Source organism: Mycobacterium nebraskense (assembly GCF_002102255.1).
In the GTDB taxonomy this organism is placed as follows: Bacteria; Actinomycetota; Actinomycetes; order Mycobacteriales; family Mycobacteriaceae; genus Mycobacterium; species Mycobacterium nebraskense.
Window position 1 is genome coordinate 113,237 of the sequence record NZ_LQPH01000107.1, and the last position, 56,708, is coordinate 169,944.

The 56,708-nt window shown below is 67.0% G+C and carries 54 protein-coding genes, 1 tRNA gene and 3 pseudogenes (2 of these 58 running past the window's edge); 34 read left to right on the plus strand and 24 right to left on the minus strand.

Annotated features, from left to right (window positions below):
- Positions 1–264 carry the 3' portion of an SURF1 family cytochrome oxidase biogenesis protein gene (locus tag AWC17_RS12040; RefSeq protein WP_046186218.1) on the plus strand. 582 nt of this gene lie to the left of the window's left edge, so the window shows 264 of its 846 coding nt (coding positions 583–846); its start codon lies beyond the left edge, outside the window; the stop codon is at positions 262–264.
- Here the strand turns inward: AWC17_RS12040 and AWC17_RS12045 are convergent.
- On the minus strand, positions 246–1,190 hold the full coding sequence (locus AWC17_RS12045) for a cobalamin biosynthesis protein (RefSeq protein WP_047323084.1): 945 nt from the start codon (positions 1,188–1,190) through the stop codon (positions 246–248). The two genes, AWC17_RS12040 and AWC17_RS12045, sit on opposite strands and share 19 nt — an antisense overlap.
- Before the next feature lie 134 nt (positions 1,191–1,324).
- On the opposite strand from AWC17_RS12045, the gene AWC17_RS12050 reads away from it, so the two are divergent.
- Entirely contained in the window at positions 1,325–2,149 is an 825-nt protein-coding gene (locus AWC17_RS12050) for an oxygenase MpaB family protein (RefSeq protein WP_046185583.1), read from the plus strand.
- Between the two features lie 2 nt (positions 2,150–2,151).
- On the opposite strand, the gene AWC17_RS12055 is transcribed toward AWC17_RS12050, so the two are convergent.
- Complete coding sequence (locus AWC17_RS12055) at positions 2,152–3,270, minus strand: epoxide hydrolase family protein (RefSeq protein WP_046185582.1); 1,119 nt, start codon at positions 3,268–3,270, stop codon at positions 2,152–2,154.
- 99 nt (positions 3,271–3,369) lie between these two features.
- On the opposite strand from AWC17_RS12055, the gene AWC17_RS12060 reads away from it, so the two are divergent.
- Positions 3,370–4,650, plus strand: coding sequence for an NRAMP family divalent metal transporter (locus tag AWC17_RS12060; protein ID WP_052742810.1), 1,281 nt, complete (start codon positions 3,370–3,372; stop codon positions 4,648–4,650).
- Positions 4,651–4,674: 24 nt separating this feature from the next.
- Here the strand turns inward: AWC17_RS12060 and AWC17_RS12065 are convergent.
- The 4 genes from AWC17_RS12065 to AWC17_RS12080 form a co-directional block, all read right to left on the minus strand.
- Positions 4,675–4,749, minus strand: a tRNA-Val gene (locus tag AWC17_RS12065).
- Positions 4,750–4,796: 47 nt separating this feature from the next.
- A complete protein-coding gene (locus AWC17_RS12070; protein ID WP_046185578.1) occupies positions 4,797–5,258 on the minus strand; it encodes a peroxiredoxin in 462 nt (153 codons plus the stop codon).
- Positions 5,258–5,680, minus strand: a complete 423-nt coding sequence (locus AWC17_RS12075) for a DUF3052 domain-containing protein (RefSeq protein WP_046185581.1) — start codon at positions 5,678–5,680, stop codon at positions 5,258–5,260. Before AWC17_RS12075 ends, AWC17_RS12070 begins: the two co-directional genes overlap by 1 nt.
- Positions 5,681–5,784: 104 nt before the next feature.
- Positions 5,785–6,366 (minus strand): hypothetical protein, encoded by a 582-nt coding sequence (locus AWC17_RS12080; protein WP_046185577.1) that lies wholly within the window; start codon positions 6,364–6,366, stop codon positions 5,785–5,787.
- Between the two features lie 185 nt (positions 6,367–6,551).
- Between AWC17_RS12080 and aceE the strand changes: the two genes are divergently transcribed.
- The 8 genes from aceE to AWC17_RS12125 all read left to right on the plus strand — a co-directional run bounded on the left by aceE (position 6,552) and on the right by AWC17_RS12125 (position 17,348).
- A complete protein-coding gene (aceE, locus tag AWC17_RS12085; protein WP_046185576.1) occupies positions 6,552–9,341 on the plus strand; it encodes a pyruvate dehydrogenase (acetyl-transferring), homodimeric type in 2,790 nt (929 codons plus the stop codon).
- A 154-nt stretch (positions 9,342–9,495) separates the two neighbouring features.
- Positions 9,496–10,809, plus strand: a complete 1,314-nt coding sequence (locus AWC17_RS12090) for a PucR family transcriptional regulator (protein ID WP_085164680.1) — start codon at positions 9,496–9,498, stop codon at positions 10,807–10,809.
- A 140-nt stretch (positions 10,810–10,949) separates the two neighbouring features.
- On the plus strand, positions 10,950–11,858 hold the full coding sequence (locus AWC17_RS12095; protein ID WP_047323081.1) for an ACP S-malonyltransferase: 909 nt from the start codon (positions 10,950–10,952) through the stop codon (positions 11,856–11,858).
- Positions 11,859–11,939: 81 nt separating this feature from the next.
- Positions 11,940–12,284 (plus strand): meromycolate extension acyl carrier protein AcpM, encoded by a 345-nt coding sequence (gene acpM / locus AWC17_RS12100; protein ID WP_046184098.1) that lies wholly within the window; start codon positions 11,940–11,942, stop codon positions 12,282–12,284.
- Positions 12,281–13,531: a 3-oxoacyl-ACP synthase KasA gene (kasA, locus tag AWC17_RS12105; RefSeq protein ID WP_046184099.1), complete on the plus strand. Its 1,251-nt coding sequence runs from the start codon at positions 12,281–12,283 to the stop codon at positions 13,529–13,531. Before acpM ends, kasA begins: the two co-directional genes overlap by 4 nt.
- A gap of 81 nt (positions 13,532–13,612) precedes the next feature.
- Positions 13,613–14,866 carry a 3-oxoacyl-ACP synthase KasB gene (gene kasB / locus AWC17_RS12115; RefSeq protein ID WP_046184100.1) on the plus strand — a complete coding sequence of 418 codons (1,254 nt, stop codon included), beginning with the start codon at positions 13,613–13,615 and terminating at the stop codon, positions 14,864–14,866.
- 47 nt (positions 14,867–14,913) lie between these two features.
- The gene (locus AWC17_RS12120) at positions 14,914–16,335 is read left to right on the plus strand and encodes an acyl-CoA carboxylase subunit beta (protein WP_046184101.1); all 1,422 of its coding nucleotides are present in this window, start codon (positions 14,914–14,916) and stop codon (positions 16,333–16,335) included.
- Positions 16,336–16,460: 125 nt separating this feature from the next.
- Positions 16,461–17,348, plus strand: a complete 888-nt coding sequence (locus tag AWC17_RS12125; RefSeq protein ID WP_046184102.1) for a hypothetical protein — start codon at positions 16,461–16,463, stop codon at positions 17,346–17,348.
- A gap of 70 nt (positions 17,349–17,418) precedes the next feature.
- Here AWC17_RS12125 and AWC17_RS12130 read toward each other — a convergent pair whose 3' ends face one another.
- The 3 genes from AWC17_RS12130 to AWC17_RS12140 form a co-directional block, all read right to left on the minus strand.
- A complete protein-coding gene (locus AWC17_RS12130; RefSeq protein ID WP_046184103.1) occupies positions 17,419–18,972 on the minus strand; it encodes an FAD-dependent monooxygenase in 1,554 nt (517 codons plus the stop codon).
- A 139-nt stretch (positions 18,973–19,111) separates the two neighbouring features.
- Positions 19,112–20,656, minus strand: a complete 1,545-nt coding sequence (locus AWC17_RS12135; RefSeq protein ID WP_046184104.1) for a glycerol-3-phosphate dehydrogenase/oxidase — start codon at positions 20,654–20,656, stop codon at positions 19,112–19,114.
- On the minus strand, positions 20,653–21,228 hold the full coding sequence (locus AWC17_RS12140) for a TetR/AcrR family transcriptional regulator (protein ID WP_046184105.1): 576 nt from the start codon (positions 21,226–21,228) through the stop codon (positions 20,653–20,655). The genes AWC17_RS12135 and AWC17_RS12140 overlap by 4 nt, the downstream gene beginning before the upstream one ends.
- A gap of 47 nt (positions 21,229–21,275) precedes the next feature.
- On the opposite strand from AWC17_RS12140, the gene AWC17_RS12145 reads away from it, so the two are divergent.
- Positions 21,276–22,856: an FAD-binding oxidoreductase gene (locus AWC17_RS12145; RefSeq protein ID WP_141224606.1), complete on the plus strand. Its 1,581-nt coding sequence runs from the start codon at positions 21,276–21,278 to the stop codon at positions 22,854–22,856.
- Positions 22,853–23,761, plus strand: a complete 909-nt coding sequence (locus tag AWC17_RS12150) for a diacylglycerol kinase (protein ID WP_046184107.1) — start codon at positions 22,853–22,855, stop codon at positions 23,759–23,761. The genes AWC17_RS12145 and AWC17_RS12150 overlap by 4 nt, the downstream gene beginning before the upstream one ends.
- A 118-nt stretch (positions 23,762–23,879) precedes the next feature.
- On the opposite strand, the gene AWC17_RS12155 is transcribed toward AWC17_RS12150, so the two are convergent.
- The 3 genes from AWC17_RS12155 to AWC17_RS12165 all read right to left on the minus strand — a co-directional run bounded on the left by AWC17_RS12155 (position 23,880) and on the right by AWC17_RS12165 (position 26,424).
- Positions 23,880–24,392 carry a DUF3145 domain-containing protein gene (locus tag AWC17_RS12155; RefSeq protein WP_046184108.1) on the minus strand — a complete coding sequence of 171 codons (513 nt, stop codon included), beginning with the start codon at positions 24,390–24,392 and terminating at the stop codon, positions 23,880–23,882.
- 140 nt (positions 24,393–24,532) lie between these two features.
- Complete coding sequence (locus AWC17_RS12160; protein ID WP_046184109.1) at positions 24,533–25,351, minus strand: serine hydrolase domain-containing protein; 819 nt, start codon at positions 25,349–25,351, stop codon at positions 24,533–24,535.
- Positions 25,351–26,424, minus strand: coding sequence for a class I SAM-dependent methyltransferase (locus tag AWC17_RS12165; protein WP_046184110.1), 1,074 nt, complete (start codon positions 26,422–26,424; stop codon positions 25,351–25,353). The genes AWC17_RS12160 and AWC17_RS12165 overlap by 1 nt, the downstream gene beginning before the upstream one ends.
- Before the next feature lie 78 nt (positions 26,425–26,502).
- Between AWC17_RS12165 and AWC17_RS12170 the strand changes: the two genes are divergently transcribed.
- Together AWC17_RS12170 and AWC17_RS12175 are read left to right on the plus strand one after the other, a co-directional pair.
- Entirely contained in the window at positions 26,503–27,588 is a 1,086-nt protein-coding gene (locus AWC17_RS12170; RefSeq protein WP_046184111.1) for an S-(hydroxymethyl)mycothiol dehydrogenase, read from the plus strand.
- On the plus strand, positions 27,588–28,211 hold the full coding sequence (locus AWC17_RS12175; protein WP_046184112.1) for an MBL fold metallo-hydrolase: 624 nt from the start codon (positions 27,588–27,590) through the stop codon (positions 28,209–28,211). Before AWC17_RS12170 ends, AWC17_RS12175 begins: the two co-directional genes overlap by 1 nt.
- A 127-nt stretch (positions 28,212–28,338) precedes the next feature.
- Here the strand turns inward: AWC17_RS12175 and AWC17_RS12180 are convergent, their stop codons facing one another.
- Together AWC17_RS12180 and lnt are read right to left on the minus strand one after the other, a co-directional pair.
- Complete coding sequence (locus AWC17_RS12180) at positions 28,339–29,055, minus strand: SHOCT domain-containing protein (protein WP_046184113.1); 717 nt, start codon at positions 29,053–29,055, stop codon at positions 28,339–28,341.
- Positions 29,051–30,530: pseudogene (gene lnt, locus AWC17_RS12185) on the minus strand (apolipoprotein N-acyltransferase); the annotation flags it as partial. The gene AWC17_RS12180 and the pseudogene lnt, both read right to left, overlap by 5 nt.
- A gap of 39 nt (positions 30,531–30,569) precedes the next feature.
- Here lnt and AWC17_RS12190 point away from each other — a divergent pair.
- From AWC17_RS12190 to AWC17_RS12200, 3 genes are all read left to right on the plus strand, one after another.
- On the plus strand, positions 30,570–31,526 hold the full coding sequence (locus AWC17_RS12190; RefSeq protein WP_046186996.1) for an SDR family oxidoreductase: 957 nt from the start codon (positions 30,570–30,572) through the stop codon (positions 31,524–31,526).
- 16 nt (positions 31,527–31,542) lie between these two features.
- On the plus strand, positions 31,543–32,637 hold the full coding sequence (locus AWC17_RS12195; protein ID WP_085164682.1) for a class I SAM-dependent methyltransferase: 1,095 nt from the start codon (positions 31,543–31,545) through the stop codon (positions 32,635–32,637).
- 74 nt (positions 32,638–32,711) lie between these two features.
- The gene (locus tag AWC17_RS12200; protein ID WP_046187370.1) at positions 32,712–33,074 is read left to right on the plus strand and encodes a hypothetical protein; all 363 of its coding nucleotides are present in this window, start codon (positions 32,712–32,714) and stop codon (positions 33,072–33,074) included.
- A gap of 1 nt (position 33,075) precedes the next feature.
- Here AWC17_RS12200 and AWC17_RS12205 read toward each other — a convergent pair whose 3' ends face one another.
- Positions 33,076–34,815: an Hsp70 family protein gene (locus AWC17_RS12205; RefSeq protein WP_085164684.1), complete on the minus strand. Its 1,740-nt coding sequence runs from the start codon at positions 34,813–34,815 to the stop codon at positions 33,076–33,078.
- A gap of 106 nt (positions 34,816–34,921) precedes the next feature.
- Positions 34,922–36,007 (minus strand): NAD(P)H-dependent amine dehydrogenase family protein, encoded by a 1,086-nt coding sequence (locus AWC17_RS12210; RefSeq protein ID WP_046185909.1) that lies wholly within the window; start codon positions 36,005–36,007, stop codon positions 34,922–34,924.
- A 105-nt stretch (positions 36,008–36,112) separates the two neighbouring features.
- Here AWC17_RS12210 and AWC17_RS12215 point away from each other — a divergent pair, with 105 nt between their 5' ends.
- The 4 genes from AWC17_RS12215 (at position 36,113) to AWC17_RS12230 (ending at position 38,889) form a co-directional block, all read left to right on the plus strand.
- On the plus strand, positions 36,113–36,451 hold the full coding sequence (locus AWC17_RS12215; protein ID WP_197083483.1) for an MmpS family transport accessory protein: 339 nt from the start codon (positions 36,113–36,115) through the stop codon (positions 36,449–36,451).
- A gap of 27 nt (positions 36,452–36,478) precedes the next feature.
- Positions 36,479–37,777, plus strand: a complete 1,299-nt coding sequence (locus AWC17_RS12220) for a cytochrome P450 (protein ID WP_046185908.1) — start codon at positions 36,479–36,481, stop codon at positions 37,775–37,777.
- Positions 37,778–37,868: 91 nt separating this feature from the next.
- Positions 37,869–38,432 carry an ester cyclase gene (locus AWC17_RS12225; protein ID WP_046185907.1) on the plus strand — a complete coding sequence of 188 codons (564 nt, stop codon included), beginning with the start codon at positions 37,869–37,871 and terminating at the stop codon, positions 38,430–38,432.
- A 52-nt stretch (positions 38,433–38,484) separates the two neighbouring features.
- Complete coding sequence (locus AWC17_RS12230; RefSeq protein ID WP_372517398.1) at positions 38,485–38,889, plus strand: hypothetical protein; 405 nt, start codon at positions 38,485–38,487, stop codon at positions 38,887–38,889.
- Here the strand turns inward: AWC17_RS12230 and AWC17_RS12235 are convergent.
- The gene (locus tag AWC17_RS12235; RefSeq protein ID WP_046185905.1) at positions 38,886–39,596 is read right to left on the minus strand and encodes a haloacid dehalogenase type II; all 711 of its coding nucleotides are present in this window, start codon (positions 39,594–39,596) and stop codon (positions 38,886–38,888) included. The genes AWC17_RS12230 and AWC17_RS12235 overlap by 4 nt on opposite strands.
- Positions 39,597–39,631: 35 nt before the next feature.
- Here AWC17_RS12235 and AWC17_RS12240 point away from each other — a divergent pair, with 35 nt between their 5' ends.
- From AWC17_RS12240 to AWC17_RS12270, 7 genes are all read left to right on the plus strand, one after another.
- Complete coding sequence (locus tag AWC17_RS12240) at positions 39,632–39,988, plus strand: YidH family protein (RefSeq protein ID WP_082123151.1); 357 nt, start codon at positions 39,632–39,634, stop codon at positions 39,986–39,988.
- Positions 39,985–40,305, plus strand: a complete 321-nt coding sequence (locus AWC17_RS12245; protein WP_046185903.1) for a DUF202 domain-containing protein — start codon at positions 39,985–39,987, stop codon at positions 40,303–40,305. Before AWC17_RS12240 ends, AWC17_RS12245 begins: the two co-directional genes overlap by 4 nt.
- A gap of 152 nt (positions 40,306–40,457) precedes the next feature.
- The gene (locus AWC17_RS12250) at positions 40,458–41,021 is read left to right on the plus strand and encodes a sigma-70 family RNA polymerase sigma factor (protein WP_046185902.1); all 564 of its coding nucleotides are present in this window, start codon (positions 40,458–40,460) and stop codon (positions 41,019–41,021) included.
- Positions 41,018–41,716 (plus strand): anti-sigma factor, encoded by a 699-nt coding sequence (locus AWC17_RS12255; RefSeq protein WP_047323062.1) that lies wholly within the window; start codon positions 41,018–41,020, stop codon positions 41,714–41,716. The genes AWC17_RS12250 and AWC17_RS12255 overlap by 4 nt, the downstream gene beginning before the upstream one ends.
- 233 nt (positions 41,717–41,949) lie before the next feature.
- Entirely contained in the window at positions 41,950–42,507 is a 558-nt protein-coding gene (locus AWC17_RS12260; RefSeq protein ID WP_372517397.1) for a fasciclin domain-containing protein, read from the plus strand.
- A gap of 99 nt (positions 42,508–42,606) precedes the next feature.
- Positions 42,607–44,352, plus strand: a complete 1,746-nt coding sequence (locus tag AWC17_RS12265; protein WP_046183423.1) for a cytochrome c biogenesis protein CcdA — start codon at positions 42,607–42,609, stop codon at positions 44,350–44,352.
- Positions 44,353–44,487: 135 nt separating this feature from the next.
- Positions 44,488–45,021 (plus strand): fasciclin domain-containing protein, encoded by a 534-nt coding sequence (locus AWC17_RS12270; protein ID WP_372517396.1) that lies wholly within the window; start codon positions 44,488–44,490, stop codon positions 45,019–45,021.
- 168 nt (positions 45,022–45,189) lie between these two features.
- On the opposite strand, the gene AWC17_RS12275 is transcribed toward AWC17_RS12270, so the two are convergent.
- Complete coding sequence (locus AWC17_RS12275) at positions 45,190–48,066, minus strand: MMPL/RND family transporter (RefSeq protein ID WP_231588502.1); 2,877 nt, start codon at positions 48,064–48,066, stop codon at positions 45,190–45,192.
- A gap of 297 nt (positions 48,067–48,363) precedes the next feature.
- Between AWC17_RS12275 and AWC17_RS32665 the strand changes: the two genes are divergently transcribed.
- The 3 genes and pseudogenes from AWC17_RS32665 to AWC17_RS12285 all read left to right on the plus strand — a co-directional run.
- A complete protein-coding gene (locus AWC17_RS32665; RefSeq protein WP_156174130.1) occupies positions 48,364–48,537 on the plus strand; it encodes a hypothetical protein in 174 nt (57 codons plus the stop codon).
- A gap of 199 nt (positions 48,538–48,736) precedes the next feature.
- Positions 48,737–49,651 carry a glycosyltransferase family 2 protein gene (locus AWC17_RS12280; protein ID WP_052742755.1) on the plus strand — a complete coding sequence of 305 codons (915 nt, stop codon included), beginning with the start codon at positions 48,737–48,739 and terminating at the stop codon, positions 49,649–49,651.
- A gap of 52 nt (positions 49,652–49,703) precedes the next feature.
- Positions 49,704–50,492: pseudogene (locus AWC17_RS12285) on the plus strand (lysophospholipid acyltransferase family protein); the annotation flags it as partial.
- Between the two features lie 465 nt (positions 50,493–50,957).
- On the opposite strand, the gene AWC17_RS12290 reads toward AWC17_RS12285, so the two are convergent.
- Together AWC17_RS12290 and AWC17_RS34005 are read right to left on the minus strand one after the other, a co-directional pair.
- A complete protein-coding gene (locus tag AWC17_RS12290) occupies positions 50,958–52,445 on the minus strand; it encodes a flavin-containing monooxygenase (protein WP_046183410.1) in 1,488 nt (495 codons plus the stop codon).
- 425 nt (positions 52,446–52,870) lie between these two features.
- Positions 52,871–52,964 (minus strand): annotated as a pseudogene (locus AWC17_RS34005) (acyl carrier protein); the annotation flags it as partial.
- Positions 52,965–53,198: 234 nt separating this feature from the next.
- On the opposite strand from AWC17_RS34005, the gene AWC17_RS12300 reads away from it, so the two are divergent.
- Entirely contained in the window at positions 53,199–53,945 is a 747-nt protein-coding gene (locus tag AWC17_RS12300) for a cutinase family protein (RefSeq protein ID WP_046183412.1), read from the plus strand.
- 12 nt (positions 53,946–53,957) lie between these two features.
- Here AWC17_RS12300 and AWC17_RS12305 read toward each other — a convergent pair whose 3' ends face one another.
- Genes AWC17_RS12305 through AWC17_RS12320 form a run of 4 tightly spaced genes read right to left on the minus strand, consistent with a single transcriptional unit; the run spans position 53,958 to position 56,552 of the window.
- A complete protein-coding gene (locus tag AWC17_RS12305) occupies positions 53,958–54,728 on the minus strand; it encodes an Rv3717 family N-acetylmuramoyl-L-alanine amidase (protein WP_082122959.1) in 771 nt (256 codons plus the stop codon).
- Positions 54,729–54,769: 41 nt separating this feature from the next.
- Entirely contained in the window at positions 54,770–55,426 is a 657-nt protein-coding gene (locus tag AWC17_RS12310; protein ID WP_046183413.1) for an enoyl-CoA hydratase-related protein, read from the minus strand.
- On the minus strand, positions 55,423–56,049 hold the full coding sequence (locus AWC17_RS12315) for a TetR/AcrR family transcriptional regulator (RefSeq protein WP_046183414.1): 627 nt from the start codon (positions 56,047–56,049) through the stop codon (positions 55,423–55,425). The genes AWC17_RS12310 and AWC17_RS12315 overlap by 4 nt, the downstream gene beginning before the upstream one ends.
- A gap of 26 nt (positions 56,050–56,075) precedes the next feature.
- Positions 56,076–56,552, minus strand: coding sequence for a DUF6636 domain-containing protein (locus tag AWC17_RS12320; protein WP_046183415.1), 477 nt, complete (start codon positions 56,550–56,552; stop codon positions 56,076–56,078).
- A gap of 19 nt (positions 56,553–56,571) precedes the next feature.
- On the opposite strand from AWC17_RS12320, the gene AWC17_RS12325 reads away from it, so the two are divergent.
- On the plus strand, positions 56,572–56,708 hold the beginning of the coding sequence (locus AWC17_RS12325) for a DUF6636 domain-containing protein (protein ID WP_046183416.1). The gene runs 292 nt beyond the window's last position; 137 of the gene's 429 nt are visible here — the first part of the coding sequence; it begins with the start codon at positions 56,572–56,574; the stop codon falls past the right edge of the window.

The window sequence follows — 56,708 nt, forward strand, 5'->3', positions numbered from 1 at the left end:
CTTCAGTTGACCGAGGACCAGCCCGGCGGTCTCGGCGTGGTCGGCGTGCCGCACCTGGACGCCGGGCCGTTCCTGTCCTACGGCATCCAGTGGATTACCTTCGGCATCTTTGCCCCGCTCGGATTGGGCTACTTCGCGTATTCCGAGATCCGCGCCCGCCGCCGGGAGAAGCAACAGCAATCCGCGGCGGCGGCTTCAGAGGCCCAGGAGGTCCCGAAGACCGTGGAGGCGAAACTCGCCGACCGCTACGGCCGCCGCAGGTAGCACAGCAGCCCCGCCAGCAGCGCGGCGCCCGCCTGCACCGTCCGCGACAGCGCCACCGCTCGGCGCAGGTCGGCCACCGTCGGCTCGTGGCCATCGCCCAGGGTGGGCCGGATCTGCAACTCGTGGCGGTACTGGGTGGGCCCGCCCAGCCGCACCCCCAGCGCTCCGGCGAAGGCGGCCTCGACGACACCGGCGTTGGGGCTGGGGTGACGGGCGGCATCACGTCGCCAGGCCCGCACCGCACCCGAGGGTGAGCCGCTGACGAGAGGCGCGAACATCACCACTAGCACCGCCGTCGCCCGCGCGCCGACGTAGTTGGCTGCGTCGTCCAATCTTGCTGCGGCCCAACCGAATCGGGCATAGCGTGCCGAGCGATAGCCGATCATCGAGTCCAACGTGTTGATGCCGCGGTACGCCAGCACCCCGGGCACCCCGGCCACGGCCGCGCACAGCAGCGGGGCCACCTGGGCGTCGGACGTGTTTTCAGCGACCGATTCCAGCGACGCACGCGTCAGGCCGGCGCCGTCCAGCCATGCCGGGTCGCGTCCGCACAGCGACGGCAGCAGCCTGCGCGCGGCCTCGATGTCTCCGCGTTCCAGCAGTTCCGACATCGCCAGGCCGGTGCGCGCCAACGAGGTTCCGCCCACCGATATCCAGGTGGCCGCGGCGGTGGCGGCGATCGACCAGGGCCGGCCGCCGCGGTCGGCGGCGCGTTGCAGCGCGGCGCCGAGCAAGCTCACTCCCCCGACCAGCACGCCGACGTGCACCACCCCCGCGACCCGGCTGTCGCGGTAGGTCAGGTGCTCCAACTCGCCGGCGGCCCGGCCGAACGCCGCGACCGGATGCCCTCGTGCGGGGTCGCCCAGCGCGACGTCGGCCAGGTAGCCGGCCAGCACGCCGGCAAACCGGGTCCGCGTCGCCAACACCCTGGCAGCGTCTCACACGCGGCCGACCCGGCTAAGCGGCCGACAGGATGGCCGCCCATGCATGCCCGTTTTCGGGCGGATACAACGTCTCGGCCGCGATACGTGGTTCACTCGAAGACATGGCGTCGTCCGCGATGAAGCGGCCCGCGACCCGGGTCGCCGACCTGTTGAACCCGGCGGCGATGCTGCTGCCCGCCGCGAACGTCATCATGCAGTTGTCCTTGCCCGGCGTCGGGTATGGCGTGCTGGAAAGCCCGGTGGACAGCGGCAACGTCTACAAGCATCCGTTCAAGCGGGCGCGCACCACCGGCACCTACCTCGCGGTCGCCACCATCGGAACCGAGTCCGACCGCGCGTTGATCCGCGGCGCCGTGGACATCGCGCACCGGCAGGTCCGTTCCACGTCGTCAAGCCCGGTGTCCTACAACGCCTTTGACCCAAAGCTGCAGCTGTGGGTGGCCTCGTGCCTGTATCGCTATTTCGTCGACCAGCACGAGTTCCTCTATGGCCCCCTCGATCTGGATGGCCCGGCCGCCGCCGACGCCGTGTATCTCGACGCCAAGCGGCTTGCCACCACGCTGCAGGTGCCCGAGGACATGTGGCCCGCGGACCGGGCGGCGTTCGACGAGTACTGGAAGCGCTCGCTGGACGAGCTGCGCATCGATCCTCCGGTGCGAGATCACCTGCGGGGCGTGGCGTCGCTGGCATTCCTGCCGTGGCCGTTGCGTGTTCTGGCCGGACCATTCAACCTGTTTGCGACGACGGGGTTCTTGGCGCCGGAGTTCCGGGCGATGATGCGGCTGGACTGGTCGCAGCGTCAGCAGCGCCGGTTCGAGCGGATGCTGGCGGCGCTGCGGCTGGCCGACCTCTTCCTACCGCACGGGATCTGGATCCTCGGCTACCAGATGTACCTGTGGGACATGCGATTTCGCGCGCGACGGGGTTGGCGGATCGTCTAGGACTACCGCACCGTCGCGAAGAACGCGCGGACGTCGTCGACGAACAGGTCCGGTTGCTCGAACGCGGCGAAGTGTCCGCCGCGTTCCATGGCTGTCCAGTGGGTGATGTTGTAAACCGGCTCGCACCACGACCGCGGGGCACCCAGGACCTCGCCGGGGAAAGCCGCGACGCCCGTGGGTAATTCGACGCGGTCCATCTGCCCCCAGACCCTGAAGCTCTCCCAGTACAGGCGGGCTGAGGACGCGCCGGTGTCGGTCACCCAATAGACCATGACGTTGTCGAGCAGCTCGTCCCGGGTGAACACGTTTTCCGGATGGCCGTCGCAATCGGCCCACGCCCAAAACTTCTCGACGATCCACGCCAATTGCCCCACCGGCGAATCGGCCAGCCCGTAGCCCAGCGTCTGCGGCCGGGTGGACTGCTGCTTGGAATAGCCGGTGCCCCACTTCCGGTGATCGGCCAGCGCGGCCAGCGCCCGCTGCTCGGATTCCGTCGGATTCTTCAGGGACTCCGGCGTGGGCCGCCCGATCGGCATGTTGAGGTGGATGGCCGCGCAGTGCCCCCCGTTTCGGCCGATCTGCGTGGTCACGGCGGCGCCCCAGTCGCCGCCCTGGGCGCCGTAGCGGTCGTAGCCCAGGCGCAGCATCAGCGCCTCCCAGGCCTCGGCGATCCTCTCCACGCCCCAGCCCGTACGCGTGGGTTTACCGGAGAACCCATACCCCGGCAGCGACGGGCAGATCACGTGGAAGGCGTCCTCAGCGCGCCCGGACGCCGGGTTGGTCAGCGGCTCGATCACCTTGTGGAACTCCACAATCGAGCCGGGCCAGCCGTGGGTGATCAGCACCGGGAACGCGTCGTCATGCGGCGACCGCTGGTGGATGAAATGAATGTCCAGCCCGTCGATCTCGGTGATGAACTGGTCGAAGCGGTTGAGCGCGTCCTCGCGCAACCGCCAGTCGTATTCCTCGGCCCAATAGCCGGCCAGGTCGCGGGTGTAGGCCAGCGGCATGCCCTGGCTCCAGTCGTCCACGCATTCGGCTTCCGGCCAGCGCGTGCGCGCCAGACGGGATCGCAGATCTTCGAGGACGTCCTCGGGAACGTCGATGCGAAACGGTTCCACGGATTCACCATTCACCCCCCTGAGGTTGCCACACCGCGGGCGAGCCACAAATAGCCGCGAAAGCGGGCCAGCGGTGAGCCATGTGTCATCATTCGGGGCGTGTCCCTTCGTGCCCGCGCCGCGGCCGGCTGGCACATTCTGGGACCGGGGTTCGTCACCGGCTCGTCTGACGATGACCCGTCGGGCATCCAGACCTACAGCCAAACTGGTGCCCAGTTTGGCTATGCCCAGCTGTGGGTGGCCGCCTGGACCTACCCGTTCATGGGTGCGATCCAAGAGATTTGCGGACGGATCGGCATGGTCACTGGCCGCGGCCTGGCGGCGGTGCTGCGCGAGCACTATTCGCGCCGGGTGCTCTACGTGGCCGTGTCGCTGCTTTTGATCGCCAACACCGTCAATGTCGGGGCCGACCTCGGCGCGATGGCGGCAACGGGTCAGTTGCTCATTCACGCGCCGTTGTTGGCATGGTTGGCGGTGACCGTCGGGATTTCGCTTGCGCTGCAGATTTCGGTGCCCTACCCGGCTTACGCGCGGTTCCTCAAGTACGCGTGCCTGACCCTGTTGGCCTACGTCGTGGCAGCGTTTGTCGTCCACCATCCCTGGTGGCCCACGGTGGCGGTCAGCGCGTTCACCCCGCATGTCGAATGGTCGCGCGACTACGCGCTGAACATCGTGGCGGTGCTCGGGACCACGATCACGCCCTACTGCTTCTTCTGGGAGGCTGACCAGGAGGCCGAGGAGGATTTCGCCCGCGGCCGGATGCAGTTCTACGGCAAGGGCGTGCCGGTCGTTCACGGAACCGACATCCGCGACATGCGCGCCGACACCGCCATCGGGATGGGCTTCTCCAATATCGTGCAGTTCTTCATCATCTTGACGTGCGCATCCGTACTGCACCCCGCGGGCGTGCTATCGGTGGACACCCCCGAGCAGGCGGCACTGGCTCTGCGGCCGCTGGCCGGCGACTTGACCTATCTACTGTTCGCGATCGGGATCATCGGCGTCGGCTTTCTGGCCGTGCCCACGCTGAGCGGCTCGGCCTCCTACGCGCTATCGGAGGCTCTGGGCTGGAAAGCCGGCCTGGGCTACACATTCCGCGAGGCGCGAGCCTTCTACATGGTGATCGCCCTGGCCACTCTCGTGGGAGTGGGACTGAACTTCATCGGAATCCCCCCGTTTCGGATGCTCTACTACGCCGCCGCGGTCAATGGCGTGCTTGCCCCGCCCTTGATGGCGATGATCACGCTGGTCGGCAACAACCGGGCGATCATGGGCCGGCACACCAACAATTGGTTCGCCAACATCATGGGATGGGCGATCGTCGCGATCATGGGCGTGTGCGCCCTGGCTTTGATCGGGTCGCTGATCATCGGCCCGTGAGCGGATGGAAGCCGACGAGTGCGATGGTGGGCGCGGACGGTATCGAACCGCCGACCGCTGGTGTGTAAAACCAGAGCTCTACCACTGAGCTACGCGCCCCGTGCCCCGGGCAGGCTACACGCACAACGCCCAAGTACCCAAAACTTTCAGTCCCGCAAAGCCGCCAGCGCGTCGGTCCACAGCCGCTGGTTGCGAGATTCGCCGGGTTGTTTCATCTCCGCGAACCGGATGACGCCCGAGCGGTCGATGACGAACGTGCCGCGGTTGGGATAGCCGGCCTCGTCGTTGAACACGCCGTAGGCCTGGCTGACCTCGCCGTGCGGCCAGAAATCCGACAACACCGGGAAGGTGAACCCGCTCTCCAGCGACCAGATCCGGTGCGTGGGCGGTGGCCCCACCGAGATGGCCAGCGTCGCGCTGTCGTCGTTTTCGTAATCGGGCAGGTGATCGCGCAACTGGTCCAGCTCGCCCTGGCAGATGCCGGTGAAGGCCAGCGGGAAGAACACCAACAGGACGTTCTTCGCGCCGCGGTAGGCGCTCAGGGTGACACGCTGTTGATTCTGGTCGCGCAGTGTGAAGTCCGGGGCGGTGGCGCCAACGGGCAGCATCAACGCTTCCCGGTTCGCGACTTCGGCTGCACCAGTCGGCTGGCGCTCCAGTCACCCAGGTTGACCGACGAGGTCGGCATCAGGCCGGCGGTGGGCGCCGCCTCGGCGATCTCGGCCGGCAGCACGTGGCCGGGCTTGCCGGTCTTGGGCGTCAGCACCCAGATCACGCCGTCTTCGGCCAGCGGGCCGATCGCGTCCATCAGGGTGTCCACCAGATCGCCGTCCCCGTCGCGCCACCACAGCAGCACGACGTCGACCACCTCGTCGGTGTCCTCATCGAGCAACTCACCGCCGCACACATCCTCGACGTCAGCGCGGATTTCGTCGTCGGTGTCCTCGTCCCAGCCCCATTCCTGGACAACTTGGCCTCGTTGGATGCCCAATTTGCGAGCGTAGCTCGGGGCGTGATCCGCCGCGACCACCGTGGAGCCTCCTTGCATCTCTCCGCAAGCTATCTTCGCGCTGTGCGATGGGGATTATCGTCGCACAGCCGCAACCGGATCGTCACTGCGCCTCACGAGGCGCCTCAGAAGGATGACAGGCAGAGTTTCAGCGCCTTCGTCTTGGCGTCGTTGAGCCGGTCCACCCGCCGATTGAATTCCCCCGTCGCCGCGTGGGTGCCGATAGCGTTGGCCACCCCGCGGGCCGCATCGATGTACGTGTTGAACGCGTCCTTCAGCTGCTGGGACAGCGCATCGCTGAAGCTGTTGCCCACCGTGTCGGCGCTGTTGTTGAGCGCGTCGATGGCCGGGCCCTCCGTGGGGCCGGTACCCCGGCCCGCGTTGAACGCGCCGACGAAGATGTTCACCTTGTCGATCGCGTCCTTGCTCGAGGTGGCCAGCGTGTCGCACGAGGTGCGCACCGCGCGGGTGGTCAGCGATTGCTGCCGCTGGGACTCGCGGACCCGCGACGTCGCCGACGATGCCGAAACCGATGCGGACACCGACTGCCGATAGGCGGGGGCCACCTGGGTGTCGGGTGTGGCCGTGCCGTTGGTGACGGTGGTACACCCCACGATCCCCATCAGCGTCGCCGCGATACATCCGAGCGCCAGAGCGCCTCGCCTGGGGAAGCTCCCCGCAAGGACGGCACGCCATCCGATGAGCACGGCTCCTGACGTTACCGGGTGGCTTTCCCGATCGTCCCGCTACGCACGAGTTCGTGTCCGCCAGGTGAACCCGCGCCGGCTACCCGACGTCGGCTAGCCCCGCGAAACGCCGGTGCGGCACGATAGAGGGAGACGGTGCACAGCACCCCGAGGGCACAAGCCCCGCCAACTACAGGAGCAGTGCGTTGACAACCGAGTTCGCACGCCACGATCTGGCCAAAACCCCTAGCAGCGCAACCGAACCCGACCGCGTTCGGGTGATCCGCGAGGGCGTCGCGTCGTACCTGCCCGACATCGACCCCGAAGAAACCTCGGAGTGGCTGGAGTCGTTCGACGAACTGCTGGAGCGCTCCGGGCCGGCGCGGGCGCGGTATCTGATGCTGCGACTGCTGGAACGGGCCGGCGAGCAGCGCGTCGCCATTCCGTCGCTCACGTCAACCGATTACGTCAACACGATCCCGACCGAACTGGAGCCGTGGTTCCCCGGCGACGAGGACGTCGAACGGCGCTTCCGGGCGTGGATCCGATGGAACGCCGCGATCATGGTGCACCGCGCCCAGCGCCCCGGAGTCGGCGTGGGCGGCCACATTTCGACCTACGCCTCGTCGGCGGCGCTGTATGAAGTCGGCTTCAACCACTTCTTCCGCGGCAAATCGCACCCCGGCGGCGGCGACCAGATTTTCATCCAGGGCCACGCGTCCCCGGGGATTTATGCGCGCGCCTTCCTCGAAGGCCGGCTCAGCCAGGACCGGCTCGACGGCTTCCGCCAGGAACACAGCCACCCCGGCGGCGGGTTGCCCTCCTACCCGCACCCACGGCTGATGCCCGACTTCTGGGAGTTCCCCACGGTGTCGATGGGCCTGGGCCCGCTCAACGCCATCTACCAGGCGCGGTTCAACCACTACCTGCACGACCGCGGTATCAAGGACACCTCCGATCAGCACGTGTGGTGCTTTTTGGGCGACGGCGAGATGGATGAGCCGGAGAGCCGCGGGCTGGCGCACGTCGGGGCGCTCGAGGGGCTGGACAACCTGACCTTCGTGGTCAACTGCAACCTGCAGCGCCTCGACGGCCCGGTGCGCGGCAACGGCAAGATCATCCAGGAGCTGGAGTCGTTCTTCCGCGGAGCCGGCTGGAACGTCATCAAGGTGGTCTGGGGCCGCGAGTGGGACACGCTGCTGCACGCCGACCGCGACGGCGCGCTGGTCAACCTGATGAACGTCACCCCCGACGGCGACTACCAGACCTACAAGTCCAGAGACGGCGGTTACGTACGCGAGCATTTCTTCGGCCGCGACCCGCGCACCAAGGCGCTGGTTGAGCACATGACCGATTCCGAGATCTGGAACCTCAAGCGTGGGGGCCATGACTACCGCAAGGTGTACGCCGCCTACCGCGCCGCCGTCGACCACAAGGGACAGCCGACGGTGATCCTGGCCAAGACCATCAAGGGCTACTCGCTGGGCGCACACTTCCAGGGCCGCAACGCCACCCATCAGATGAAAAAGCTTGCACTGGAAGACCTTAAGTGGTTCCGAGACTCCATGCGGATTCCGATCAGCGACGCGCAGCTGGACGAGGATCCCTACCTCCCGCCCTACTACCACCCCGGCCCCGACGCCCCGGAGATCCGGTACCTGCTCGACCGGCGCCGCACCCTTGGGGGCTTCCTGCCCGAGCGCCGCACCAAGGCCAAGGCGCTCAAGCTCCCCGGCCGCGACATCTACGCCGCGCTGAAGAAGGGATCGGGCACCCAGGAGGTCGCCACCACCATGGCGACCGTGCGTACCTTCAAGGAAGTGTTGCGCGACAAGGAGATCGGTCCTCGCATCGTGCCGATCATTCCCGACGAGGCGCGCACGTTCGGCATGGACTCGTGGTTCCCGTCGCTGAAGATCTACAACCGCCTGGGCCAGCTGTACACCGCCGTCGACGCCGACCTGATGCTGGCCTACAAGGAAAGCGAAAGCGGACACATCCTGCACGAGGGCATCAACGAGGCGGGCTCGGTAGGCTCGTTCATCGCGGCCGGCACGTCGTATGCGACGCACAACGAGCCGATGATCCCGATCTACATCTTCTATTCGATGTTCGGCTTCCAGCGCACCGGTGACGGCCTGTGGGCTGCCGCCGACCAGATGGCCCGCGGCTTCCTGCTCGGGGCCACCGCGGGGCGCACCACGCTGACCGGCGAGGGTCTGCAGCACGCCGACGGCCACTCGCTGCTGCTGGCCAGCACCAATCCGGCGGTGGTCGCCTACGACCCGGCGTTCGCGTACGAGATCGCCTACATCGTGGAAAGCGGGCTGGCGCGGATGTTCGGGGACGACCCCGAGAACGTGTACTTCTACATCACCATCTACAACGAGCCGTACGTGCAGCCCCCGGAGCCCGAGAACTTCGATCCCGAGGGCGTGCTGCGTGGCCTCTACCGCTACCGCGCCGCCACCGAACAGCGCGCGAGCAAGGCGCAGATCCTGGCCTCCGGGGTGGCGATGCCCTCGGCGCTGCAGGCGGCCGAGATGCTGGCCGCCGAGTGGGACGTCGCCGCCGACGTGTGGTCGGTGACCAGCTGGGGCGAGCTGAACCGCGACGGCGTATCCGTCGAAAAGGCGAAGCTGCGCCACCCCGACCGGCCGGCCGGCACCGCCTACGTGACCCAGGCCCTGGCGAACGCCAGCGGCCCGGTTATCGCCGTATCCGACTGGATGCGGGCCGTCCCCGAGCAGATCCGGCCTTGGGTGCCCGGCACCTTCGTCACCCTGGGCACCGACGGCTTCGGCTTTTCGGACACCCGGCCCGCCGCGCGGCGCTACTTCAACACCGACGCCGAGTCGCAGGTGGTCGCGGTGCTGGAAGCGTTGGCGCGCGACGGTGAGATCGACCCCTCGGTGCCGGTCGCGGCGGCCCGCCAGTACAAGATCGACGACGTGCAGGCCGCGCCCGAGCAGACGTCCGACCCCGGGGTGGCCTAAAGCCACCCCGCCCGCTCGCCGAGCGTGAAGCTAACTTCACGTTGGGCGCCGAGCGTGCAGCTAGCTTCACGCTCGCGTGTCGAGGTGCCTCCCAGAACGCGAAACCACCCACACCTTTGGCAGATACTTCCAAAATGTGGCGTAGGTTTTAGGGGTGAGTGACAACCCGTTCGCCGGCCCATTCGCCAAGCAGCCCCGGTCTCCGCTCCAACTGCTGGACACCGTGCCGGATTCCGTGCTGCGCCGGCTGAAGCAGTACTCCGGCCGGCTGGCCACCGAAGCGGTCTCGGTCATGCAGGACCGGTTGCCGTTCTTCGCCGACCTGGAAGCGTCGCAGCGCGCCAGCGTGGCGTTGGTGGTGCAGACGGCCATCAACAACTTCGTCGAGTGGATGCAGGACCCACACAGCAACGTCAGCTACACGGCGCAGGCCTTCGAGCTGGTGCCCCAGGACCTGGCCCGACGGATCGCGTTGCGGCACAGCGTGGACATGGTGCGCGTCACCATGGAGTTCTTCGAGGAAGTGCTGCCGCTGGTGGCCCGCTCCGAGGAGCAGTTGACCGCCCTGACCGTGGGTGTCTTGAAGTACAGCCGCGACCTGGCGTTCACCTCCGCCTCGGCCTACGCGAACGCGGCCGAGGCGCGCGGCACCTGGGACAGCCGGATGGAGGCCAGCGTCGTCGACGCGGTGGTCCGCGGCGACACCGGCCCCGAGCTGTTGTCCCGGGCCGCGGCGCTGAACTGGGACACCACCGCACCGGCGACCGTCGTGGTCGGAGTCCCCGCGCCCGGCCCCGACGGGTCGAGCGGGCCGGGCGACGACCAACGGGCCAGTCAGCGCGTGCGCGACATCGCCGCCCGCCACGGCCGCGCGGCCCTCACCGACGTGCACGGCACCTGGCTGGTCGCTATCGTTTCCGGCCAACTGTCGCCTACCGACAAATTCCTCGGCGACTTGCTGCACGCATTCTCCGACGACCCGGTGGTCATCGGGCCCACGGCGCCCATGCTGACCGCGGCCTACCACAGCGCCAGCGAGGCGATTTCCGGGATGAACGCCGTCGGTGGCTGGCGTGGGGCTCCGCGGCCCGTGCAGGCCCGAGAACTGCTGCCCGAACGCGCCCTGATGGGAGACGCCTCGGCGATCGTGGCGTTGCACACCGACGTCATGGGGCCGTTGGCCGACGCGGGGCCAACGCTCATCGAGACTCTCGACGCTTACCTGGATTGTGGCGGCGCCATTGAGGCATGTGCCAGAAAGTTGTTCGTTCATCCAAACACGGTGCGCTACCGGCTCAAGCGGATCACCGACTTCACCGGACGCGATCCCACCCAGCCCCGCGACGCATATGTGCTGCGAGTGGCCGCGACCGTCGGCCAGCTCAACTACCCCACCGCTCCCGCTGGGGTCGCCGCCAACGCGATGCCACCGGTCAGGGCGGCTATCGCGGGTCAATCCGAGCGATAGTGATCCAGGCAACAGATCGCGGCACGGTATCGAACATGTAGCTTACGGAGCTATTTTGTGGAGACTGCACAAAAACCTAAGACGAGGTTCATATTCTGTTACACCCGCCAAAACCGTTTCCACAGTGTTCTCTTAAACACGTGATTGCATTGCTTGCGCCCGGACAGGGTTCGCAGACCGAGGGGATGCTCTCGCCGTGGCTCGACCTGCCGGGTGCCGCGGACCAGCTCGACCTGTGGTCGAAGGCCAGCGGCCTCGACCTCGTCCGGCTGGGCACCACCGCGTCGACCGAAGAGATCACCGATACCGCGGTCACTCAGCCCCTGGTCGTCGCGGCCACCCTGCTGGCCCACCAGGAGCTCACCAAGCGCGGCCTGCTCTCCGACGCGGAACTGATCGTCGCGGGCCACTCCGTCGGCGAGATCGCGGCCTACGCGATCGCCGGTGTGATGGCCGCCGATGACGCCGTCGCGCTGGCCGCCACCCGCGGCGCCGAAATGGCCAAGGCGTGCGCCATCGAGCCGACCGGCATGTCCGCGGTGCTCGGCGGTGACGAGGCCGAGGTGCTGACCCGTCTCGAGCAGCTCGACCTGTTCCCCGCCAACCGCAACGCCGCCGGCCAGATCGTCGCCGCCGGTCCGCTGACGGCGCTGGAGAAGCTGGCCGAGGACCCGCCGGCCAAGGCGCGCGTCCGCGCCCTCGGCGTGGCCGGGGCGTTCCACACCAAGTACATGGCTCCGGCCCTCGACCGCTACGCCGCCGCGGCGGCCGCCGTCGCGACCGCCGAGCCCACCGCCACGCTGCTGTCGAACCGCGACGGACAGCCCGTCGCCTCCGCGGCGGCGGCGATGGACGCGCTGGTCGCCCAGCTGACCCAGCCGGTGCGCTGGGACCTGTGCACGGCGACCATGCGTGACCGGGAAATCACGGCGGCGGTGGAGTTCCCCCCTGCGGGCACTCTCACCGGCATCGCCAAACGCGAACTTCGGGGGGTTACGACCCGCGCCGTCAAGGCACCCGCAGATCTGGACGCACTGGCCGAACTCTGAAAACGCATCCAGTACAACCACATAACGCTCTATAAGAACACTCTGTTCGATTCACACAACACATCACGAAGGGAAGCCACTGTGGCCGTCACTCAAGAAGAAATCATTGCCGGTATCGCGGAGATCATCGAAGAGGTCACCGGTATCGAGCCGTCCGAGGTCACCCCGGAGAAGTCGTTCGTCGACGACCTGGACATCGACTCGCTGTCGATGGTTGAGATCGCCGTGCAGACCGAGGACAAGTACGGCGTGAAGATCCCCGACGAGGACCTCGCCGGTCTGCGCACCGTCGGTGACGTCGTCTCCTACATCCAGAAGCTCGAGGAAGAAGACCCCGAGGCCGCCGCAGCGCTGCGCGCCAAGCTGGAGTCGGAGAACCCTGACGCCGTGGCCAACGTCAAGGCGAGGCTGGAAGCGGACAAGTGAGCAAGCCTTCCACTGCCAATGGTGGTTACCCCAGTGTTGTGGTAACCGCCGTCACGGCGACGACATCGATCGCGCCGGACATCGAGAGCACGTGGAAGGGTTTGTTGGCCGGCGAAAGCGGCATCCGCGTACTCGAAGACGAGTTCGTCACGAAGTGGGACCTGCCCGTCAAGATCGGTGGTCACCTCAAGGAGTCCATCGACGAGCACATGAGCAGGCTCGACTTGCGGCGTATGTCATACGTCCAACGGTTGGCCAAGTTGCTGAGCACTCAGCTGTGGGAGTCCGCCGGCAACCCGGAGGTCGACCCCGACCGGTTCTCGGTCGTGGTCGGCACCGGGCTCGGTGGCGCCGAAAGGATCGTGGAGACCTACGACCTGATGAACGAGGGCGGTCCCCGCAAGGTGTCGCCTCTCGCCGTTCAGATGATCATGCCCAACGGCGCCGCGGCGGTGGTGGGCCTGCAGCTCGGCGCGCGCGCCGGGGTGATCACCCCGGTTTCGGCGTGTTCGTCGGGCTCGGAAGCGATCGCCCACGCCTGGCGGCAGATCGTCATGGGTGACGCCGACTTCGCCGTCTGCGGCGGTGTCGAGGGACTCATTGAGGCGCTGCCCATCGCGGCGTTCTCCATGATGCGGGCCATGTCCACTCGCAACGATGAGCCCGAGCGCGCGTCGAGGCCGTTCGACAAGGACCGCGACGGCTTCGTGTTCGGCGAGGCCGGGGCCATGATGATCATCGAGACCGAGGAGCACGCCAAGGCCCGCGGTGCCAAGCCGCTGGCCCGGTTGATGGGTGCTGGCATCACCTCGGACGCGTTCCACATGGTCGCGCCGGCGGCGGACGGCGTACGCGCCGGCCGCGCAATGCAACGGTCGCTCGAGTTGGCGGGCCTGTCCCCCAAGGACATCGACCACGTCAACGCCCACGGGACGGCGACACCGATCGGCGACACGGCCGAGGCCAACGCCATCCGGGTCGCCGGCTGCGAGCACGCGGCGGTGTACGCACCGAAGTCGGCGCTGGGCCACTCCATCGGCGCGGTCGGCGCGCTGGAATCCGTTCTCACGGTATTGAGCCTTCGGGACGGCGTGATACCGCCAACACTTAATTACGAAACCCCAGATCCCGAGATCGACCTTGATGTTGTCGCGGGCGAACCTCGCTACGGCGATTTCCGTTACGCCATCAACAACTCGTTCGGATTCGGTGGCCACAACGTGGCGCTCGCCTTCGGGCGGTACTGAGCACGGCGTCCGACGACGATGCGGGCCGCAAGCGGCCCGAGGAGGAGCCGGACAAGTACGAAAGGAACGTTCGCAAGACCCATGACAGAGCTGGTTACCGGGAAAACGCTCCCGAACGTGGTCGTCACTGGCATTGCCATGACGACCGCCCTGGCGACTGATGCAGACACCACCTGGAAGTTGTTGCTGGACAGCCAAAGTGGTATCCGCAGGCTCGAAGATCCGTTCGTCGAGGAGTTCGACCTGCCGGTGAAGATCGGCGGGCACCTGTTGGAGGAATTCGACAGCCAGATGACCCGTGTCGAGCTGCGGCGGACGGGTTACCTGCAGCGGATGTCCACCATCTTGGGCCGGCGGGTCTGGGAGAACGCCGGCTCACCCGAGGTCGACTCCGACCGCTTGCTGGTGTCCATCGGCACCGGCCTGGGCTCGTCGGAGGAGATGGTCTTCAGCTACGACGACATGCGCACCCGCGGCATGAAGGCGGTCTCTCCGCTCGGGGTCCAGAAGTACATGCCCAACGGCGCCGCCGCGGCGGTGGGCCTGGAACGGCACGCCAGGGCCGGCGTGATCACGCCCGTGTCGGCGTGCGCGTCCGGTTCCGAGGGTATCGCCCAGGCCTGGCGCAACATCGTCTTCGGTGAGGCCGACATCGCCATCTGCGGTGGAGTCGAGACCAAGATCGAAGCGGTGCCGATCGCGGCGTTCGCCCAGATGCGCATCGTGATGTCGACCAAGAACGACGACCCGGCGGGCGCGTGCCGCCCGTTCGACCGGGACCGCACCGGCTTCGTGTTCGGCGAGGCGGGGGCGCTCATGGTGATCGAGACCGAGGAGCACGCCAAGGCCCGCGGGGCCAACATCCTGGCCCGGATCATGGGGGCCAGCATCACCTCGGACGGGTACCACATGGTGGCGCCGGACCCCAACGGTCTGCGGGCGGGGCATGCGATGAGCCGGGCGATTCAGCTGGCCGGCCTGACTCCTGGCGATATCGACCACGTGAACGCCCACGCCACCGGTACTTCGGTGGGTGACGTCGCCGAGGGCAAGGCGATCAACAACGCATTGGGTAGCAACAAGCCGGCGGTTTACGCGCCCAAGGCCGCGCTGGGTCACTCGGTCGGCGCGGTGGGAGCGGTCGAGTCCATCCTGACGGTGCTCGCCCTGCGGGATCAGGTCGTGCCGCCGACGCTGAACCTCGAAAACCTAGACCCGGAGATCGATCTGGACGTGGTGGCGGGCAAGCCGCGGCCGGGCAACTACCAGTACGCGATCAACAACTCGTTCGGATTCGGCGGCCACAACGTCGCGATCGCCTTCGGGCGGTACTGACCCCCGCTCTCTCACCAGAGAGCACACCCGGAAACAGGAGACCTGCGATGACAATCATGGCCCCCGCGTCGGTCGGCGAGTCGCTCGACCCAAGGGACCCGTTGCTGCGTCTGAGCAACTTCTTCGACGAGGGCAGCGTCGAGCTGCTGCACGAGCGTGACCGCTCGGGTGTGCTTTCTGCGTCGGGCACCGTGAATGGTATGCGCACCATCGCCTTCTGCACCGACGGAACCGTGATGGGCGGCGCCATGGGTGTCGAGGGCTGTGCGCACATCGTCAACGCCTACGACACCGCCATCGAGGAGCAGAGCCCGATCGTGGGGATCTGGCACTCCGGCGGCGCGCGTCTGGCCGAAGGCGTGAAGGCGTTGCACGCGGTCGGGACGGTGTTCGAGGCGATGATTCGCGCGTCCGGATACGTCCCGCAGATCTCGGTGGTCGTCGGTTTCGCCGCCGGCGGCGCCGCCTACGGCCCAGCGCTGACCGACGTCATCGTGATGGCGCCGGAGAGCCGGGTGTTCGTCACCGGGCCCGACGTCGTGCGCAGCGTCACCGGCGAGGACGTGGACATGGCGTCCCTCGGCGGCCCGGAGACCCACCACAAGAAGTCCGGCGTGTGCCACATCGTCGCCGACGACGAGCTCGACGCCTACGAGCGTGGCCGCCGCCTGGTCGGGTTGTTCTGCCAGCAGGGGCATTTCGACCGCAACAAAGCCGAGGCCGGTGACACCGACATCCACGCGCTGCTGCCGGAATCGGCGCGGCGGGCCTACGACGTGCGCCCGATCGTCACCGCGATCCTGGACGACGAGACCCCGTTCGACGAGTTCCAGGCCAACTGGGCGCCGTCGATGGTGATCGGCCTGGGCCGCCTGTCCGGTCGCACGATCGGCGTCCTGGCGAACAACCCGTTGCGCCTGGGTGGCTGCCTCAACTCCGAAAGCGCCGAGAAGGCAGCACGTTTCGTGCGCCTCTGCGACGCGTTCGGCATCCCGCTGGTGGTGGTCGTCGACGTGCCCGGCTACCTGCCCGGCGTCGACCAGGAGTGGGGCGGCGTGGTGCGCCGCGGCGCGAAGCTGCTGCACGCGTTCGGCGAGTGCACGGTTCCGCGCGTCACGCTGGTCACCCGGAAGACCTACGGCGGGGCCTACATTGCGATGAACTCCCGGTCGCTCAACGCGACCAAGGTGTACGCCTGGCCGGACGCCGAGGTGGCGGTGATGGGCGCGAAGGCCGCCGTCGGCATTCTGCACAAGAAGAAGCTGGCCGCCGCGGCCGATCACGAGCGCGATGCGCTGCACGACGAGCTGGCCGCCGAGCACGAGAAGATCGCCGGTGGAGTGGACAGCGCCATCGAGATCGGCGTGGTCGACGAGAAGATCGACCCGTCGCATACCCGTAGCAAGCTCACCGAGGCGCTGGCCCAGGCGCCGGCTCGCCGCGGTCGCCACAAGAACATCCCGCTGTAATTTCTAGCGCGAGCAGACACAAAATCGCACGCGCGGTACCCGCGCCGCGCGATTTTGTGTCTGCTCAGTGGGTTAATCCCCAGGGTGACTGGTCGATTTGAATCCGATCCCCTCATGATTTCGCGGTGCACACCGATGCGCTAAAGCTTTTGCACGAAGCCGGCGGGTTCGCGACAACCACACAACTGCTGACTGTCATGACTCGTCAGCAGCTCGACGTTCAAGTCCGAAGCGGTGGGCTTGTCCGCGTGTGGCATGGAGTTTACGGCGCCGCACAGCCAAATCTCCTGGGGCGCTTGGCCGCACTGGATGTCTTCATGGATCAGCATGCGGTGGCCTGCCTGGGTACCGCCGCGGCTTTGTATGGGTTCGACACGGAGAGCACCACCGCTATTCACGTGCTCGATCCTGGTGTACGCATGCGTCCTACGGTCGGTTTGATGGTTCACCAACGCACCGGTGCCCGGCTCCAACGAATCACGGGTCGTCTCGCGACGGCACCGGAATGGACCGCGGTGGAGGTCGCAAGGCAACTGCGCCGGCCGCGAGCACTGGCGACGCTTGACGCGGCATTGCGCTCGATGCGGTGCACTCGTAATGAGATTGGTAGGGCCATCGCGGAGCAGCGAGGGCGTCGAGGCATTGTTGGGGTGCGCGCACTGCTGCCCTTCGCGGATGGCCGTGCGGAATCAGCCATGGAAAGCGAGGCTCGGCTCGTCATGATCGACCGAGGACTACCGATTCCCGAGCTCCAGCATCCGATCGTCGGACGCGATGGTGAGCTGTGGCGGGTCGACTTCGCATGGCCGGAAATGCGTTTGGCAGCAGAATACGAGAGCATCGAGTGGCATGTGGGCCGCGAAGAAATGCTCCGCGACAAAACGCGGTGGGCCAAGATCCAGGAGCTCGGGTGGACGATCGTCCCTATCGTCGTCGATGACGTTCGACGAGAACCCGACCGCCTCGCCGACCGTATCGCGACGCACCTGAACCGCCCGCGGTTGGCCGGCTAACGCTGCCGAGCAGACACACAATCGCACCACAGGCGCTTCGGCAGTGCGATTTTCTGTCTGCTCGCGGCAATCAGCGGCCGAGAGTTGCCGAAAGCGCCCGGCGCAGTGCGGCTTCCGGGTCATCAGGAAGGACGTCGGCGCGCCACCCGACGAAATCGTCCGGCCGGACCAACAGCGCGCCTTCGGGAGCGAGTCCGGTGACTGCCGCCCACTCGTCGCTATGGATGCGGTGCGCGGCCACCGACGCCGAACGCGCGGCGGCACACCATCGCTCGTCCCCGGTGAGCACGGTGAATCCCGGGCCCAGCAGGTCGAGCGTCGACACACCGTCGCGCACCCACACGTGCGGAACGCGGGTGCCGGGTTGACCACGTAACTCCCCCACGAGCTGCACCGCGCCCGGATCCGTCGCGGGCTCGTCGGTCACCACGGCCGCCGAGCGGTAGCGATATCCGATGAGCAGTTCGAACATCGAGCACTCTTCGTCGGCCGGCAATTGCGGGCGGTCCTCGCTCAACGGAAGCACGGCAAGCGTCGGGCCGGTCAGCGACTGCCGGGCCGCGAACCGCCCCACCGGGTGTCGTTCGGCGTGGTAGGTATCCAGCAGCGCCGGTTCGGCGGTCCCGTCCAAAACGGCGGCCAGCTTCCAGGCCAGATTGTGCGCACTCTGGATTGCGGTGTTGGCTCCCCCCGCCTTGAATGGCGGCATGGTGTGCGCCGAATCGCCGACGAGAAAGGCTCGCCCACAACGGAATCGATTGGCCACTTGCTCGTAGGGCTGCCAGGCCGCAACCTCGATGATGTCGATGTCGATCCGCTCGCCGATCGCGCTGGTGAGCACCTCGCGGCACCGTTGCGGTGTGAACTGGTCCGCCGACTCGCCCTTGCCGGGGAAATACATGGTGATGAACATCCCCAGTTCGCCTTCGACCACCAGAAAGATGCCATCCACGTCAGCGTTCTTGACTTGCACGGCATCGCCGTCGGCCAGGTGCGAGACGAACTTCGCCCAGGGCGCCCGGAAGTAGATGAAGACGACGAAGATCGGTAGCGCGCCATAACCAGAGGTGGTGATGTCCAACCAGTTTCGGATCGGGCTGTGCACGCCGTCGGCGCCGACCAGGTAGTCGGCACGGACGGTCTCGGATTTCCCGGTGTCCCGGTCGCGCACCACCGCGGTGACGCCCGCCCCGTCCTGCTCGAGCGACGAAAGTTCCGTCCCGTAACGCACCTCGCTGCCCCGTCGGCGCGTTTCGGCGAGCAGGATGGGCTCGAGCCTGCTCTGCGGGCAGTATTGTGCTGCGGGCTCGGGGCTGAGTTGGTCAAGGCCCGCGAAGATTGCGTTGACGTCGATGGCCAGTTGTTCCTCGGCGCAGTTGAGCGCCGGCTTGAGCAGCATGGCCGAAACATGGTCGGCGACCGCATGTACTTCATCGCTGAGACCAAGCCCGCGCAGGATCTCCAAGCTGCGGAAGCTCAGATTGCGCGCTTTCGGATAGATGAAGACCTCGCGCCGCTTCTCCACCAGCAGCGAATGCACCCCGTGCTTGGCGAGCAGCGCGGAGGTGGCGAGGCCGCCGGCGCCGGCGCCGACGATGAGTACGGGAACGCGTGTGGCCGTCATAGACTAAATGATAGTTACTGTCATTAGCGATTTACAGTCACAGTCATAGAGAAGGCGCTGCGGTGGAAGATGAGGTCGTGACTCTCCCTGCGGTGGCGATGAACATCGCGTACGACGAGGCGCAGGCCGGCCTGGCGCCCTAGCCGAACCGCGACACGAACTCCTCCGCCACCGCCACCACCCGCGCGCGATCGGACTCCACCAACCCGATGCGGGTCCGCCGGTCCAGGATGTCGGAGACTTCGAGCGCGCCCTCGTGGGTGATCGCGTACTCGAACTCCGCCCGGGTGACGTCGATGCCGTCGGCGACCGGCTCGGTCGGGCGCTTGCAGGTGGCGGTGGCGACGACCTTGGCCGCCTCGGCCCCGTACCGCTGCACCAGCGATACCGGCAACCCGGCGACCGGACCCGCGCCGGCCGCCCCGGGGTTGGCGGGCGCCCCGATCAGTGGCAGGTCGTGGGTCTGGCACTTCGCGGCACGCAGGTGCCGCAGTCTGATGGCGCGATCCAGCACGTCTTGCGCCATGTAGCGGTATTCGGTCAGCTTGCCGCCGATCACGCTGACGATCCCGGACGCCGACTCCACCACGGCGTGTTCGCGGGAGACGTCGGCGGTGCGACCCTCGCCGGTGTCGATCAGCGGCCGTAGTCCCGCGTAGGCGCCGATGACGTCGGCCGGGCCGAGCGCGACCCCCAGGGCGGTGTTGACCGTGTCCAATAGGAACGCGATCTCGTCCGCAGACGGGGTGGGCACGTCCGGGATCGGTCCGGGAGCGGCTTCGTCGGTCAGCCCCAGGTAGACCCGCCCCAGCTGCTCGGGCATGGCGAACACGAACCGATTGAGCTCACCCGGAATCGGAATCGTCAGCGCCGCAGTGGGATTGCCGAACGCGCCGGAGTCGAACACCAGATGGGTGCCGCGGCTGGGCCGCAGCCGCAACAGGCCGTCGATCTCGGCCGCCCACACCCCGGCCGCGTTGATGACCGCACCGGCCGAAACGTCGAACGACTCCCCCGTGCGCCGGTCGGTCAACCGCACCGAGGTGCCGGTGGCCTGCGACGCCGCCACGTAGGTCAGGATCCGGGCGCCGTGCTGCGCCGCGGTGCGCGCGACCGCGGTGACCAGTCGGGCGTCGTCGATCAACTGCCCGTCGTAGGCCAGCAGGCCCCCGTCCAGGCCGTCACGCCGAACGGTGGGCGCCATCTGCACGACGCGCTCGGGCCCGATTCGGCGCGACCGAGGCAAGGTCGATGACGGCGTGCCCGCAAGCATGCGCAACGCATCGCCGGCCAGGAACCCGGCGCGCACCAGTGCGCGTTTGCCCCGGCCCATGGACGGAAGCAGCGGAACCAGTTGCGGCATCGCATGGACGAGATGGGGGGCGTTGCGGGTCATCAGGATTCCGCGTTCGACGGCGCTGCGCCGCGCGATGCCCACGTTGCCGCTCGCCAGGTAGCGCAGACCACCGTGGACCAGTTTGGAACTCCAGCGGCTGGTGCCGAAGGCCAGGTCGTGCTTTTCCACCAGCGCCACCCGCAGCCCTCGCGACGCCGCATCCAGGGCGATACCGGCGCCGGTGATGCCGCCGCCGATCACGAGGACGTCCAACGGCTCGCCCTCGGCGAGCGCCGTCAGGTCGGCCGTGCGGCGGGCGGCGTTCAGCGCGGTGGGGTCGGGTATCACGACAGGTATCCGTTCAGCGAGTAGGCGAGTTCGCCGGCCAGCGTGTCGGCATCGAGGATCGGTTCGACGATCTGCGCCGACTGAATCGTCGACTGGGCGATCAGCAACACCATGGTCGCCATCTGGACGGGGTCGCCGGCGCGGACGCTGCCGTTGCGCTGGGCCGCTCGCAGCCGGGCGGCCAGGGCGTCGATCAGCATGTGCTGGCTGGTGCCGAGGCGTTCGGTGATGTAGATCGGCGCGAGCTCCGAGTGCAGCACCGACATGACGAGCCGGTCCCGGCGCAGCAGGTTGGCCACCGTAACTATTTGTTGCACAAGCGATTCCCGGTCATCACCGAGCAGCGGCGCGTCGCGCATCACCTCGGTGACGTGTCGGGTCAGCAGCGCCGCCACGATCGATTGCGTGTCCGGCCAGCGCCGGTACACCGTGGGCCTGCTGACGCCGGCCCGTCGCGCGATTTCGGCCAGGGTCACGCGATCCACCCCGAAATCGACCACACAGCTGGCTGCTGCCGCGAGGATGCGCTCCCCCGTGTCCACCTGAGCGCGTGCGTTACTGATTGACAGCATGTGTAATACTGTAACGCATGACGCAACCCGAGGACCTCCTCCCCCCGATGAAATGGAACGCGTGGGGTGATCCCGCCGCGGCCAAGCCGCTCTCCGAGGGGATCCGGGCGCTGCTGAAACAGGCCGTGGGCGTAGAGGATTCCGCCGCGGCCGAACTCGAACCCGATCAGGTGCGCCTGCGCCCGTCGGCATTGTCGGAGGCGGACCGCGAGGCGCTGGCCGAGATCGTCGGCGCGGCGTACTGCCGCACTGACGACCGGGATCGCTTGCTGCACGCCGGCGGCAAGTCCACGATCGACCTGCTCCGCCGCAAAGACTCGGGGGTGCAGGACGCACCCGACGCCGTCCTGCTGCCCGGCGATGACGAGGCCGTCGCCGCGGTCCTGCGCTATTGCTCCGAGCACCGCATCGCCGTCGTTCCGTTCGGCGGCGGAACCAGCGTGGTCGGCGGTTTGGATCCCATCCGCGGCGAGTTCGACGCCGTGGTGTCCCTCGATCTGCGCCGCTTCGACCAACTGATCTCGCTCGACGAAGTGTCCGGCCAAGCCGAGTTCGGGGCCGGCGTCACCGGGCCGGACGCGGAGCGTTTGCTTGGCGCCCAAGGATTTTCACTCGGACATTTTCCGCAGAGCTTCGAATACGCGACCATCGGCGGCTTCGCCGCGACCCGCTCGTCCGGACAGGACTCGGCCGGCTACGGCCGGTTCAACGACATGGTCCGCGGACTGCGCGCGGTCACCCCGGTGGGCACCATGGATCTGGGCCGCGCACCTGAGTCCGCCGCGGGCCCCGACCTGCGCCAGCTGATGATCGGCTCCGAGGGCGCCTTCGGAGTCATCACCCGGGTGCGGCTGCGCGTGCACCGGTCCCCGGAAGCCGTCCGCTACGAAGCCTGGTCCTTCCCCGACTTCGAGACCGGGGCCGCGGCCCTGCGCGCCGTCACCCAAACTGCCACCGGCCCCACCGTCATCCGGCTCTCCGACGAGGCCGAGACCGGGGTCAACCTGGCAACCACCGAGGCCATCGGCGAAAGCCAGATCACCGGCGGCTGCCTGGGCATCACCGTGTTCGAAGGCACCAAGGAGCACGTCGAGAGCCGGCATGCCGAAACCAGCGCTCTGCTGGCGGCGCGGGGCGCAACGTCGCTGGGCGAAGCGCCGGCGCGGGCCTGGGAGCGTGGCCGGTACGGCGCGCCGTATCTGCGCGACTCGCTGCTGTCCGCGGGCGCGCTCTGCGAGACGCTCGAGACCGCCACCGACTGGTCCAACATTCCGGCGCTCAAAGCCGCTGTGACGCAAGCGCTTACCGATGCGTTGGCCGAGACCGGCACACCGGCGCTGGTGATGTGCCACATCTCGCACGTCTACCCCACCGGCGCGTCGTTGTACTTCACCGTCGTCGCCGGGCAGCGCGGCAACCCGCTCGAACAATGGAAGGCCGCGAAGAAGGCCGCGTGTGACGCGATCATGGCCACCGGCGGAACCGTCACCCACCACCATGCGGTCGGGGCCGACCACCGGCCCTGGATGCGGGACGAGGTGGGCGAGCTGGGGGTGCAAGTCCTGCGCGCGGTCAAGGCGACCCTGGACCCCGGCGGAATCCTCAACCCCGGCAAGCTGATTCCATGACTCGGTGCGAGATTCAGAAGGTGATCGCGCTGACCAACCCCGTGTCGGGGCACGGCGCGGCGATCCGGGCGGCACAGCTCGCGATCGCGCGGCTGCACCACCGCGGAGTGGAGGTCGTCGAAATCATCGGCGACGACGCGCAAGACGCGCGATACCTGGTGAGCGCGGCGCTCGAGAAGGGTGCCGACGCGGTGATGGTGACGGGCGGTGACGGCGTCGTCTCCAACGCGCTGCAAGTGCTCGCGGGCACCGATGTTCCGCTGGGCATCGTGGCGGCGGGGACTGGTAACGACCACGCCCGCGAATTCGGGCTCCCCACAAAGGATCCGGAAGCCGCGGCGGACATCATCGTCGACGGCTTTGCGGAAACCATCGATCTGGGCCGGATACGCGACAGCGACGGGGCTTCCAAGTGGTTCGGCACGGTGGCCGCCACCGGATTCGACTCCCTGGTCACCGACCGGGCCAACCGGATGAGCTGGCCGCACGGGCGGCTGCGGTACTACCTCGCGATGCTCGCCGAGCTATCGCAGCTGCGGCTCTTGCCGTTTCGCATGGTGCTGGACGGGACCCGAGAGATCGATGCCGACATCACGCTGGCGGCCTTCGGCAACACCCGCAGCTATGGCGGGGGCATGCTGATCTGTCCCCATGCCGATCACACCGACGGCCTACTCGACATCACCATGGTGCACTCGGCGTCGCGGACGAAGCTGGTCCGCCTGTTCCCCACCGTGATGAAAGGCACCCACATCAACCTCGACGACGTGAGCACGACGCGCGCCCAAACGGTCCACGTCGAGTGCCCCGGTATCAACGTCTACGCCGACGGCGACTTCGCCTGCGCGCTACCCGCCGAGATCACCGCGGTTCCGCGCGCGCTCCGGATCCTGCGCCGGGGCTGAAGACCATTAGCGGCTCTTCGAATTTGATATCGCGGGCGATATCAAATTTGGACGTCGCCCATTGCTCTCCAGAGGCGGACACGGCGGTGGGGTTGCGGCCGTGCGATAGCCGACGCGCCTAGCCGACGCCCCGGTTGAGCCAGCTCACCTCGCCGACCTCGCCGCCGTCGCGGTACGCCTCGAGGGCGTCGTCCCACGCCGTTCCCAGGACCGTGTCCAGCTCGGCGGCCAGGGTGTCGGCGCCGTGCACCATCAGCGCCCGCAGCCGCATTTCCCCGACCATGACGTCGCCGTTGGCGCTCATCGCGCCGCTCCACAGGCCGAGCTGCGGGGTGTGGCTGAACCGATGGCCGTCGACTCCGGGGCTGGGGTCCTCGGTGACCTCGAACCGCAGCACCGACCAAGAGCGCAGGGCGTTGGCCAGCCGGGCGCCGGTGCCCACGGGCCCGACCCAGTTGGTGACCGCGCGCAGCTGTCCGGGCATGGCCGGCTGCGGCGTCCATGTGAGGTTGGCCTTCGACCCAAGGGTCGACGACAACGCCCACTCGACATGCGGGCATACCGCCGCCGGCGAGGCATGCACGTACACCACGCCAGTCGTCACGTCGGCGAATTGATTCGACGCACGCATATCCTGCTCCTTCGGTTCCGCGAGGGACGTCTTCCCCAACGACCTGGCGGGACCTGGCAAGCAGGATGTCTAACTTTTTGTGTGTCGTGCGTGTCTATTGTGCCCTGTGATACCCGTGTTGCGCTAGTGTGCATTTCCCTTCAGCTGTATTCGGCTATCACGGCGTCGGAAATCGCCGGCCACGGCTGCAGCGCCCACTCCCCGAAATCGCGGTTGGTGAGGGCTACCAGCGCAAGGTCCCGTTCGGGATCTGCCCAGATGAAACCACCTGCCTGGCCGAAATGGCCGTAGGTTCGCGGCGAGTTGCGGGCGCCGGTCCAGTGCGGCGATTTCGCGTCCCTGATCTCGAAACCCAGCCCCCAGTCGTTGGGCCGCTGGACGCCGTAGCCCGGCAACACGCCGTCCAGGCCGGGAAATTGCACCGTCGTGGCCTCGGTGTGCAGTTGGGCCGAGACCGTCGCCGGGCGCAGCAGGTCCCCGGCGAATACCGCCAGGTCAGCCACCGTGGACGTCGCCCCGAACCCGGCGGCCGGCGCGCCGCCGTCCAGCCGGGTGGCCGCCATGCCCAGGGGCTGGCAGACCGCCTCGGCCAGGTAGCGGCCGAATTCGATCCCCGATTCGCGCTCCACGGTCTGGGCCAGCACGGTGAAGCCGTGGTTGGAGTAGATGCGCCGCGTTGCGGGGGCGGCCAGCACGTGATCGTTGTGCAGGGCCAGGCCTGACGCGTGCGCCAGCAGGTGCCGGATGGTGGCTCCGGGCGGTCCGGCGGCGGTTTCCAGGTCGACGACGCCCTCTTCGACGGCGACGTGCACGGCCCGGGCCACCAGCGGCTTGGTCACCGATGCCAGCTCGAACACCCGCTTGGTGTCGCCGTGGCTGGTCAGCACCCCGTCGGGTCCGATCACCGCCGCGGCGGCGGCCTCGACCGGCCAGTCGGCTAGAGCGTCGAGGGCCCCCATCACTTCCAGGCGATGTAGTAGTTGTTGATCGGGTCGGACTCGATCTCCGCCACCCGCACGTCGCCGAACCCGGCGTCGGCCAGCATCGCGGTGGCCAGCTGTGTCCCCCAGGCGGTGCCCAGCCCGGCGCCGTCCAGCGCCAGCGACACCGTCATGCAGTGCATCAGCGAGGTGGTGTACAGGTAGGTGCTCATCGGAATGCCGACGTTGTCCTCGAGCCGGCTCGATGCCTTGATGTCGGCCATCAGCAGGACGCCGCCGGGCCGCAGGGCGCGGTGGATGTTCTCCAGCACCCGGGCCGGCTGGGCCTGGTCGTGGATGGCATCGAACACCGTGATGACGTCGTAGGCGTCCGACTTGTCCAGCTGCGCCAGGTTGTGGCTTTCGAAGGTCGCGTTCGCCAGGCCGAGGTCGGCCGCCTCGCGGGCGCCGACGGCGATCGCCTCGTCGGAGAAGTCGATGCCGGTGAACTGGCTGGCCGGGAACGCCCGTGCCATCACGTTGATCGCGTGGCCGCTGCCGCAGCCGAAGTCCGCCACGTCGGCCCCGGAGCGCAGGCGTTCGACGAGGCCGTCGACCAGTGGCAGCACAGTGTCGACGAGCGCGTTGTCGTACACCACACCGCTCTGCTCGGCCATCAGCGCGTGGAAGCGGGGGAACTCGCTGTAGTGCAGCCCGCCGCCGTCGCGGAAGCAGCCGATGATTTTCTGTTCGACTTCGGCGAGCAGCGGGACGAACAGGGTCACCAGGGCCAGGTTGTCGGGGCCGGCCGCACGGGTCAGCACGCCGGCGCGGTGCGCGGGCAGCGAGTAGGTGGCGGCGTCGGCGTCGTAGTCCACGACGCGCGCGGTCGTCATGCCGGCCAACCACTCCCGCACGTAGCGCTCGTTGAGGCCGGCCGCTTCGGCGATCTGCGCGCTGGTGGCCGGCGCCAGGCCGGCCATCGTGTCGAGCAGGCCGGTCTGGTGCCCGATGCTCAGCAGCAGCGTCAGGCTGGCGCCGTCGATGGCCGCGGCGATTCGTTCGCTGAATTCCTCGGATGTTTCGGAGGCGGTCCCGGATGATGCCGTCACGCCCTGCGACGCTACACCCGGCGCATGGGTGGACGGGCGGATGCGAAGTGTATGGCGGTCGCCAGTAGGTTGGTGGCCATGAGTCAGACAGTGCGCGGCGTGATTTCACGAAAGAAGGGCGAACCCGTCGAACTCGTCGACATCGTCGTCCCGGACCCCGGGCCCGGCGAGGCCCTGATCGACGTCATCGCCTGCGGGGTGTGCCACACCGACCTGACCTACCGGGAGGGCGGCATCAACGACGAATACCCCTTCCTGCTCGGCCACGAGGCAGCCGGGCGGGTCGAGGCGGTCGGCCCCGGCGTGACCGTGGTCGAGCCGGGCGACTTCGTGATCCTGAACTGGCGGGCCGTCTGCGGCCAGTGCCGGGCCTGCAAGCGCGGCCGCCCGCACCTATGTTTCGACACCTTCAACGCGGCGCAAAAGATGACGCTGACCGACGGCACGGAACTGACGCCCGCGCTGGGCATCGGGGCGTTCGCCGACAAGACGCTGGTGCACGCCGGTCAGTGCACCAAGGTCGATCCCGCCGCCGACCCGGCCGTCGCGGGCCTGCTCGGCTGCGGGCTGATGGCCGGCATCGGCGCGGCGATCAACACCGGCGGCGTCACCCGCGACGACACGGTCGCGGTGATCGGCTGTGGCGGCGTCGGCGATGCCGCGATCGCCGGTGCCGCGCTGGTCGGGGCCAGGCGGATCATCGCGGTGGACACCGACGACACCAAACTGGACTGGGCCCGCAAGTTCGGCGCCACCCACACCATCAACGCCCGCCAGGCCGATGTCGTCGAGGCGATCCAGGACCTCACCGACGGGTTCGGGGTCAACGTGGCGATCGACGCCGTCGGCCGGCCCGAAACCTGGAAGCAGGCCTTCTATGCCCGCGACCTCGCGGGAACCGTTGTGCTGGTGGGGGTTCCAACGCCCGACATGAAGCTCGACATGCCGCTGATCGACTTCTTCAGCCACGGCGGGGCGCTGAAGTCGTCGTGGTACGGCGATTGCCTGCCCGAACGTGACTTCCCCACTTTGATCGACCTGTACCTGCAGGGCCGGCTGCCCCTGGAGCAGTTTGTTTCCGAGCGCATCGGGTTAAACGATGTCGAGGAGGCTTTTCATAAGATGCACGGGGGCAAGGTGTTGCGTTCGGTGGTGGTGCTCTGATGGTGACCATCGATCGGGTGGTGACCCACGGCACCTTCGAACTCGACGGCGGCAGTTGGGAAGTCGACAACAACATCTGGCTGATCGGCGACAACTCCAATGTCGTGGTGTTCGACGCCGCCCACGACGCGGCCCCGATCGTCGAGGCCGTGGGTGGCCGCCATGTAGTGGCGGTGGTGTGCACGCACGGTCACAACGACCACGTGACCGTCGCGCCGGAACTCGGCAAGACGCTCGACGCGCCGGTGCTGCTGCATCCGGCCGACGAGGTGCTATGGCGAATGACCCACCCCGACAGTGACTTTCGCTCCATTTCCGACGGCGAGACGCTGAGCGTGGGAGGGACGGAGCTGCGGGCACTGCACACCCCGGGCCACTCCCCCGGATCGGTGTGTTGGTACTCCCATGACCTGGGCGTCGTGTTCAGCGGCGACACCCTGTTCTCCGGCGGCCCGGGCGCGACCGGACGCTCGTATTCGGATTTCCCGACGATCCTGCAGTCCATCTCCGAGCGGCTGGGCAAGCTGCCCGGCGAGACGGTGGTGCACACCGGCCATGGCGACAGCACCACCATCGGCGACGAGATCGTGCACTACGAGGAGTGGGTGGCCCGCGGACACTGAGGTTCGAGTGCCTTGCCGAGTCACATCGGTCACATGAGTACCGGTTTGCCGACCACCATGCGACCGCTGAATCCGATATCACCGGTGATATCGGATTCGAAAGTCGTCAATTGGTCCAAAACGGGCGCTAATGCCCCTCGAGGACCCGGCGCTTTTCGTCCTCGAACTCCCGCTGAGTCAGCGCTCCGGAATCGCGTAGCGCACCAAGTGTTTTGAGCCGCTCCAGGCGGACACCCTCGTCGCTCGGTTCGTGCGCCGCAGAAACGACGGGCGCCTGGTAGTAGGGATTCGCCGCCACCACCGCCCTGCGGCGGGTGCGCCCCAGCCACCAGCCCGACAGCACCGAACCGACGAGCCCCACCACGAAGGTGGCGACGAACAGCCACACCCAGAAGCCCGCGGAACTCTTGTGCCCGAAGGCCAGTCGCGGATCGATATATCCGTTGACCTGCCCGTCGGTAATGATGTTGTAAGTGCCGCTCGAGGCAATACGAGCCACCCACACCCGCACGTGCGCGTCGTTGTTCACCGTCGTCGTGGTCCCGATGCTTTCGGTCACCACGGGCTGCGCGACGCCTTCTGGCGGCGCGATCGTGACCCCCAGCGGCGGCACCGGCAGTCCGCGATCCGGGCCGCTGATGACGACGGTGTGCAGGCTGACGGTGACATCACCGGCGGGCAGGTAGAGGCTGCCCGAGCCGGGGACCGGCACCTCGCCGTAGGCGTTGTATTTGTCCAGAAAGAACGCGTTGAGCACCAGGGCGGCGACGAAGCCGCCCACCGATACGACCATCATCGCGATGGCAGCGGCCAGCGAAATCTTGGCGAGCCGTCTGCTGCTCATCCAGGCAGTCTGGCACCGCGAGCCGTGCGGTGCCACAGCAAAAGAGCAAACCCACCAAACCCGCCCAGGATGGCGAACGCCGCCATCGGCACCCAGTCCCCGAGCCGTTGGTACGGCGTGTCAACCGATGCCAGCGGCACGTCGACCACGACCGCACCGCGGAAGTCCGACGGGCACCATGCCAGCCGGCGCCCGCGTGAATCGAAAGCCGCGCTGTCGCCGGACAATCCGGCATGCACCGCTGGCCGGCCCGCCTCGACGGCGCGCACCGCGGCCTGGGCGGCCAGCTGCGGCTGCGCCCAACTGCCCTGGAACGACGAGGTGGAACTCTGATACACCAGTAGGTCGGCGCCGAGCCGCGCCTCCCGCCGCGCCAGGTCGGAGAAGATGGTCTCGTAGCTGACCAACGGGCCGATGGAAAGGGTGCCCGCGTGCAGCACCACCGGCCCCGTTCCCGGCTGGCGGTCCTCGGCGGCGGCCTTGCTGTGGCGGGTGATCCAGCCGAAAAGCGGTCGCAGCGGGACGTATTCGCCGAACGGCACCAACCGGGTCTTGCGGTAGCTGCCCACCGATCCGCGCGGTCCGATGAGCACGGCCGACTTGGAGATGCCCCCACCCGCTGCGCGCGCGTCGACGTTGACGAGCAGGTCGGCGCCCACCCGCCGAGACAGCTCGGCGAGCCGGGCCAGCACCTCGGGGTGGTTGTCGAGGTCCTGCCCCACGCTGCTTTCGCCCCACACCACCAGGTCCGGCCGCCGGCCGTCGAGCGTGGCGGTCAGCGCCTCGCTGGCCGCTTGGCGGGCGGCGGAGTCGGCAATATCGCCGGGCTGGACCAGTGCCACGCGCACCGTCGGGCCGTCGGTCGGGGCCGGGCCCATCAGATACCAGGCGGGGCCCACCGCCGCGCACACCACGAAAACGACCAGCGCGCCCACCCCCCGGTGCACGATCACGCCGACCAGAGCGGTATTGGCCGCAACCAGAAGGAAACTCGTCAGCCACACCCCGCCCAGCGACGCCGAGGCCAGCGTGACGGGCTGGCTGGATTGCGACGCACCCAGCGACGCCCACGAGCCGCCCAGCGCCGGCCAGGACCGCACCACTTCGGCGGCCACCCACGCGCTGGGCAATACCACCACGGCGGCCGCTGTTCGCCCGATCCCGGCGTGCGCCGACAACAATCGGTGCGCCAACCACCCCCACGGCAGCCACAGTGCAGCGAAGCCGGCGGCCAGCACCACCAGCAACGGGCCGATGTAGGCCAGCAGCCAGTACTGGGTGGTCAGCACGAACCCGCCGACGCCGCAGCAGGCCCGCACGGATGCGGCCCACGGCGTCGGCGCGTCGCGCACCACCAAGAGAAACGGGACCAGGCCGAACCAGGCCAGCCACCACCACGACGGCGCGGGAAACGCCAGTGCGGGGAGCGCACCGACGACCAACGCCACTAGCCAACCGGGAATGCGTCGCGGCATGCTGACCAGAATGCCGCCCGATCCGAAGGAGTGATACACATGGCCAACGATCTCGTCGCCACGGTGCCTGACCTGTCGGGCAAGCTGGCAATCGTCACCGGCGCCAACAGCGGTCTGGGGTTCGGCCTGGCCCGCCGCCTCGCGGCCGCGGGCGCCGACGTCGTCATGGCGATTCGCAATCGCGCCAAGGGCGAGGAGGCGATCGAGGAAATCCGCAAGACGGTGCCCGACGCCAAGCTGACCATCAAGTCGCTGGACCTGTCGTCGCTGGCCGCGGTCGCTGCGCTGGGTGAACAACTCAACGCCGAGGGGCGCCCGATCGACATCCTGATCAACAACGCCGGCGTTATGACGCCGCCGGAGCGCGACACCACGGCCGACGGTTTCGAATTGCAGTTCGGCAGTAACCATCTCGGGCACTTCGCCTTGACCGGACACGTGCTGCCGCTGCTGCGCGCCGCCCAGGGTGCGCGCGTCGTCTCGCTGAGCAGCGTGGCGGCCCGCCAAAGCGGCAAGATCCATTTCGACGATCCGAATTTCGAGAAGTCCTATGCGGCCATGTCGGCGTATGGCCAGTCCAAGTTGGCGGTGCTGATGTTCGCCCTCGAGCTCGACCGGCGCAGCCGCGCGGGCGGTTGGGGCGTCATGTCCAACGCCGCACACCCCGGCCTGACCAAGACCAACCTGCAGATCGCCGGACCCTCGCACGGCCGTGAAAAGCCCGCGTTGATGGAGCGGCTGTACAAGGCGTCCTGGCGCTTCACGCCGTTTTTGTGGCAGGAGATCGACGAAGGAATCCTCCCGGCGCTGTACGCGGCCGCCGCGCCACACGCCCAAGGCGGCGCGTTCTACGGGCCCCGAGGGTTCCAAGAGCTGGCCGGCGGCGGGGTGCGGCTGGCCAAGGTGCCCGAGCCCGCCCGCAACGAGGCTGACTGCCAACGACTTTGGGAGCTTTCCGAGCAACTCACGGGCGTCAGCTACCCGAAGCCGAGCTGACGACTATCGTTGGGACATGCGGCCTGAGCCCCGGATGCCCGAATCGAGCATTGTCGTTCGGCCGGAGCCCGCTTACACGCAGTCGTCGCGGCTGCAGGCCGCCGGGTTGGCGCCGGCCATCGCGTTGTTCGAGCGGGCCGCCGAGCAGGTAGCGCTGCCCAAGCCTCCGCAGCCCATCGTCATCGCCGACTATGGCGCCGCCAACGGGCACAATTCACTCAAACCGATGTCGGCGGCGATTGCGGTGCTGCGCCGCCGCACCCGTCACGACCACGCAATCCTGGTGGCGCACACCGACATACCGGACAACGACTTCTCGGCGCTGTTTCACACTTTGTCCGACGACCCCGAGAGCTACCTGCACCTGGACTCGGCGACCTTCGCGTCGTCGATCGGCCGCTCGTTCTACGACCAGATCGTGCCGTCCACGACGGTCAACCTCGGCTGGTCATCGTGGGCGACGCAGTGGCTGAGCACGATGCCCGGCGAAATACACGACCACGTGCACATCACCTACAGCAACGACGACGCGGCGCGCGCGGCATACGCCCATCAGGCGGGCCTGGACTGGCTCAACTTCGTGGCGTTCCGCGGCCGCGAACTGGCCCCCGATGGTCGGCTGGTGGTGATGACGATCGCCCTCGACGAGGACGGCACGTCCGGATTCCCGACGCTGCTCGACGCGATGCTCGCGGCGCTACGTGAGCACGTCCGCGACGGCCTGCTGCGCCAGGATGAGGCGCGCCGCATGACCATCCCCACATTTGCCCGCGGCGAGAAGGACTTTCGCGCCCCGTTCGCGCCGAGCGGGCGCTTCGAGGGCCTGTCGATCGACCATCTCGAGATGTTCAACGCCGAGGACCGATTCTGGGTCCGATTCCAGGCGGACCACGACGCCGAGGCCTTCGGGGCGCAGTGGGCGGCCTTCGCCCGCGCGGCGTTGTTCCCCGCCCTGGTGCGCGGGCTCGACGGCGGCGTCCACGACGCCCGGGCCGGGGAATTCGTCGACCAACTGGAGCGGGCGGTCGCGGCGCGGCTGTCAAGCGCACCAGAGCCGATGCGGATTCCGCTGGCACTGGTCGAGCTGGTCAAGCGCGAACGATCCCGCTGATGAGAGTTTCGACACAACACCGCAACGGGTAACCCTCTGAAGATCGCAACCTGCGATTGCGAGGGGGTTTGAGCATGAGCGTGCAGGACGATAAGTCGGCTGACCACGACACCGATCAGAAGCTGACGGAAAAGCCGGAGCCGGACGAAGGGCACAAAGAGAAGGCCGCCGAGATGATGGAGGCCTACAAAGAAAAGCCCACCATCGTGCTGCCCGGCACCGGCGGAAGCGTTTCGGGCACCGCGGTCAACGAATGGTTGGACGAGGACGGCAATCCCAAGCACGAAGTGCCCGACGGGGCCGGCTCCGACGAGCAAACGAAAGCCGACGATTCCCGCGACGAACAGGCTTTGCAAGACCAGATCGAGAAGGACAAGGCCCTCAACGAGCAACTCAAAGAGGCCGCGACCGCGGAGAACAAGGGCGAAAAGCGTTGACCTATTGGGTCGTTCCGAGCTGAGGCAATTGGGGGACGCCGCGAATGCCTAAGTCGCCCCCGATCCCTTGAATGATCTGATTGACCCGGTCCAGCCCCGGGATGGGTTCGTTGAGACCGGGAACCGACGGAATGAGCGGCGCCTCCGGGATCCGTGGGATCGCCGGACGTACAGGCGCGGCCGCGAGGGGCGGCGCCTGCTGCGGTTTCGCTGACGGGACGCTGGTCGACGGCGTCTCGGTGTTGGCGGGTGGGTTGGTATCCGTGGTTGACGGCGGCGGAGCCTCTTCGGTGGGTGGGGGCGGCTGGGCCGTCGCGGTGTTGGCGGGCGGCGCGGGAACCGGGCTGCTGGTCACCGGCGTCGTCGCCGATTTGTTCGCCGAGTGCAGGCCGATCATGACGGCAGTCCCCACGAGAAGCACCGCCGCCGCCGCGCCGACGATGGCCGCCATCACCGGCAGCCGAAACATGCGGCGCTTGCGCTTCGGACTCGCCGACTCCCCTTGCGCGTCGTTGCTGGTGACCCGCGATTGGTTGCCGGTCTGCGACCAGGCCCGCACGGCCATGGCGCCCGCGGCCGGGGCCGCCCGGGCCGTCGCGGTCTCCTCCGCCGAGCGGATGTCCGGAATGGCCCGCACCGGCGCCTGCGCGGTCGCCGTGACGGGCGCGGAGGGCGCCAAAGCCGACGCCGTCGTCAAGGTCTCGCCCGGCCCGTGCGCCGCCCGCAGTGCGGCACCGGTGGCCGCCGTCAGCTGCGGGCGCGGCGTGGTGATGACCGGGACGCGGAAGTACTGCGACAGGGTGGTGGTGGTCGCCGGGATGTTCCCTCCGCCACCGGCGGAGACGACGGCAACCAAGTCTTGGATCCCATTGCGCGCCAACGCACTTTCCAGCACCGCCACGAACCTGTCCAGCGGTGTGCGGATCGCCTCGTCGAGCTCGTCGCGGGTGACGCGGATTTCGCCCGTCAGCCCGTCCGTCAGCGTGGTCGCCGTGTTCGAAGACAGCTCTTCCTTGGCGATTCGGCAGGCGGTCCGCAGCCGGCTCAGCGAGCCGATCGCCACGGTGCCAGACGGGTCGAAGGAAGCGGTGCTCGGCATGTTGGAGATGACGGCGCTCAGCAGCGCCTGATCGATCAGGTCGCCGGAGAAATCGTGCAGGCGCACGGTCGGGGCCAGTGCCTGGTAGTCGCCGTCGGCGCGCATGAACGTGATGTTGGTGCCGCTGCCGCCGAAGTCGCACACCGCCACGGTGCCGCTGCGCGGTATGCCCGGGTTGGTTCGCACGGCGAGCAGCGTCGCCGCGGCGTCGGGAATCAGCAGCAGGGGCCGCGCACGGTTGGACCATTCGGCCACCGAACTCAGCGCGGTGCCCACGGCGTCGACCGCCGGGGATGCCCAGTGGGCGGGATAGGTGACGGCGACGCTCTCGGGCAGGGGCCGCCCGTTGGTGACCGCATAGGCCAGCGCGCGCATCGCGTCGGCAATCAATTCCTCGCTGCGGTGCACCGAGCCGTCGGCCGCCACGATGCCCCGCGGGTCGGAGACCCGATTCACAAACCCGGTCAGCACCAGGCCGGGCTGATTGAGCCGCGGGTTTTCTGCGGGGATGCCGACCTCCGGCGCGCGCTCCGGGTAGAGCGTCAGGACCGGTTTGCGGGTGATGGCCTGGCCGGCGGCGACCGCCGCCAGGTTGGTAGCCCCGATCGACAAGCCCAGCGCGGTCCCTGCTCCATTGGCCATCTGTCCCAACCCCAACTTCAGCAACTCGCAACCCGGCTAGCCGTTATTGTGCCGCCGGAACCTGTACCGCGTCTTAGCGGCACCTAGGTGCCCGCTGTGCGAAGGGTCAGCGAATATTGCCCGCCCCGGCGATCAGCGGCAGGTCGAGCGGCGTGACCCAGCCCGGCCGCAGGTCGTTGACGGCCGGCACGGCGTTGAGGGCCCGCATCCCGGTCGCCAGGCACCCGGCCGTCGCCGCGTCGCGCCCCGAACCGTCGGTGAACCGGAACGCGGTTTCCTGGAAGACGCTCGGCGTGCCCTCGATCTCCACCCGGTAGACGTCGTTGTCGTGGCCGGAGGGCCAGTCGGGGGCGGCGTCGAGGCCGATGCGGTTGACGTGTTCGAGCTGAATCCTGGTGTCGCCTTTGTAGATTCCGTTGATGGTGAACCGCACAGCGGCGACGTGCCCGGGCTTGATGACGCCCTTGACGGTGTTGCGCTCGGTGGGCGTCACCCACTTGTCCCACGTGGTGGTGATCTCGTCGAGCATGATGCCGGCCGCGTGGGCGATCATCGGGACGGTGGCGCCCCACGCGAAGATCAACATGTTGGAGTCTTCCAGCAGCGGGCTGTACTCGGGCTCGCGGCCGATGCCCATCTCGACTTCGTAATCGCCTTCGTAGTTGGTGTAGTCGAGCAGTTCGGAGGCGCGCACCCGGCGCACCTCCGAACACAGGCCCATCAGCGTCATCGGGAACAGGTCGTTGGCGAAGCCCGGGTCGATGCCGGTGGTGAAGCAGGACGACTGCCCCAGCTCGCAGGCTTCGGTGATGGGCGCGATCCAGTTCGGCGGGTTGAGGTGCATCGTCGGCCACACCCACGGGGTCATCGCCGTCGAGCACACGTCGATGCCGGCCCGCAGGAAGCGGGTGATCAGCGCGATGTTGTCCTTGGCGTGCATCGCCGTGGGGCCATAGTGCACCAGCGCGTCGGGCTTCAGCCTGATCAGGGTGTCGATGTCGTCGGTGGCGAGTATGCCCGTCGGCTCGGGCAGGCCGCAGATGTCGCCGACGTCGCGCCCGACCTTGTCGGGGTTGCTGACGCCGACGCCCACCAACTCGAACAGCGGATGCTTGACGATCTCGGCGATCACCATCTTGCCGACGAAGCCGGTGCCCCAGACCACCACACGTTTTGAGCCGTGTTCCGACATACTCACCTTCCCGTACCCGCCCCCGTGCGACTCACACTAGAGCGGCTCGGCTTCGTCTGGGCGGAAAGCTTCCGTTGCACCGCGCGTGATGACACGATGCAAAGCATGACGAAGCATCTCGCCGCACCCGCGCTGCTGTTCGCCGTTGGTATCGGGTTTGCCGACGCCAGCGGCGTGGCCCACGCGATCCCCCAGATGCCCCAGGCACGCTACGAGGTGACCGGTGCCGGCGTCGCGCAGTACATCTCGTACCAGACCGACGCCGGCCAGCTGCACCAGGTGAATGCGCCGCTGCCCTGGTCGACGGAATTCACCTCGTTCGGGGGCCAGGTGTTCGTGGTCAGCGCGCAGGGGGTGGGCCCGATCCGCTGCCGGATCCTGCTCGACGGCAACGTGGTCGCCGATGCGCAATCGGCCGGCGGCAGGACCGTCTGTGCGCACTAACGGTTCACACTCCGCAGGAGGTCCTCGGTGAGTCTCAAGACGGGTATCGCGACACGGACGAACGGGGCGCCGCCGCCCGAGGTCCCTCTCTCCCACATCCACCTGGAATCGCTGGACTTCTGGGGTCTCGACGACGACTTCCGAGACGGCGCCTTCGCCACCCTGCGCCGCGAGGCCCCCATCTCGTTCTGGCCCGCGATCGAGATGGAGGGATTCGTGGCGGGCGACGGGTATTGGTCACTCACCAAACACGACGACGTTCACTTCGCCAGCCGTCATCCGGAGATCTTCAGCAGCACCCCGAACATCACGGTCAACGACAACGCGCCGGAGATCGCCGAATACTTCGGCTCGATGATCGTGCTCGACGATCCGCGACACCAACGGCTGCGCTCGATCGTCAGCCGGGCGTTCACCCCGAAGGTGGTGGCGCGCATCGAGGCCTCGGTGCGCGAGCGGGCCCGCCGGCTGGTCGCGTCGCTGATCACCAATCACCCCAACGGGGAAGCCGATCTGGTCACCGAGCTCGCCGGGCCGCTGCCGCTGCAGATCATCTGCGACATGATGGGGATCCCCGAGGACGACCATCAGCGGATCTTCCACTGGACCAACGTGATTCTCGGGTTCGGCGACCCCGACCTGACGACCGATTTCGACGAATTCCTCAAGATCTCGATGGACATCGGCGCGTACGCCACCGAGCTCGCCGAAGACCGCCGCGTCAATCACCACGACGACCTGACCACCAGCCTGGTCGAAGCCGAGGTCGACGGCGAACGGCTAACGTCGGCGGAGATTGCGTCCTTCTTCATCCTGCTGGTGGTGGCGGGCAACGAGACGACGCGCAACGCGATCAGCCACGGCGTGCTGGCTTTGTCCCGCTACCCCGACGAGCGGGACAAGTGGTGGTCCAACTTCGACCGGCTGGCGCCCACCGCGGTCGAGGAGATCGTGCGGTGGGCCTCGCCGGTGGTCTACATGCGGCGGACCCTGACCCGCGACTTCAAGCTGAGCGGCACCAAGATGGCGGAGGGCGACAAGGCCGTGCTGTGGTACAACTCGGCCAACCGCGACGAGTCAACGTTCGCCAATCCCTGGCTTTTCGACCTGGCGCGCACCCCCAACCCGCACTTCGGTTTCGGCGGCGGCGGGGCGCATTTCTGCCTGGGCGCCAACCTCGCTCGCCGCGAGATCCGGGTCTTGTTCGACGAATTGCGCCGCGAGATTCCCGACATCGTCGCGATCGAGGAACCCGCGCGGCTGCTGTCGCAATTCATCCACGGCATCAAGGCCCTGCCGGTCGCCTGGACCCCGCCTCGGGGGTAGCGCCCCCCTTTCCGCGAGCAGACGCAAAATCGCATCGTGCGACGCTAGGTTGTGCGAGGTTGCGTCTGCTCGCGCGGTTTATCGTCACAGCATGACGATTCCCGCGTTTCCGCCCGCGGAGGTGCTGACCGCGCGCCAGAAGCTGGTACTCGACCACTTCCACGACGAGGTCCGCCAGGCCTGGGACGACGTGCTGTCGACCTTCCCGCATCCGCGCTACGAGCTGATCCCGCAGATGCTGGTGCACGACGGCGAGGTCGCGGTGCGCGACTACTACACCTACACGCGGACCGCGTTTCCCGACCAGGACCACGAGATCATCGCGCTGCGGCACAGCGCCGACGCGGTGATCGTCGAGTTCTGGCTGATGGGCACCCACCTTGGTTACCTGGGCAAGGTCCCGCCCACCGGCAGCCGATTCCGGGTCCGCATGACCGCCTATTTCGTGTTCGACGATACCGAAACGCTTGTGTGCGAACGCATTTACTTCGACACGCTGACCATGATCAAACAGCTCCTGGGCGGGCTGGACATGAAGAAGCCGGCCAACTGGCTGCTGGCCGCGCGCTGCGCGCGCGGGTTCCTGTCGATGTCGTCGGAGAAGCCGGACCCGGCCCTGACGAATACCGTGCCACCGACATTCCCGAGTGCCTAAACTGCACTGCATGCGGGCCCTTTACGCGGTGTGCGGCCTGACCGCCCTGGCGATGCTGGGTTTCTGCGCGACGGCCAACGCGGCCCCATCGCCGCAGGGCGCCCACGCCGAGAAGTGGATCGACCTGCAGGCCGGCGAGTGTGTGGCCGACCTGCCCCCGTCCGACCTGAGCCGCGTGACGGTCACCGTAGTCGATTGCGCGACGGCGCATTTGGCCGAGGTGTATCTGCGCGCCCCGATGGCCGTCGACACCGCGGTCGCCGGCGTCGCGAATCGGGATTGCGCCGCCGGGTTCGCGCCGTATACCGGCCGACCCGTTGAGGGCAGCCCGTTTTCGATCACCTACCTCATCGACTCGAATCAGGATCGCACCGGCGCCGACCCCACGCCGAGCACCGCCATCTGCCTGCTGCAGTCCGCCAACGGCCAACCCCTGTCCGGGTCGGCGCGCCGCTAGCAGCCGAGTTGCGCTGCGAGGTCGAGGAAGTCGGACGCGTTGACGTCGAACTCGTCGGAGTACGCCACGTCGGCTTCTCCGTCGGCCCCGAACTCCAGCGGGCGCGCGACGAACGCGGTCTTGAAACCCAGAGCACCCGCGGCGCGCAGGTCGTACTTGTGGCTGGCCACCATCATGATCTCGTCGGGGCTCAGGCCCAGATACGTCGCGGCCATCCGATAGATCGCCGGGTCGGGCTTGAACACCCCGGCCATCTCCGCGGCGAAGACGGCGTCCCAGGGCAAGCCCGCGCGCTTGGAAATCTCGACGACAGCCGACACGTCCGCGTTCGACAGGGTGGCCAGCGTGTACTCGCCTCTCAGGCGCGTCAGACCGGGCACCACGTCCGGCCAGGGCTTCAGCCGCCGCCAGGCCAGCGTCAGCTCGTCTCTTTCGGCGGCCGGGAATTCGATACCGCGCTCGTCCAGGACGGCGTCGAGCGCCCGGCGGTACAAGGAGTGGACCGGCACCCATCCGCTGTGGCGGGCCCGCGCCTCCTCCAACGCCGCGAAGTAGCCTGCGCGCCAACGCCGCACCACGTCGGGCCAGTCGACACCCGGGTGACGCCCGGCGCTGATCCGCCGCGCCTCGTCGCAAACGGTCGAATGAAAGTCCGTCGCCGTACCTTGCACGTCGAACAACAAAGCCTTAACCACACGCGCAATCATGCAACCCCGGACGCGCATGTATCTACGATGTCCAGGTGGCCGACCGCGCCGACGAGCACGAACCCGACTACCGGTTCACCTTCGCCAATGAGCGGACTTTCTTGGCCTGGCAGCGCACCGCGCTGGGGCTGCTCGCCGCGGCGGTCGCGCTCGTGCAGCTGGTACCGGAGCTGACGGTCCCCGGAGCCCGCCGCGTGCTCGGGGTGGGGCTCGCGGCGCTGGCAGTCCTCACCAGCGGAATGGGACTGCTGCGCTGGCAGCAGGCGGACCGCGCCATGCGACGCGGCGACCCCTTACCCCGTCAACCCTCACCGACCTACCTGGCGGTGGGCCTGACCGTGGTCGGGCTCATCGCGCTGGCGTTGGTGATTGCCAAGGCAGTCATCGGTTGAGCGACTCGCCGGCGGATCGCGGGAGTCAGGCCGATCGGACGACGCTGGCCTGGACGCGGACGTCGTTCGCGTTCCTGGCCAACGGCGCCCTGCTGATGATCAGGAACCTGCACGGCTCCGTCAGTCCGACGGGGTTGATCCCCGCCGCTTTGGCCGGCGCCGTCGCGCTGGGGACCTTCCTGATCGCCCTGCAACGCCAGCGCACTCTGCGACAGCGCCCGTTACCGGAGCGGATCACGCCCCACCGCCAGGTCCACTTCATCGGGACCGCGGTGCTGGCTCTGATTGTCGTCACCACGCTCGCCCAGTTCATCTAGCAGGGTGTTCGTTCTCACAGTGGCGCAAGGAAATCGTCCACCCGGTCCGCGGCTACGAATAACGGGAGTGGACAGATGTCGGCATCGTGTCGCGGCAGCAGGGCCGCGGACTCCGTCCTGCGGAGGCCCGCCTGGCGCTAGGCTACCGATCGATGACGGGACCGCCCACGCTCGGCAAGGACCTGGACGCGCTGCTGCACAGGGTCGCGCGCGGGGACAGCGACGCGTTCGCCGCGGTTTACGACCTCACTAAGAGTCGGGTGTACGGAATGGTGATGCGGGTGCTGCGCGATTCCGGCTACAGCGAGGAGACCACCCAGGAGGTCTACTGCGACGTATGGCGGACGGCGCCGGACTACGACTCCAGCAGGGGCTCCGCTCTATCCTGGCTGCTGACCATCGCGCACCGGCGGGCCGTCGACCGGGTGCGGACCGAGGAAGCGTCCGGCAGGCGGGAGTCCCGCTACGCAGCGGCGAGCGCGGACACCGCCAGTGACGTCGTCGCCGAATCGGCGATCGCCGGTGACGAGCGACGCCGCGTAGTCGAATGCCTGGGCGCGTTGACCGACACGCAGCGGGAGTGTATCCAGTTGGCTTATTACGACGGACTCACCTACAGCCAGGTGTCGGAGCGGTTGGCCGCGAATCTGTCGACGATCAAGTCGCGCATGCGCGACGCGCTGCGCGCCTTGCGTAACTGCCTGGATGTGCCATGACGGAACCGAACGAATTCGAATTGCTCGAGCTCGCAACGCCGTACGCGTTGGATGCGGTGTCGGAGGAGGAGCGGGCCGATATCGAGCGGCGGGTCGCGGCCGCGCCACGGTCGGTGGCGGCGGCCTTCGACGATGAGGTCCGCGCCGTCCGCGAGACGATGGCGGTCGTCTCGGCGACGACGGCGGTCGAACCGCCGGCGCACCTGCGGGCCGCGACGCTGGGGGCGATACCTTCTCGCGATGAGCGCAAATACGGTTGGCGCACCGCCATTTTGGGGGCTGCGGCGGCAGCGGTGGTGGTCGGCGCCGCCGCATTCGGCGTCGGGGTATTGATGCGACCGCACCCGCCGTCGACCGTCGCCGAGCAGGTGTTGACGGCCCCCGATGTGCGCACCGTTTCTGGCCCGCTCGGCAGTGGCACTGCCACGGTTGTCTTTTCCCACGACCGCAACGCCGGTGTGCTGGTGATGAACAACGTCCCCCCGCCGAAGCCCGGGACCGTCTACCAAATGTGGTTGCTGAGCGACAAGGGTCCGACGTCGGCGGGAACGATGAGCACGGCCGCCGTGGCGCCGTCGACTACCGCAACGCTCACCAACCTCGGGTCGTCAACGGCCTTGGCGTTCACCGTCGAACCCGGTACCGGGTCGCCGCGGCCGACCGGGACGATACTGGCTGCGCTGCCGCTGAGCTGAACCGCTCACGACTGTTCTCGACCCGGACCCGTCCGCGCACTCGTCGTCTCCGAATCACTCCTGTCCGGTCGAAAGGCGGCGCTACGGGCCGTCCATGGAGAAGGAGTGGAAACGCGATGATCAATGTTCGGGCCAGAACGATCGCTGCGGCAGGCCTCGCAACGATTGCGGTAGCTGGTTTCTCGGCGTGTTCGAACAACAAATCGGCGTCGGGACCGATGACGAGCAGCAGCATGGCGACGGTCACCAGCAGCATGGCGGGTCCGGCGACGACGTCGGCCGCGGCCGATCCGGCGGCGGATCTGATCGGGACTGGCTGCGGCGACTACGCCAAGCAGAACCCCAGCGGCCCCGGGTCGGTTGCCGGGATGGCTCAGGACCCGGTCGCCACTGCCGCGTCCAACAATCCGATGCTGACCCCCCTGACCTCGGCGCTGTCGGGCAAGCTGAACCCGAACGTCAACCTGGTCGACACGTTGAACAACGGCCAGTACACGGTCTTCGCGCCGACCAACGCCGCCTTCGACAAGCTGCCGGCGGCCACCATCGACAAGCTCAAGACGGATTCGCAGCTGCTGAAGAGCATCTTGACGTATCACGTGGTGCCGGGTCAGCAGAGTCCCATGAAGGTCGACGGTGACCACCCGACCCTGCAGGGCGCCAAGCTGACCGTGACCGGTCAGGGCAACGACCTCAAGGTCAACAACGCCGGCTTGGTGTGCGGAGGGGTGCACACCGCCAACGCGACGGTGTACATGATCGACACGGTGCTGATGCCGCCAGGCCAGTAAGCTTGCCTGCCAATCGGGGATGAACAGCCCGGCTTCGGCCGGGCTGTTTTCCTTTGCGGCAGCACCAATCCGCGACACCCTTGGCGGCGAATGACTTTCATGCTGACCATTGCGTTGATCGGCCTCGTCGGAGGCCTCCTCACCGGCGTATCGCCGTGCATCCTGCCGGTGCTGCCGGTCATCTTCTTCGCCGGTGCCCAGGGCGGCGGCAATGACGTTGCCGCACAATCGGTTTCCGGCCCGGGCGTTGCGGTCAAGCCGGAGCGCACGTCGCGCAGTGCGCGGCCCTACCTGGTCATCGGCGGTCTGGTGCTCAGCTTCACCGCGGTCACGTTGGCGGGCTCGACACTGCTGTCGCTGGTGCACCTGCCGCAGGACGCCATCCGCTGGGTCGCTCTGGTCGCCTTGATGGCCATCGGTCTCGGCCTGATCTTCCCGCGGGTCGAGCACTTGCTGGAGCGTCCGTTTGCGCGTATCCCACAGAAACAGTTGGGGTTCGGCAGCGGCGGGTTCGGTCTCGGCCTGGCGCTGGGCGTGTTGTATGTCCCGTGCGCCGGGCCCATTCTCGCCGCGATTGTGGTGGCCGGCGCCACGGCTCCCCTTGGCCTGCGCACCGTGGTGCTGACCAGCACCTTCGCGCTGGGTGCGGCACTGCCGTTGCTGGTCTTCGCGTTGGCGGGCAATCGAGTCGCTCAGCGGGTGGGAGCGTTTCGACGGCGGCAGCGGCACATCCGGGTCGCCGCCGGAATCGTGATGATCGTGCTCGCGGTGGGACTGGTGTTCAACGTTCCCGCGGTTCTGCAACGGGCCGTTCCCGACTACACCAGCGGTCTACAACAACGGTTGGCCACCGACCGCGGCGTCCGGGAGAAGCTCAACCTCGGCGGCATCGTCAACGACCAGAACGCCCGGCTGTCGAATTGCAGCGACGGTGGCCGGGAGCTCGAAAGCTGCGGCCCGGCACCCGATCTCAAGGGCATTGCCGGTTGGCTGAACACGCCCGGCAACCAACCGGTCCCACTCGCGTCCCTGCGTGGCAAGGTCGTGCTGATCGATTTTTGGGCGTACTCCTGCATCAACTGCCAACGGGCCATCCAGCACGTCGTCAGCTGGTACAACGCCTACAAGGGCGACGGGTTCGAGGTCATCGGGGTCCATACTCCGGAGTATGCGTTCGAACAGGTACCCGGGAATGTCGCCAAAGGCGCCGCCGACCTGAGCATCACGTACCCGATCGCCTTGGACAACGGCTACTCCTCGTGGACGAACTACCGCAACCGTTACTGGCCGGCGGAGTATTTGATCGACGCGAGCGGCGAGGTGCGCCACATCAAATTCGGCGAGGGCGACTACAACGTCACCGAGGATCTGATCAGGCAGCTGATCGTGGCCGCGCGTCCCGGGCTGAACCTGGCACCGCCGACAGACGCGAGCCGCTCGGCCCTGCCAGACAAGACCACGCCCGAGACCTACTTCGGCGTCGGCAAGGTCGTCAACTACGGCGGCGGCGGGCCATACGACGAAGGCACAGCCACTTTCGACTATCCGCCTACCCTGGCCGCCGACCGCTTCGCCCTGAAAGGTCCGTGGACGCTGGACTACCAGGGGGCCACTGCCGCCGGCAGCCAGTCCAGTATCAGGTTGAACTACCACGCCAAGAACGTCTACATCGTCGTCGGCGGCACCGGGTCCCTCACGGTCACCCGCGACGGACGATCCGTCACGATTCCGATCAGCGGACCGCCGACGTCGCACCAAATCGTGTCCGGCGGGCAGCTGCGATCAGGGACCCTCGAGGTGCGCGCCGACCGAGCGCTGCAGGTGTATTCGTTCACGTACGGCTGAAACTTTTACCCCTGCACCAATCCGAAGGTGGTCGGGCTCCGAATCACTCATCAAATGTCGGACCAATCAAAGGAGTCAAACGCGATGAAAGCACACATGACGTCGGTGGCAGCGAAAGGATTCGCGGTAGCGGCGATGCTGGGTCTGGGTGTGGTGAGCGCTCCGACCGCGGCGGCGGCCGATCTGGTGGGCCCCGGCTGCTCTGATTACGCGGCTGCCAACCCCAGCGGCCCGGGGTCGGTGCAAGGAATGTCGCAGGTTCCGGTGGCGGTAGCGGCGTCCAACAATCCGGTGCTGACCACCCTGACGGCTGCACTGTCGGGCAAGCTGAACCCGAACGTCAACCTGGTCGATACCTTGAACAACGGCCAGTACACGGTGTTCGCACCGACCGACGCCGCATTCAACAAGCTGCCGGCGGCCACCATCGACAAGCTCAAGACGGACTCGCAGCTGCTCACCAGCATCCTGACCTATCACGTGGTGCCGGGTCAGTTGAGTCCGACGATGGTCGCGGGCTCGCACAAGACGGTCCAAGGCGCGAACGTGACCGTGACCGGCCAGGGCAACGGCCTCAGGGTCAACAACGCGGGTCTGGTCTGCGGTGGCGTGCCCACCGCCAACGCGACCGTGTACATGATCGACACGGTGCTGATGCCGCCGGCGTAAAGCCGCAATGGCACGCCTGTCAGCCACGTTCGCCACACCAGCCCCTCCGAGAAGTGACGCACTGTTTGCCCGCCTCACAGCGACATCCGGCCCCGCGCTGACGTTGTCGCTCAGAGGCGGGCAAACGGTGGGCCGCACCCCCTGCCGGGGCGGGTGCGGCGGATGTGGCTAGTCGCCCAGCAGTGCGCGCACCGCGGGCCGAGGCCCCGTCGGCCGCAGCATGGCGCTGGCGGGGCGGGGACGCACCGCCAGCGGCCACCAGAACCAGCGGCCCAGCAGTGCGGCGATGGACGGGGTCATGAACGCGCGCACCACCAGAGTGTCGAACAGCAGGCCCAGGCCGATCGTCGTGCCGACCTGGCCGAGCACCCGTAGTTCGCTGACCGCCATGGATGCCATCGTGAAGGCGAACACCAGGCCCGCGTTCGTCACGACCTTGCCGGTGCCCCCGAGCGACCGGATGATCCCGGTGTTCAGGCCCGCGCCGATCTCCTGCTTGAACCGGGCGACCAGGAGCAGGTTGTAGTCGGATCCCACGGCCAGCAGGATGATCACCGACATCGCGAGCACCAGCCAATGCAGTTCCATTCGGATGATGTGCTGCCACAACAACACCGAAAGCCCGAAGGAGGCGCCCAGCGAAAGCGCCACCGTCCCCACGATCACCACGGCCGCGACGAAACTGCGGGTGATCACCAGCATGATGACGAAGATGAGGCAGAGCGAGGAAATCGCCGCGATCATCAGGTCGTATTTGGCGCCGTCGGAGATGTCCTTGAATACCGCCGCGGTGCCGCCGAGGGAGATTTTCGCGTTCTCCAGCGGGGTGGTCTTCAGCGCTTCCTCGGCCGCGGTCTTGATGGCGTCGACCCGGGCGAAGCCCTCGGGTGTCGCGGGGTCACCTCGGTGCAAGATGAACAGGCGCGCGGCCTTGCCGTCCGGGGACAAGAACATTTCCATGCCGCGCTTGAAGTCTCGGTTGTCGAAGACTTCCGGTGGCAGATAGAAGGAATCGTCGTTCTTGGATGCGTCGAAGGCCTGCCCCATGGCACTGGGGTTCTCGCTGTTCGCATCCATCTGGCCGATGATCCCGGACATGGTGCTGTGCATCGTCAGCATCATGGTCCGCATGCTTTGCATGGAGTTGATCATCGGCGGGATCTGCATGAGCAGCTGCGGCAGCAGCACGTCGATCTTGTCGAGGTCGGCGACCAGATCGCGCAGCCTGTCGTTGATCTCGTCGACACCGTCGATGGCATCGAAGATGGATCTGAGCGACCAGCAGACGGGAATGTCGTAGCAGTGCCGTTCCCAGTAGAAGTAGCTGCGGAGCGGCCGGTAGAAATCCTCGAAATCCGAGATGCGATCGCGCAATTCGGCCGTGATGGCCTGCATGTCGTGGGTTTCGCCGGTCAGGTCGTGAGTCGTGGCGACGAGCTGTGACATCAGACCATACATGCGCTGCATGGTGTCGATCATCTTCGCCAGCTCGTCCGCCTGCTTGAGCAGATCATCCATGCGCTGCGTTTGAAAGGTGCTGTTTTGAACCAGGCTGGCATTTTGCATGCTGATCATGAATGGCAGCGTCGTGTGCGGCAGCGTGGTTCCGTCCGGCCGGGTTATCGCCTGGACCCTGGAAACACCCGGAACCGCGAGGACGCCTTTGGCTAACCTGTTCAATACCAACATGTCTGCCGGGTCGCGCATGTCGTGGTCCGCCTCGATCAACATGATTTCCGGCTTCATCCGCGCTTGAGAAAAGTGGCGGTCCGCCGCGCTGTATCCGGCATTGGCGGGGATGTAGTCGGGCACATACTGTCGGTCGTTGTAACTGGTCTTGTACCCGGGCAGCGCAAGCAGGCCCACGAGGGCGACACCACACGTCGCCGCCAGAACGGGCGCCGGCCAACGAGTGACTACCGTGCCCACCCGCCGCCAGCCACGAACCTTGATCATCCGCTTGGGATCGAAGAGGCCATAGCGGCTGCCGACGGTGAGAACTGCAGGCCCCAGCGTGAGCGCCGCCGCCACCGCGACGAGCGTGCCCGCCGCGCAGGGTATGCCGAGGGATTGAAAATAGGGCAACCGCGTGAAGCTCAGACAATACGTCGCGCCCGCGATCGTCAAGCCGGAGCCCAAGATGACGTGGGCGACCCCGCGATAGGTGGTGTAGTACGCCGTTTCCCGATCCTCGCCGGCCTGACGTGCCTCTTGGTAGCGACCAAGCAGAAATATGCCGTAGTCCGTTCCCGCCGCGAGCACCAGCGATGTGAGCAGGTTGATGGCGAAGGTTGAAAGCCCGATGACGCCTAAGTCGCCGAGCAACGCGACGGTTCCCCGCGCGGCTACGAACTCGATGCCGACCAATAGCAGCAGCAGTATGGTGGTAACGATTGACCGATACACGAGCAGTAGCACGACGAATATCACTGCGACGGTCGTCGCAGTAATTAAGATCAGCGACTTATCACCGCTTGCGTGCATATCCGCGATCAGCACCGACGGCCCGGTCAGGTAGACCTTGAGCCCATTCGGCGGAGGTGTTCGCGCGACGATGTCTCGAACCGCGTCAATCGATTCGGCCGCCAAAGCCTCGCCTTGGTTACCGGCGAGATCGAGTTGAACGTACGTGGCCTTGCCGTCGGCGCTTTGCGCGCCCGCGGCAGTGAGCGGATCGCCCCAGAAATCCTGTATGTGCTGGACGTGTCGCGGGTCGTCTTTTAGCTTGCGAATCAGACCGGCATAGTATTTGTGAGCGTCGTCGCCGAGCGGTGGGTCGCTCTCGAGGACAATCATCGCCGCATTGTCGGAATCGGATTCCTTGAAAACCTTGCCCATCCGCTTCATCGCCTGTATCGAGGGCGCCTCTTCGGGTGTCATCGATACCGAGTGGTCTTGTCCGACCTTTTCCAGCGATGGGACGGCAAGGGTCACGAGGACGGTGATCGCCAGCCATCCAAGGATGATGGGGATGGAAAGTCGACGGATGGCGCGTGCGATGAATGGCTGTTGTGCGTGCGTGGCGACGGCGCGATTCTTGGTCACGCGGATTTCACTGCGCGGTCAGCAGAGGCGCACGCCTCATTGAAAGTTGTCTCCGCCTTGCCCTGACCGCCGAAACGGCATTTATTACCCTTTGCACCGAGGTTTCTCGTGAGGGAATCGATACGGCTCGACACGGACGTCGACTTTGGTGATGTTCGGTTATGCGCGTGAATGTACGCTACGGCGTGGGGCGACGACGCGCAAATCGAATAACCAACGGTGACTCGGCCTCCATCGGCATCCCGCAAAAGAGAAGGCAGGCGCCCCATCCAGCTAGCGACCGGAGCCACGTCGGGGATGCGGATTTTCGAGGTTAGCCTGCCCAAAGTCAACCAGTCCGGCTGTCCTGCTGGCACTTTGGCGTCCCGCAATGCCGAAAAGGCGCTGCTGCGGATGGTCGCCGAAGACGAGCGGGTTGCCACGACCGGCACTACACTGCTCTCTCATGTGTTCAACATAGACATGTGTTGAACAAGATGCCCTTCCGGGGTTAAGGTCTGAAGAAACCAACGATATTCGGAGGCAACCAGGGACGCGATTGCCATAGAGTCCGAATCAATGAGCGTGATGAATTATCCGCGGCGTCCAATTCGGCGCGCATGTTCACCGGTGCAGGTCGGGGCCAATGCCAGATTCCGTCTCTGCGCCTTCCCAGATTGGTCTCTGAGCCATGCCCCAACAGCCTTCCGTTGCGATCGTCATTCCCGCCTATAACGAGGAACGCTATATAGGCAAATGCCTCGAATCATGCATCGACCAAACTTCGGCACCGGACGAGATAATCGTTGTCAACAACAAGTCGACGGACAACACCGCGTCCATCGTCCGCCGGTATCAAGCCGAGAACCCGCACATTGACATACAGCTAGTCGAGCAAAATGAGCATCAGGGCATTGCCCCGACGCGCAACCACGGCTTCGATCACGCGCGGAGCGATATCATCGCCCGGACTGACGCCGACTCCGTCATTGCCAAGGACTGGGTCGAGACGATTCGCCGCCGTTTCCAGGATCCGGATATTGATGCCGCGAGCGGACCCATAGGCTTTCATGACATGCCTCTGCGGGGGTTCCTGTTCTGGCTCGACCGCATCTTGCGCGGCAAGGTCCATAAATACGCAAAGAACGAGCGGTTCCTCATTGGCGCCAACATGGCAATTCGTGCCCAGGCATGGAAGTCGGTCCGCCAGCTGACTCAGCTGGACCTAGAAGACCGCCTGCATGAAGACGTCGATCTTGCGCTGACCTTATTCAAGAATGACTTCGAGATCGCGTACGAGCCGGACATGGTCGTCGCCATGTCTGCCCGCCGGGTGGAATCTTCATCGCGAGATTTCTACCGGTATGTCACGCGCTATACGAGGACAACCAAGCTGCACGGTATCAAGAGCCCGGCGGCGTATACGACGATAACCACGCTTCTGCTGCTGTATTACCCCTTCCGTACGATGCGGTTTTTCTACGATGTGGAAACCCTGCAATTCACCTCGTCGAAGTTGCGCGACAAGCTTCGCAAGGTGGGCAGCGCGCGCCGACACCGCGGCAGACATGAATCGCCGGGGCGTGAGCTGCTGAGGGGCGCGTGACGGCATGACCGCTGGAGGTGAACGAGCATGGCACGCGTCGTCTTACGAACTGCAGCCGACCAAGCCCGACGCCGTCGACACACGACGTCCCGGTGGGGTGATTTCGCCCGTCGGCAGCCACGTTGCCGGCATCCGCAGGCAGGCGGCGTTGGTGGCGGGATTCGGTTTGGCCCTTCCGCTCGCCGCCGGCGCGCTGGGGCTAGGCCTGCTGAACGGTAGCCGACGCCGCGGGGTCAACTTCTTCACCTCCACCTGGCCTCGAGCGCTGCTGACCACCAACGGCATCCGCATCAATGTCATTGGCGCGCAGAACCTGACGGCGCAGCGCCCGGCCGTGTTCCTGTACAACCACCGCAACCGGGTCGACCCCTTCATCGCCGCCGCGCTGATGCGCGACAACTGGATCAAGATCGCCAAGAAGGAACTGGCGCGGGACCCAATCATCGGCACGTTGCTCAAGCTGAACGACGGTGTATTCCTCGACCGGGACGACACGACCGCGGCGGTGGAAACCCTGCACCAAGTCGAAGAGCGCGCGAAAGAGGGTCTGTCCATCCTGATCGCCCCGGAAGGTACCTCGCTGGACACCACCGGGGTGGGGCCGTTCAAAAAGGGGGCGTTCCGCATCGCCATGGCCACGGGCGTTCCGATTGTGCCGATCGTGATCCGCAACGCGGAGATCATTGCCGCGCGGGATTCCATGGAAATCCACCCGGGCACGGTGGATGTCGCCGTGCTGCCGCCCATCCCCGTCGACGACTGGACGCTCGAGACGTTGGTCGATCGCATCGCCGAGGTGCGCCAACAGTATCTGGACACACTGGCCGATTGGCCGGCCGACGCCTAGGCGGTTCAGTCCATAGCCGTTGACGCGCAGGCTGACTCGCAGGTCGACTACGGCCGCGCCTGGGCAGCAGCTGACAGCTGTGTGTTCGATTCGGCGACCGAATGCGCGGGCGCGTCGATGTCTCCCAGCACAAGGGCAAAGATGATCGCTAGGCAGGCGCATCCACGGCACAGTGTATCCATTGGGCCACACCATCTTTCGCATCGGCTGCGGACGGAGTCCGCATTTCCGCTTTAAGGCCGATTACCCCGTTCCGGCGCGAACAAAACAGCACGGGACAATTCACGCATTCGCCACAGTCCTATCAGCCCCATCCGTCGCCGGAAAAAGGGTGATGACCCCTTTGCCCACCTCCGAGCGACAATCGGGCGACAATCCGAGCGCGCACCGACGTTGTCGCTCAGAGGCGGGCAAACAGCCGACCGTCTCTGGGCCGAGGCTGGTGTGGCGGGTGTGGCGCTAGGCGATCGCGTAGTCGCTGAGCGGGAAGCTCGCGGCTTCCCGCACCGAGTTCAACGTCGACGTGGGCCGCAGCAGCGATGCCTCACCGCTGGGGCTGAAGTAGTACGAGCGCGAAGTGGCGCAGTTGCCGGCGTAGAACACCGAGCTGTCCAGCCGTTTGGTCATCCGCTCCATGAACCGGTCGTTGGCCTCTTCGGTCACCTCGAACGTCGTCGCGCCGCGGCGCTTGACCTCACCGAGCAGCCGGTCCATGTGCCGCATCTGGTATTCGATGGTGTGGAAGAAGGACAGGCCGGAGAAGGCGAACGGGCTGGCCAGGCCCAAGTAATTGGGGAAGTACGGCATGGAGACGCCCTGATAGGCCTGGAACCGGGTCTCGCGCCACCACTTTCCGAGGTTGCGGCCCTTGCGGCCGACCACCTCGATGGCCGGGAAGTTGGCCTCCCACAGGTCAAAACCGGTCGCCAACACCAGGGTGTCGATGAGGGTCTTGCGCCCGTCCGCGGTGACGATGCCGTCCGGCTCGATCCGCGCGATCGTGTTGGTCTCCAGGTTCACGTGCGGCTTTGTGAAAGCGCGGTAGAAGCCGTTGGAGAAGGTCGGCCGCTTGCAGCCGAGGTCGTAATCCGGCGTCAACCTGTCGCGCAGTTCCTTGTCCCGGATCCACCGGAATCGGTTGATCTTGGCCAGGTCGGAGGCGGAAATGTTCACCCGCCCCCGCGACTGCCGGAAATGCAGCGCCATGATGACCATGATGAGCTCGAGGATGATGTCGCTCACCCACCGCAGGGTCCGCTGCACCGCCGGCACCCGCCCGAACAGGCGTTGCATCGGCGGGGAGATCGGGAAATCGAATTTGGGGATCACGTGGGTCGCGGTGCGTTGGTAGACGGTCAGCTCTCCGGCCTCTTTGGCCAGCTCCGGAATGACCTGCACCGCGGACGCCCCGGTCCCGATGACCGCGATCCGGCGACCCTCGTAGCTGTAGTCGTGGTCCCACGCGGTGGTGTGGACGACCTTGCCCTCGAAGCTCGCGATCCCTGGGATATCCGGCATGCGCGGCTGGGACAGGAAGCCGGTAGCGGTGATCAGGAAGCGGGTCGTCAGGGTTTCGCCGCCGGCCAGCGCCACCCGCCATACTTCGGCGTCCTCATCCCACTGGGCGCCTTCCACCGTCGTGCTGAATCGCATGTGGCGGCGCACGTCGTACTTGTCGGCGACGTGCGCGGCGTACTGCTTGACCTCGCCGCCCGGCGCGAACAGCCGTGACCACTTCGGGTTGGGTTCGAACCAGTACGAGTACGTGGTGGACGGGATGTCGACGGCGAGGCCTGGGTAGTGGTTGACATGCCAGGTGCCGCCAAGGTCATCCTCGCGGTCGAGGATGACGAAGTTGTCATATCCGAGACGTTTGAGCTGGATCGCGGCCCCGATGCCGCCGAAGCCCGCGCCTACGATGACGGCGTCGAATCGGTTCGTGTTCACAACATGCTCCGTGCCTACATGCTCGGTACTTACACACAAGAACGTTCACTAATCTTACGGAATTCTAATAGAGCTGTGAGCAACACGCATGCGTGTATGCCAGCATGTGACCTTGCTGACGCCGGCGCGCAAACCTGGCAACGTCCCGGCTGCGTCGCGGTCGCCGCGTCATTGTTGACCGCACTTATGCGGTTAACCGTCGCTGACGTGCACAACGGCGCCTTCCAGGTTGGCTGCGCTCACGCACCGGCCGGGGGCGGCGAGGGCGACCGAGCTAACGACCGTTTCGAGCCAAAGCTGCTGCCCCAGAGCCGAACCTGACAACGGCCGGTGTCTTTCCTGAGCGGCCGGCCGGCCCCGGCCGTCGTCCGGAGGCGCCCGAAATTCGTCGCATCGCCGCACACCGCGTTCTTCGCGTTGCGCTACTGGCCGTGATCGTGTCCGGGCCTTCAGCGAGTGGTACTCAACGGAGACGGGGTCGGACGTCACGTCATCGAAACCTGTTTCACCCGTATCGATGTCGTCACCTTTCCGTGTCTTGAGCGTTTCGAATCGGGCGTCGCTGGTCCGGCTACCCTCGGAAAACGGCACCAAATGACGGGCGAGGCCATTTCGTTAGATGGCTTCTCGGCCTGGCCCCTGGGGATGGATATCATTTCGGCGCGTCGACACGCGGCCCTCATCCGACGCTTGTCGCCGTGGCTCGGTATACAGGAAACAGTGACGAATTTTCCGCCAGAGGGAGGCCTTCGCATGGGCATCAGTCACGACATGATCGCACGTCACTTCATCCGTTCCCTTGCTCCCGCCGTAGTTGCGGCGTCCGGCCTCGGCGCCTCGGTCATGACCGGTGCTGCCCTCCCCTCCGCCGCCGCCCAGTGTCCGGACGTGCAGGTGGTATTCGCCCGCGGCACCGGCGAAGCCCCCGGCGTCGGCCCCACCGGACAAGCCTTCGTCGACTCCCTGCACTCCCGCCTGGGCGCCAAGTCCTTCGACGTCTACCCGGTCAACTACCCCGCCAGCGACCAATGGGACACCGGCGTCGACGGCATCAGAGACGCCGCGGCCCACGTCAACTCGATGGCCCACGACTGCCCCAACACCAAAATGGTGCTCGGCGGCTACTCCCAAGGCGCCGCCGTGATGGGCTTCGTCACCTCACCCGCCGTCCCCGACGGCGTCGACCCCAACACCGTGCCCAAACCCCTGGACCCCACCGTCGCCCAACACGTCTCCTCGGTCGTGCTGTTCGGCATGCCCAACGTGCGCGCCATGAACTTCCTCGGCGAACCCCCCGTGGCCATCGGCCCGGCGTATCAGGACAAGACCATCAAGGTCTGCGCCACCGAAGACCCGGTCTGCTCCGACGGCATGAACTTCTCCGCCCACAACACCTACGCCGACGACGGCGCGGTGATCGACAAAGGCGTCGCCTTCGCCTCCAGCCACCTCGACGCAGGTGGGCCCGCAACGCCTTCGGTCAGGGGCTTCGGCGGCTGAGCGACCGCTCGGCTACTGCTGGCCGGCCTTGGCGTTGAGGTAAGCGACGATCCCCTGCGTGACCGCGGCGGCATACCGCGCCCGGCCGTCGGGGCTTTGCATCCGCGCGGCGTCGTCGGCGTTCTTCATGTTGCCGAGTTCGACGAGGATCGCCGGGTATTGGGCCAGGTTCAGCCCCGCGAGGTCGTCCCGCCCGTACAGGCCGCCCGACCCGATGTAGTTGGCCGGCTGAAAACCGGCCTGCGACAACGCGTCCCGCATCATGGTGGCCAGCTGCACGGCGGGGCCGGCCTGGACGTCGTTCAAGGGTGGGCTCGAGTAGTTCACGTGGAAGCCGCTGCCGGATGCGGGTCCGCCGTCGGCGTGGATGCTCACGATCGCGTCGGGGCGCATGGCGTTGGCCGCCGCCGCGCGTTGGTCCACACAGGGGCCGACCGAGTTGTCGTCACCTCGCGACAGTTGGGTGCGAACGCCCATCTGGTTGAGCGACTCGTTGATCAGCGCCACGACCGCCCAGGTGAACGCGTGCTCGGGATAGCCACCGTCGGTGGCGGCGCCGGACGTCTGGCACTGCTTGGTTCCGCCCCGGCCGTTCGGCACCTGCTGGTTGATCGAGGCGTCGTTCACGGCGTTGTGGCCGGGGTCGAGGAAGACGGCCGACCCGGCGAGGCCGGCGGACGCACGTGGCGCGCCCATGAGCGCCCCCGCACCGAGCAGCACCGGCGCGAATCTCAGCACGTCGCGCCGTGAAACGGATCCCCGGCGACCAGGGCGGTCACTCACCGCGCGATGGTAACAATCGCGGTTCTTACCGCACCGACTGCTCAGACGTCGGTCAACGCCCGGGCCGCGGCGCGGAACATGGTCTGCTTGATCGCGCCGAGCGTGCCGGGGTCCTTGCCGCCCAGCGGGCGCAACAGGTCGGTCGCCGCCGCGGTCACGTTGGCCTCGGCGGCGGTGGCATCGACGATGCCGAGTTCGGCGGCCTCTTCCCCACCGAACCGCCGACCGGTCGTCATGGAGGCCACCGCGGCGCGGGGCGTGAGCTTGGCCTGAATCAGGGCGGCCATGCCGTCGCTGAACGGAATGCGGATGTCGACCTCGGGGAAGCAGAAGAACCCCCGGTCGGCGCGCATCACCCGCACGTCGTGGGCCATGGCGAGCATGGCGCCGGCGCCGAAGGCGTGCCCGGTCACCGCGGCGGCGGTCGGCATGGGGAAGGTCAGGACACGAGCCAGCAGGGCCTGCACCCGCGCGACGTAGGACTGCGTCTGGTCGGAGTGCGTGCGCAGCCAGTCCAGATCCAGTCCGTTGGTGTAGAACTTGTTGCCCGCGGTGGTGACGAGGCCCTCGGCGCCGGCCTGCTGAATTTCGTCGAGCTGCTCGTTGATCGCGTCGAGGAACTCCGGGGAGAACCGATTCTCGTCCTCGCCGAGGTTCAGAATCGCGATCTTGTCGTCCCAACTGAATGTCGGTGTCATGTCGTGGCCCTTTCTCTGGTCCTGCGTCGGGGCGCCCCGACGTCGAGCACGGCTTTGACGGCTGCTCGCAGCCGTTCGCGGGCATCCGGGTCGTTGATCCGGTTGCGCCGCAAGAGGATCGCGGTCGGTAGATCGACGATGCAGGTCGTCATGACATCGACGGCCGCCGCGTCCTTGCGGTCCCACAGGCGGCGGGCCAGCCGAATCATCGTTTCCACCAGCAGCCGGTCCAGGTCGCGCAGCTGCGTCGCAATGTCTGGCGACGTATCGGGACCCAGTAGCTCCTCGCGGCGCACCGTCAGCAGTAGCTGCGACGACTCCGGGTAGGTTTCGGCGAAGACGGCCGGCGCCTCGGCCGCTGCCACCACGGCGGCAATGCCGTCCCCCTCGGGGGCTGCGTCGATCAAATCGCCCTGCGCGCTGAGGAATCGGTGTCCGGCCCGCAGCCACGCGCGCCCCACGAGTCCGGCACGCGAACCAAATGTGTGGTACAGCGCGCCGTTCGATACACCGATCGCCTCGCTGACGGCTCTTATCGTGACCGATGCCGGGCCGGACCGCACCGCCAGCCGTTCGACGGCATCCAGGATCCGATCCTGGTCGTGAACGCGGGGACGTGGCATTCGGACAGCATAACAGAGCGGTTGCTCTATTTCAGGTTGTATGCCTCACGCGAGATGCGGAAGAAATGACCAGTCGTCGAGTCGGTGCATGTGACAGCAGCGGGCTCGCTCTTACAGGTGAGCGAAGCCACGGAACGCGTCTCACCAACCTGGAGCGTCGGCAGTCCGATGCCGCGAGTGGTATCCGTGTGGCAGACCATGGCGGGTGAACTGCCCTGGGCCATGTCGATCTGATCGCCGAACGCTCCCATGCAGGACTGCGGGCGCGGCGGCATCACATACGTCGGGTCGACGACGCCGCAGGACGCACGGGGGGCGTCGCCCTGGAACGCTGCCATCACACAGGTGACGTCTCCCGAGGGCGACTGAAACTGGTAAAACGGGTCCGCATGCGCGATCGCCGCCGGGCCCACCGCGGTGATCGCCACCGCGACCGTGACCGCCCCGATCATTTTCGCTTCCATGGTGCAGTTGTAGTCCTTTTGCGCCCGGACGAACAGCATCTGTGCCTACGCTCAGCAAATGATCCCCTGGCTCACAAGGCAGACGCTGGTCATCGGCGCCACGGTCGCGGCAGCTATCGCGGCCCCTGCGACCGCACGCGCGGACACCCTGAACTTTCAATCCCCGTCCGGGAACATCTACTGCGTCCTGGACAG

What these genes read in the sequence shown, in the direction of transcription:
- AWC17_RS12180 (WP_046184113.1), bottom strand. Translation starts at nt 29,055, where the DNA reads ATGAGCAGCAGACGGCTCGCCAAGATTTCGCTGGCCGCTGCCATCGCG.
- AWC17_RS12230 (WP_372517398.1), top strand. Translation starts at nt 38,485, where the DNA reads ATGCTGGGTTTCTGCGCGACGGCCAACGCGGCCCCATCGCCGCAGGGC.
- kasB (WP_046184100.1), top strand. Translation starts at nt 13,613, where the DNA reads ATGACAGAGCTGGTTACCGGGAAAACGCTCCCGAACGTGGTCGTCACT.
- AWC17_RS12050 (WP_046185583.1), top strand. Translation starts at nt 1,325, where the DNA reads ATGAAGCGGCCCGCGACCCGGGTCGCCGACCTGTTGAACCCGGCGGCG.
- AWC17_RS12310 (WP_046183413.1), bottom strand. Translation starts at nt 55,426, where the DNA reads ATGACACCGACATTCAGTTGGGACGACAAGATCGCGATTCTGAACCTC.
- AWC17_RS12195 (WP_085164682.1), top strand. Translation starts at nt 31,543, where the DNA reads ATGCGGCCTGAGCCCCGGATGCCCGAATCGAGCATTGTCGTTCGGCCG.
- AWC17_RS12225 (WP_046185907.1), top strand. Translation starts at nt 37,869, where the DNA reads ATGACGATTCCCGCGTTTCCGCCCGCGGAGGTGCTGACCGCGCGCCAG.
- AWC17_RS12205 (WP_085164684.1), bottom strand. Translation starts at nt 34,815, where the DNA reads ATGGCCAATGGAGCAGGGACCGCGCTGGGCTTGTCGATCGGGGCTACC.
- AWC17_RS12150 (WP_046184107.1), top strand. Translation starts at nt 22,853, where the DNA reads ATGACTCGGTGCGAGATTCAGAAGGTGATCGCGCTGACCAACCCCGTG.
- AWC17_RS32665 (WP_156174130.1), top strand. Translation starts at nt 48,364, where the DNA reads ATGCGGATTTTCGAGGTTAGCCTGCCCAAAGTCAACCAGTCCGGCTGT.
- AWC17_RS12260 (WP_372517397.1), top strand. Translation starts at nt 41,950, where the DNA reads ATGGCGACGGTCACCAGCAGCATGGCGGGTCCGGCGACGACGTCGGCC.
- AWC17_RS12120 (WP_046184101.1), top strand. Translation starts at nt 14,914, where the DNA reads ATGACAATCATGGCCCCCGCGTCGGTCGGCGAGTCGCTCGACCCAAGG.
- AWC17_RS12130 (WP_046184103.1), bottom strand. Translation starts at nt 18,972, where the DNA reads ATGACGGCCACACGCGTTCCCGTACTCATCGTCGGCGCCGGCGCCGGC.
- AWC17_RS12215 (WP_197083483.1), top strand. Translation starts at nt 36,113, where the DNA reads ATGACGAAGCATCTCGCCGCACCCGCGCTGCTGTTCGCCGTTGGTATC.
- AWC17_RS12070 (WP_046185578.1), bottom strand. Translation starts at nt 5,258, where the DNA reads ATGCTGCCCGTTGGCGCCACCGCCCCGGACTTCACACTGCGCGACCAG.
- AWC17_RS12155 (WP_046184108.1), bottom strand. Translation starts at nt 24,392, where the DNA reads ATGCGTGCGTCGAATCAATTCGCCGACGTGACGACTGGCGTGGTGTAC.
- AWC17_RS12265 (WP_046183423.1), top strand. Translation starts at nt 42,607, where the DNA reads ATGCTGACCATTGCGTTGATCGGCCTCGTCGGAGGCCTCCTCACCGGC.
- AWC17_RS12320 (WP_046183415.1), bottom strand. Translation starts at nt 56,552, where the DNA reads ATGCTGTTCGTCCGGGCGCAAAAGGACTACAACTGCACCATGGAAGCG.
- AWC17_RS12145 (WP_141224606.1), top strand. Translation starts at nt 21,276, where the DNA reads ATGAAATGGAACGCGTGGGGTGATCCCGCCGCGGCCAAGCCGCTCTCC.
- AWC17_RS12300 (WP_046183412.1), top strand. Translation starts at nt 53,199, where the DNA reads ATGGGCATCAGTCACGACATGATCGCACGTCACTTCATCCGTTCCCTT.
- AWC17_RS12190 (WP_046186996.1), top strand. Translation starts at nt 30,570, where the DNA reads ATGGCCAACGATCTCGTCGCCACGGTGCCTGACCTGTCGGGCAAGCTG.
- AWC17_RS12140 (WP_046184105.1), bottom strand. Translation starts at nt 21,228, where the DNA reads ATGCTGTCAATCAGTAACGCACGCGCTCAGGTGGACACGGGGGAGCGC.
- AWC17_RS12270 (WP_372517396.1), top strand. Translation starts at nt 44,488, where the DNA reads ATGCTGGGTCTGGGTGTGGTGAGCGCTCCGACCGCGGCGGCGGCCGAT.
- AWC17_RS12250 (WP_046185902.1), top strand. Translation starts at nt 40,458, where the DNA reads ATGACGGGACCGCCCACGCTCGGCAAGGACCTGGACGCGCTGCTGCAC.
- AWC17_RS12160 (WP_046184109.1), bottom strand. Translation starts at nt 25,351, where the DNA reads ATGGGGGCCCTCGACGCTCTAGCCGACTGGCCGGTCGAGGCCGCCGCC.
- AWC17_RS12235 (WP_046185905.1), bottom strand. Translation starts at nt 39,596, where the DNA reads ATGATTGCGCGTGTGGTTAAGGCTTTGTTGTTCGACGTGCAAGGTACG.
- AWC17_RS12170 (WP_046184111.1), top strand. Translation starts at nt 26,503, where the DNA reads ATGAGTCAGACAGTGCGCGGCGTGATTTCACGAAAGAAGGGCGAACCC.
- AWC17_RS12210 (WP_046185909.1), bottom strand. Translation starts at nt 36,007, where the DNA reads ATGTCGGAACACGGCTCAAAACGTGTGGTGGTCTGGGGCACCGGCTTC.
- AWC17_RS12175 (WP_046184112.1), top strand. Translation starts at nt 27,588, where the DNA reads ATGGTGACCATCGATCGGGTGGTGACCCACGGCACCTTCGAACTCGAC.
- AWC17_RS12315 (WP_046183414.1), bottom strand. Translation starts at nt 56,049, where the DNA reads ATGCCACGTCCCCGCGTTCACGACCAGGATCGGATCCTGGATGCCGTC.
- AWC17_RS12280 (WP_052742755.1), top strand. Translation starts at nt 48,737, where the DNA reads ATGCCCCAACAGCCTTCCGTTGCGATCGTCATTCCCGCCTATAACGAG.
- AWC17_RS12255 (WP_047323062.1), top strand. Translation starts at nt 41,018, where the DNA reads ATGACGGAACCGAACGAATTCGAATTGCTCGAGCTCGCAACGCCGTAC.
- AWC17_RS12200 (WP_046187370.1), top strand. Translation starts at nt 32,712, where the DNA reads ATGAGCGTGCAGGACGATAAGTCGGCTGACCACGACACCGATCAGAAG.